Raw genomic sequence first — 57,671 nt, forward strand, 5'->3', positions numbered from 1 at the left:
AACAGTTAATATTAAAGACGCAAAGCTATCCAATCTTTCTCGACTTACATTTTTCTCCATTAGTGTGTCTAACGCTTCTACTCCCATTCCATAAGCAAGCTTGAAAACTAAAGTTGTTACAATGATACCCGCAATTGGATCTCCGTAAGCGAGGATTTGAATATCATAAACTTCTCCAACTAGTGCAAGTCCAATCCCCAATACCGCTGCCAATGAAGCATACACATCTGCAAGATGATCGTACGCAGTTGCAATTAACCCTTTGCTATTCGTCCTTTTGCCAATTCTAATCGTATACACATATAAAATTTGCTTCCACACAAGAGATATAATTGCAGTTAGAAAAGCAATTAGACTGGCTTTTTCAGGCTCTTTAAAGAACGCTGAGATTGATTCATAAGCAATATAAAATGCTGCCAATCCTAAAATTATTGCTACAATGGCAGAACTAATCACTTCTGCTTTACCGTGTCCGTAGGGATGGTTCTCATCAGCTGGGCGTTTAGAAATACGCATAGATGTTAAAGCCGCAGCGCTTGCTACAACATCGCCCGCGTTATGGTAACCATCTGCAAGAAGAACCGGGCTATGAAAGACAGTACCTACGACAATCTTAAGAATCGTTAGAACGATGTTGCTTATTAAGCTAATCCACCCCGCAATGAGAGTATTTGAATTCGTGCTTTGACTCATAAACTTTGACCTCCTGTATAATTCTTTCCCATGAGCAACAAAAACCCTTGACTGATTTCAGTCAAGGGTTTTTGTTTTTAAAATATAATTTCCGGTGAAAATGTTAAGTAAAATCATATTTATCACTCATTAGATTTAGAATTTTTTTAATCATAACATGGACTTGATAATGTAGCAAGATGGTGTATTTCTAAGTCTAAAAGACATAAAAGCAGGGTACAGAGCGTGTAACACTCAGTTTGGGATTTGTTGCTTTGAAATAAAGTTGCAATGTTTTGAATAAAGTTTAACCGTTTATAAGTATGCGTCAAATTAAAAAAACTACCCAATATGGATTTAACTAATAAAGAAGAAGTAGAAAAAATCTTACCTTGGTCATCTGATTTACCCTTAAAATGTAGAGTATTATAAAAAATGAAATGAACAAACAGTAGCCCCGACATACACCACTCATGTAGAATGTTTTGGAGCTACTTGACGTTTACTTTGGTAATTCATACTTTCTAATAGATTGGCAAATGGGGAGGACAATGCCAAAACTCCAATTTCCTGTCCCAGGAATAGATAACATTGCTCATTGACCCAAACAGGCCTGGAATAAAGACAAGGGGTGTTCTGCTTATGTGATTTGCTCTCATATTTCACCCACCTATTCTTCAGACTAACAATAATCTCCAATTAAGTTTCAAAGTGTGACATGTCGGTTGTTATTTTCTCCATTTAATATATATGCAGTTCTTATCTACATAAACTTTACTTGGGGTTTTTGATTTTAATGTGTACTCTCTTATAGACGTTTCTTTGTTCAGTTAACCTAATAATATTAGCTTTTTTCTTAGCTTCCCTAACAGTTTGACCTTCTGTTTCTAAAAACACCAAAATGAAAAAGATTAGGTACCCTTGCTTTCTACTCTTCAAGAAATCGTATATCAAATGTTAGACGCAAACACTGCTGTATAGTAGGCCGTTATTTTATTGAACAAAAAAAATTTCCATGCATATGGTTAAAGAAATAAATGGTTTAAAGGAGGATACTATGCATTGGATAACCATTATTCTTATAGGCTTAGCAGCTAACTTAGACAATTTAGGGATTGGTTTAGCCTATGGGGTTAAACAAACGAAAATCCCTATTTTTTCTAACATAACCATTGCTATTATCTCAATGATTGTCACTTATGTTGCAGTTATCGCTGGTGGCACGATTATCGAGTATGTTTCACCAAGTAAAGCTAACCTTTTGGGAAGTCTTTTGCTATGTGTGATAGGTTTATGGACTTTATTATCTAATCGCTTCTCTAATCAAGAACCTTTGAAAAATCCTGAATTGATTGATGGGGATAAGAATCATATAATCTCTTTCAGAGAAGCAATCACCCTTGGGTTTATCTTATCTGCAAACTGCTTAGCAGGTGGGATTGCAATCGGTGCAAATGGTATTTCAGCCATTTGGACAGTTATCTCTATTGGTTTTTTTTCAATAGTAACAGTTGGAGTGGGTAGCCATTTTGGTTATTTACTTACCAAAACATTTGTTGGTAAATATTCAACATCCATTTCAGGATGGCTACTTATTATGATTGGTATATACGAGATTTTTGCTTAACTGTAATTATGCTAATGCAATTTGGTTTAATAGACAGTCAGTAAATCGTTTCTGCTGATAAATGACTTGTAAACAGTTGCATAATGAATTGTTATGATTATGCCGCAAATAAAATAACAGCCAAGAATATATAGCAAATATCTATTCCTCCTTGAACATGGGCGCATACACAGAAAATGATCAATCTTTTTTATAAAAACTGAATACTAAATTGCAAAGAAAGAATCCATTTCGATCAATCTTTTTTTAAATGGATTCTTTTCATTTGTCGTAGAATGCAGGTTCATACGATAGTCTTGATCAAACTTTTTGTTATAAAATAGAGTGAATAGACGGTGAGAAATGTTTAAGTTATGGAGGCATTAAAATGCTTGGATTACCAAAAGGTGAGGTGTTTTTAGTTCCTTGGACAAATGATTGGGAAAAGGAATTTTTATTAGAGAAAGAAAGGATTCAAGAGGTAATTGGTCAGAATATTTTAGCTGTTCACCATATTGGAAGTACAGCAATTAAGCATTTATGTGCAAAGCCAATTATTGATATTGCTATTGAAGTTAAAGGATTTCAGGATGGTGAAAAGTGTGTTACGGCATTAGAAACACTTGGATACTCATATAAAGGGACAAATGTATTACCAGATAGATACTACTTTAATAAAGGTGAACCAAGAACACACCAAATTCATATGTATCAAAGTGGAAATAAATATTTACTTGAACAGTTGGATTTTAGAGATTATTTGAGAAATAACGAAACAGCAAGAATACAATATAAAAAACTTAAACAGGAATTATCAACGGTGAATACAAATAATAAACATAAATATGCAGATGATAAAACCAATTTTGTTAAGTCCATCTTAGAAAATATAAAAAAATAATAGTATTTTGGTAACTCAACTAACGGGTGCGTTAGCGAAAGATCAGAGCCGTCTTAAAGGCAGCTTTTTCTTTATGCAACTATCGGGGCAGATTAGTTGAATAAGGGATGGTATAATTTTTATATAAGACCAATCTAAAGGGAGCGTAAATCATGAGTAATTGTTGCAAAACAAATGATTCGATTTCTGAAACAAATAAATCAGAGAATTGTCCAAATTGTAAAGTAGCTGGAAAAAAAGTAAAAATCATTACACTGAAATCAATGCTAAAACCAACCAAATTGGATTCTCTTAGTGCAGATTTAGACCATTATTTTTGTGCAGTTAATGACTGTGAAGTCGTATATTTCGATACGGAGCAGAAATCATACACCAAATCGGACATTAAGGTTCCTGTTTACCAAAAAGATACCTCACTCGAAGTTCCTGTTTGCTATTGTTTTGATTGGACAAAAGAAAAAATTACCCAATTTGTTGAAAAAGGACTTACGCCTAATCCAATTGAACATATTCGTGAAAACATCAAAGAAAATCGATGTGGTTGTGAGGTGAACAATCCTCAAAGCAGTTGTTGTTTAGGGAATGTGACCAAGTTTATAAATCAATTATCTTAGGAGGCTATGATGGATTATTGCGAAAAGTTGAGAGGAATGATTGGAAATTCTCCACTAATCATCGTGCGACCAAGTGTAGGGATCATGAATCATTCAGGTGAAATTTTACTGAATCGATACATAGGTGGAATTTGGGGCATTCCAGGTGGCATATTGCAGTTAAATGAGTCTGTTGAAGAATGTATTAAACGAAATGTCCTTGAAGATTTAGGCTTAAAGATAAAGACATTAGCATTATTTGGTGTCTATTCAGGCAAAGAGTTAATTAATCGAGTCGAGGAAAGTGGCGATGAGTATCATATTGTTGCAATCGGTTATTTATGTACTGAGTATGAAGGAGAAATAACTCCTGATAACAATCAAGCGATTGAAGCTCATTTCTTTAGATTAGATCAATTACCTGAAGAAATCGATCCATTTATTAAAAACAGGTTAGTTAAATTAAAAGGGCAACTTGATAAAAAAATGAATACCTCTTGTTGAACTAACGCATGCTTTACTTCAATAAGGGAGGTTACTGAAGCAACCTTTTTGTTATGGCACTAACGGGGCAGGATAGTTCATTAAGAGAAGGAACGCTTGAACTATTTATTGAACATGTTGGTATGGTATAAATATTTTTTATAGTGGAGGTGTGTCATGAAAAAGTATGAAAAAATGTTAATTGCTTTTAAGGATGCAGATTTTAATTGTTTTGCTAATAAGGGAGATTGGCTTTATATTGCAAATAATAAGGATACAAAAAAGGGACTTTTTAGATTACCTAACTATATATATTACTTTATGTCTGTAAATAAAGAGCGTATGCCTTCTGAAATTGGAGTAGTAAAAAAAATATAGGTAATATCACTGCAAAAGAACTCGCAGAACTTGATTATAAAAGTAGAAAAAAAGATATTTCGCTTCTGACTGATGAAACTGTGAAAGAATATGAATGGTTTTTAGAAAAAGTTAATGCTCAGCCGGAACATACTCCTATGGCTGTTACTTGGTTTGAAAAAACCTTACCTAAAAAAGAAAAAGAATTAAGAGTACATAAAAAGTTCTTTACGGGTCTATCAAAAGAAGAGAAAAAAGAATTGTTTGAACGCCTAACACTAAACCTTAACTAACGGGTGGGGTCTTTATATAAATTCCAGAAAGCTAAAAATATAACTGCAGATAAAAAGGCAGGTAAAGTTACTTTCACTATATTGTTTTCAGCATAATAAAAAGGCCTTCTTCAAATGGAGAGGGCTTATTTTTGTTATATCAAACTTTTGTTTTATATCTCCTTATCATTCTTGTAGTCCTAAAATCTCATTTATTTGAGTATGAAGAAACCTATTTGGTAGGTAGGTATGGGAAATTTGTTATATAATGTAAGTGGATATAAAATTATTTATAATTGACGGGAGAAAGATAATGAAGGCAACAATGTTTTTTTTATTAAGTTCTTTGGATGTTCAACGCGGTGGATTAACGAAGGCCTCGTTAGCTCAGGCTAATACATTTGCAGATATGGGCTATGATACTCATATACTCACATTTAATTTTGATACGAGGTACGAAAGAATACGAGAAAAATTAATAGAGCTTGGACAACTAAACGAAAAAGTTAAAGTTTTAAATCTCTATGAAGAGCTTTGTGGAAGTGAAGAAGATTTAACGATTACACAAGTTACACCCGAGACCGGATATTTAGATCCACATGTTGGACATAACGCTTTTAGAGTTTACGAAAATGGACTTTACACTAAATATAAAAAATTTCACGAAGACGGGCCTTTAGATTTCATTGATTATTTTAATGAACAAAGATATCGAATCAAAAAAGAAGTGTATGATGAGTATGGCTTGATAAGAAAAGTTTCTTTTATGGATTTTGCTTCAAATAAACCAAGACAAATGAATTTTTACAATAGCAGCTCCCAAGCTTATTTATCAAAATGGGTAAATCCCGAAAACGGCAAGGCCATTCGAGTAAATTGGTTTGAAGAAAATGGAGATATTAAGGCTATTTATAGCAATGATGATCAACTAAAATTAGATTGGATCGAACGAGTAATAAAAGACGTAGATAACCCAGTATTAGTTGCAGATGCTCGAAAAACTGACTTATTAATGATAAATGTAAAGAATAAGAATGCTGCAAAAATCTGGCGGTTACACAGTAGTCACCTTACGGCACCATGGGAAGCTGATTCTGACATCGCTTCAACTGTCCAAACAGGAATCAATCATTTAGATAATATTGATGCTGCTTTAGTTCTTACAGAACAACAAAAGACAGATATTGAAAATAGATTTGGGAAAATAACGAATTTGCATGTTATTCCTCATGCGATGACGAGGACAAATTTAAAAACTGGATGGTTTGGCCGCCCTGGTTTAGTTAAAGACGAAAGGCTAGCGGTAGTTATTAGTAGGTACTCAGCCATTAAAAATTTAGATCATATTATTAAGGCATTTGAAATCGTTGTAAAGAAAGTGCCAGATGCAAAGTTAGAGTTTTGGGGAGACGGTTCGGAAAAAGAGAAGTTACAAAAGAGTATTAATAATGCTAATCTTACAGATCACATAAAATTGAATGGATACACCCAGGAACCATCTAAAATTTATCAAAGTGCTCTTTTCAGTATCTTAGCTTCAAAAACGGAAGGGTTTTCTCTTTCTGTATTAGAGAGCATGTCTAATGCTACAGCTGTAGTGAGTTATGACATTAGATATGGCCCTAATGAATTAATTGACAATGGAGAAAATGGAGTTTTAGTTCAAAAAAATAATACAGATATGCTAGCAGAAGCGATGATTTCAATGTTCAATCATCCGAATACAACCATAAAGGTGGGTAAGGCTGCTCTAAAAAAGGTAGAAAGAAAATTCAACCAAGAAATTTATGCAAATTCTTGGGAACATGTTGTTAGAGTAGCAATTGAAAATCGTCAATTGAAAAATAAAAACATACAATTAGTCAAAAAAGATTAATATCGAAGTTAAACAAACAAAAAACAGCCAAGTTCATGTGAACAGGCACGAGGAGTTTCTACAGATAAGAAAGCAGGTAAGGCAACTTCCACTAAATTGTTTGCCCCATAATCAATTGCCCTTACTCGTATTGAGTAGGGGCAAATTTTTTGAAAAAGTGAAGCAAACAAAACATAGTCCCGAAATACACCACCCATGTAGTATTTGGGGGCTACTTGACGTTCACTATCTTATGGGGGTCAGCTGTTGGACAGCTGATTAATAAACAATACATCGAATTTGAGTTTACTGAACACGGTTATGTTTGTATTTCTCATTTTTATCTTTGGTTCATTCACAGTTAGAACATGGCTATATTACTTGCGACTTAGAAAGCGTTATGAATTTAGTTTGTAACCTAAAATTTCCAAAAACAGCTCATCCTTTAAAGTTTGAGCTGTTTTTGGATTTCTATCTATTGATTGTTGAAATTATTTCTGTGAAGTAGTATTGGAGAGGTACACTGATAATATTGAGTATTTACAGTGGGAATGGTATTGGAGTTGGATAAGCATGTATGTTTTATTACATATTTCATATAGGATTTTCACTAGACTTAGAGCTTAGAAATAGTGAAAAAATTAAGCACGAGGCACTGGCCGATAAAAAGAAGAGAGCATCTGTAAACTACACAGCTGCCCTCCTGATTTTCTCCAAGATCCATTGTTAATCTCGTAATTCTGTACAATGAAGTATTTAATCTACCGGACGGTCATCAAAATCATAGTCTACCGTGCCAGGAGCTACACGTGCATTTGTTAATGCCGGAGTTTCCGGACGGGCAATTTGATACACACTGGCACCGACAATTTCAGCTGCTTGCTGCAATTTTTCTTTCGATATCTTATCCAGTGTATCTGTAGGCTGGTGATACCAAGGCTCTACAGGGGAATGGATAAACAAGGCGGATGGAATGCCAAGCTCATGGAATGGTTGGTGGTCACTCCTGCCCAGTTGTCCATAAGGAATCGCAACATCCATCGTTCTGGCCCCTGCTGAGGAACCCAGGTCCGTCACAAGGTTTTTCATTCCATCAATGGTATACATAATCAAACCACCTGCAGGATTATCCTCGCCAGCATCACGTCCGCCTATCATATCCATTTGGAAGTGAGCCACCATGCGGTCTACATCCTCTTTGGGAAGGGAATCTGCATAGAAGGATGATCCAACGAGCCCTCTTTCCTCAGATCCGAACGTGAGGAAGCGAATTTCAGTGTCAATTGGCGTTTTGGCCAGGATCCTTGCCAGTTCCAGCACAGCTGATACACCCGAAGCATCATCGTTTGCACCAGGGCCGCCCGGGACAGAATCATGATGGGCTCCAACAGTCACGATTTGACCATTATCCTTATTGGCTTTTGGTTTTAGGGAAGCGATGACATTGTAGGATGTCTTTTCGATTCTTTCAGCTTTTCCCACTTCCAGAGTGGACGTGATTTGTTTAGTTTTAAGCTGTTCGACCAACTCTAACCCTTGGGCTTGGGTAATGGCTACAGCAGGTATATTTTGCCCCGCTGATACTTGTCCGAAATTATTTCCTGATGGCGAGTTGTTGTACATTAAAACGCCAACCACTCCTTTATTTAGGACATTCTGAACCTTTTCAACAAAGGTAATGTCCCCACGTTCAACTAGTGCAATTTTCCCAGATACATTTTCTCCAACTTCCTCTGGCTTTGCTTTTCCAACATTAACAAGTTCGGCCGTTACCTTCCCGCTGATACTGCCGCTAATGGCACGCGGTGTTCCTCCTAAATCACTGTCACCAATTTTCACTTTTACATTTTGCACCGTATCATAGATGGGAAAAGGCTGAACCTTTGTTTCAAAACCAAGACTCTTAAACTGACTTTCTATGTATTTGACTGCACGGAGCTCCCCTTCTGTACCAGCAGCCCTCGGTTGCTCTGATAGATAGGCAATCGTATTATACATATTGTCCGCACTAATTTTTTTGATAACTTTGTTATCAAAAGCTGTGTCAGACTGGGCATTTGTTGCTCCGTTTGTTTGTGCAAATACTGTACCAGTTGATAGAACCATACCCGCAGCTAATAGTACTGTTAGTGATTTTCTATACATATAATCCCTCCTTCTTCATAATCTTCCTAATTATGTATTTAACTGAATAGTTTGTAAATGAGTCATTAGTCTTTAAATTCCAACTATCAATCGGTGTCTGACACCCGCTCTCTTTTAAAACACAACCACTTAAAATAAAACCGTTCAATAACCTATAAACCAGCGTTCTTATTGTTATAAAATAAAGTTAATAAAAGGTAGGGGAAGTGTGCAGAATGTTGGTGATGTTGGGTTTTCTAATTTACGTATTTTTGCTAATGATTGCTATTATACTCATTGAATCTTTACCATTCATAACATTACCGGCGGTGATCATAAGTCTATTTCGAAAAAAGAATATAAAACGGTCCATTGCAGCATTAGCTGTCATTCCACTTATTAAGCTGTTTAATAACTTAAATAGAAATGGAATGGGACCTTCCGAGTCTGAATATTTCCTTTCACAAATACTGCAAGCGAATTTATGGATTATTCTTTCTTTTATGGGATATTGCTATCTTCTGTATTGGTGGGGAACATTTATTAAGAGAAGGAAGAAACATCATACAAAACCAATCGATAAACTGGAGGGGAAGAAATCTTTCAAAACTAAAGGGTTTCTCATTCTTGTAGGAGTTGTCCTGATGTTGGGCATTCCATTAGTTTCTTTTTTCTATCAAGATTCTTGGCAAGAAACTACCGTCCTAACCAGTGAATCTCCAACGGGAACAAGTACGATTGAAATTGTGCAAAAAGGAGAGCCTACTTTGTTTAGCTCTGCTCCCTTTAAAATCTATTATCAAAAAGAAGGTCATTCACGTTATTCCATACGTGAGTCTGTAGACAATGACGGTGGATTCGCAAGAACTGAGAATTTTAGGGTTGAATGGAAAGACAACGAAAATGCTACAGTCACTATAATTGGAGACGAAAGTTATACCGAAACCATAGAGATTAATGTATTAGAAAAACCTAAAAAATAAACCTACTTGGAAGAATATGTAGAGTTGAGTATATCCTTCAGGGTCTGTTGGTAAGCACAAGGAACAAATTAGAGCTAAAAGCAGTTCAAGATGAAAGTGGAGAAAGTATCCTTCTTCCTGTTATCGTATGAATATTGATCCACCAGTCCATGTAATGTAGAGGCTTCCCCTTATAACTTTAACTTTATAATCACTAAAACGAGCATGTTCACTCAGTCCGTGATTTCCCTTTTTGACTGAATCTTTTACATAAATATATGAATTCAAAGAACTGTAAAATGTATACTGACTTTCATACTCATCTTTTGACCATTGAAATGGTTCCTTTTCATGTATAACATAAGGGAAAGAAAGGTATTCACCACTTTCAATAAAAGTATAGTTTTCGGATAAAATGGAAAACGACCCTAATAAGTATAGAAAATTAGCAAAAACAACTATATTAAACAAAGTATTTTCTTTCTTTTTATTAAGCTTAATCTTTTCCGATAGTATAGAAATAGAAACAGGCATAGGAATTAAACCAATTAATGCAATCCATTTATCAAAAGGTTCGCCATTCACCCATATTAGTATTCTCATTAATCTCAATAGAACAAAGAGTAACACTAAAGCCGTTAATAATGATGATAGGACAATGATAAACTTCTTAAAATTCAATGATTTCACCTCTTCGGAATTCTACCATTTTTCTGGTTTTCAGTATATATAATTTTATCCTTGAATGGTAAAGTTGTTTGTACTATGGCCTTCCTTATAGAACTCCCTCAGTTTAATAGATAATGCTCACGAATACTCGCTTATTCGCAGGATTTCAAACCACATGGTATAGGTTGCTTTAGATGAACGAAAGAGATAGGACCGTTTTGATAAGATGAGGGCAGATTGAAATAGGGGATCTGTTGAAAATCCCATATTATTACATATGCTGCACGCATTTTCCACGCTGCCCCTGGAGGCTTTCCCTCCCATGTCTCAACGGGTCATAATCATATGCCCTTTCATTCCTTCGTCATGCCTATCCAAGGGGTGGAAGCCGGTTTTGCTAACGGAACGGGTCATTGCCCTTTTGTTCTATATATCCAGTACTTCGTGCTTTCTTTGAAATCCTACGAATAAGCCAACTTTCGTAAAAAACAATGTGAATGTAAATTTACGCTGCTAGTTGTTCAAGAGGAAATACCATTTCCGGTTTATAGACAGAGCCATTACGAGTAATCCCTACTAGGACACGGGCGAGTTTTCCACATAGTTTCATGATGGATTTCATTTTCTTGATCTTCTTCACCTTAACATTGTTCGAGTGTAGGGCTTTAAACTCAGGGTTATTCATCACCAGACTCATGGTCGCAAGGAAAAGGTAACGCCGCAGGCGTGATCTTCCACGTTTGGAAAGAACAATTTGGCCTTTCCACTTCCCAGAGCTTGCCTCAGCGAGATGCAATCCTGCATGACGAAGTAGTGCATTCCCGTGAGCGAACCCACTCAGATCTCCAGCTTCTCCTAAGATGCCCGCCAGTGAAATCTCACTGATTCCTTTAATGGCAAGTATTTGCTTAACGAATGGAATTTGTTCCAAGACATTTGTGACTTCTTGCAGCACTCTTTCGAGTTGGGATGAAGCGAGATCATATTCCTCTAATAACTGTTCCAAGTGAAGTTTATACGCATCAAGGGCTTGTTTCGTACCAATTGAACGCTTGGCCAATGCAAGCAGGGAACGGGATTTTTTATGCCCGGAATGTCGCTTCATACATGATTTCCACCCGGTTACGATATCTTGAGGCTGTAAGGAACATAATTCAGCTGGGGTAGGAAAGAGGCGTAGGGTTGCGATTGCCCCTTTACATGATACGTCTTTAAACACTTGCCGGAGCTCGGGAAAAACAACATCCACCCAGCGATTAATTTGGTTGATGGAGCTAACAAGACGCTTAACGATCACATCTCGGTTAGCCATAAGGACACGAAGTTTTTCAAATGATTCTGAAGTGGAACGAACGAAGGCATAGTAGCCATTCTTCACCATATCAGCGATGACAAGGGCATCTTTTTTATCACTTTTGGATTGCGTATTATCACGATTTTCTTTGTTTCTTTTGACATGGTGAGGATTGACGGTGACGACATCCATGTTTTGTTTGACTAGCCACTTTGAAAGGTTTATCCAATAATGACCGGTAGGTTCCATTCCGACTATCGTGGTGTCTAGGTTTTTCATTTGTTTTAGTTCCTTGATCCAGTTTAGTAATCTAGTAAAACCTTTTTCGTTATTTTCAAAAGTCAAAGGTTTCCCGATCACAATGCCCCGATAGTTTACAGCACGGGCCACGTGTACGTGTTGGGCAATATCCACACCAACAACTAGATGTTGGTCCGTAATTCTCTCAATTAGTTGATTTTGTTTGTTTTGCATTTTAAAATTCATAGTAGAGCTTCCTCCTTAAGATGAGTTTTGGTTTGTGTGTACTCTCATCATACTGAGGGGCTCTGTTTTTTTCAAAGCCGATAATTAATGCTCTACAGGAATGCTAACGGGTGCTTTAGCTAAAGATCAGAGCTGTCTTTAAGGTAGCTTTAACTTATGCAACTATCGGGGCAGGTTAGTGAAACAAGATGTTATTATTCAGTGTAAAAAAATGTGAAAAGCAGGTGAGTGAATGGAAAATAATAATCCTTATATAACCTTCGGAGCGCAATTAGGAGATGTAAATGCAGATAAAGCTGTGTCAATCCATCTACAAGAATTAAAGAATTTATTGTATAAGTATTGTGACAATGTATACTGTACAGAAATTAATGAAATGCTCCAATTCTAAGAGTAGACGGAGAAGGTTGGTATTGGGAATTTGACGGTTGTGAAAAATTAAGACTTAGTAAAAAATATCGATATATTACAGTTGATATAGGTATGCCTCGTTCAAGATGGGAAGGTATTGACCCGGATGCTATAAGAAAATATCCTTATCATTAACCTTAAAGGTGCTTTGGCTTTGATGGTAAAAAGATTAAAAAAAGAGAAATACACAGTTAATGAGATGGATTTATGGAATGATTTTGGAAAAGTAGAAGAGGAATTCTTGTTAAAGTAACGGGTGCTTTTCTTGAATAAGCAACAATAGTTTATTCATTTCCCTAGGTCCATTTAAATGCCAAAAATCCCTACTTTTTGATCGAAATCAGGGGATTTTTCTATGTTTAATAATTATAGTTTATTTTGAAAACACTATACTACATTTAAAAACGTAATCATGTAATTCCATTAAAGGGCGCGATTCTTTAATAAGGTCCACTTTTCTTAAAGAACTAAATGGTGCGTTAGCTGAAGATCGAAGCTGTCTTTAAGGCAGATTTTCTTTATGCAACTATCGGGCCAAATAAGTTAAGAAGGTTGACTCATTATAATTAAAGGGGATATGCACTAATGAAAAATATTTTTAATCATATGCATACAGCAGAAGTTTTAAAGCGTATTGACAAATTGAGTCCAAATTCACAACCACAATGGGGAAAAATGGATGTTGCCCAAATGCTAGCGCATTGTTCATCTTTCCAAGACATTGCAATGGGAAATTCTTTTCCACCAAGGAGTTGGTTAGGAATAATAGTAGGGAGGTTTGCAAAACAAATCATTTACAATGACAAGACATTGCCCCATAATATGTCTACTATTCCAACCATTTTGATTGCAGATGATAGAGAATTTGACACAGAAAAAGAAAAGCTTAAACAAAAAATTATCACATTCCAAAATAACGGACCAGAGAAGTGCACAACTCATCCTCATCCTTTTTTTGGAAAACTCACTTCTGAGCAATGGGGTAAAGGAATATACAAGCACCTTGACCATCATTTTAAACAGTTTGAAGTTTAAACATTGAAAACAAAATGAAACGATTTGCATCGTTAGTTGAAGAATGTATTGTAGGATTGAAATAAAGTGGTACCGTTTATAAAAAAGTGGTACCGTTTTAAATAAAGTTATACCGTTTGTAAAAAAGTTGCACCGTTTTACCCCTTGGAGGGTGTCGCGGAGTTGAGTATGTTTTTGATTTTCTTGTATAAGAGAAAAAATCATTTCACCGGCGTGCTTCCAGGGGTTGAGGATGAACCCTTATCTCAAAATGGATATACGTATGCGAATAATAATTCAGTGATGAATGTGGTTTCCGGTTGAAAGGAATTATTACGATGATTATAGGACAAAAAATTATCCTTATAAGTATCGGCTTGTTTTCACTAGTCGTGATATTACTAATATTATTTAAAAGAGATAAGATTAAGTTTTTTACAAATCAAAATTTAATTAAAATGGAAAAACTTATGATGTTTCTTTGTATTATTACTTTAATATGTACTGCTATTAACCCTTCACTATTGATTTTTAATTTCACAATTCAAATCTTATTTATAGAAATCGTTTGCATTATAGAACTTAGGAGAGTGGCTGAAAAGCCTAATAAGTTGTATTATATAATACTATCTTTAACTTTTTTTTTAATGCTTATTTTGCAATTTATTACTCCAATAATACTTAACGCTAGTTGTTTAATTGATTTATGAATTAGAATGGATGAGTCTTTTTAATTGTGAACCTGATTTTTTGGATGAAAATTCACCTTTTTATTATCGAGAGAATACGTATGTATTTTCTATAGTTAATTTTAATATAAGGACACCATCTGTTAGTGAATTTTCGATACATGTACGAGATGAAAAGAAAGATATTGAACTCGTATCATTACGTCTACTTACAGTTGATAAAATTTGAAATCAATTCAGATAAAAAGAATGAATCTGAATTTACCATTTATCAGGATAATTAAGATGGGCGTTTTTATACAAAAACAGAAGTCACATTGAAACCAAACTTTTCGATGAAAGTGACGGAAGACTTCCTGCGCTGATATAAGAGAGTAAGAGCTAAATAACAAGTAGTCTGGGTGAAAGTTTTAATCAATCTTTTTTATAAAAACTAACTCCACCTAAAAATCAAACCCACTTATTTTGATCAATCTTTTTTCAAAATAAGTGGATTTTTACTATATATAAAATCAACGTTTGCAGCATACTTTTCATCAATCTTTATTCCAAATCAACAAGTATCTCTAAGCCTAATTACTATTCTCTTTCATAAGATGAACAATGCTTTGATTTATTCTCAATTACTATTTGATGCAACTAACAGTATGTCTTTTTATAATCTTTTGTTTTGCCTTAAACGGGCGCGATTGTTGAATAAGCTTCACTTTTCTTCTTCAACTAACGGGTGCGTTAGCTGAAGTTCAGACCTATCTTAAAGGTAACTTTTTCTTTATGCAACTATCGGGGCAGGATAGTTGAATTAATAGGGTAAATATGGAATTAAAGAGGACGGAGATACAAAAGTGGAGAATATGTTTATTTATCAAATAAAAGGAGGCTAATTTGATGAATGAAAAAATATTAAGGGTAGGTACTACTTATATACCAGTAACTAATGTAGAACTTACTTCGGGATGGTATGTAAGTAAATTGGGTGCAGAGTTAAGCTATAAAGATGAAGACAAAGCAATTCTTAATTTTGCAAACCAAAGTATTTTTCTGGTTAAATCTAATGAAAACCAAAGCTCTAATTTTTATGATATTTACGGTGAAGAGCGTTTTTCTATGACCTTTGAAGTTAATGGGTTAAACGCTTTAGAAGCTGTCCATAAAGATTTTATCGAAAAAGAAATAAAAGTTGGAGAAATTGAAAACAGAGGTCACACGGGGAGAAACTTTGTTTTTTATGATTTAGATGGTAATAAATTTGATGTATGGAGTGAATTAAGTCTAATATTCAAAGAAAAATATCTAATCTCGGAATAGAAAAGCTATACTCTTATTAAGCTAAACAGATACTTTACTTGAATAATAGGAGCATGGGCAGTCCTTTTCTTATGCAGCTAACGGGTGCGATACTTCAATTTCGAAGTGTCGCTTTTTTCTTATGGAATTAAAGGTGCAGGATAGTTCAGTTAGATTTACAAATATCTAAGTCTATGTGGTAATATTAGTAATTAAAAATTGGCGGTGATGTAAATGGAACCAAAATGGCTTGATTGGGATAAACAACTTCAATCCATTGCACAAGCTGGACTAACCTATTCAAAAGATGTTTATGACTTGCTGGAGACCGGTAACAAGTAGATAACACCAAAATATGGAATAACGTCAATAATTATAAATTTAAGGAAATGAAATAAGCAGTAATATTAATGAACGATCAGGTTCCTGTTATATGTGAAGAGAATAATAGAATAGGTTGAACCAAGACCTTAATATTAGTGTTCCTGTCCTTTGAAATGTTAAATATAATCAATTGCCAGCTGGAAAAATGGAAAGAAAACGATCAGATAGTCTTTGTTGCTTTTCTGGAAAAGGACAAAAGGGCTTCTATGCGGGAGGAGATAATCGTTCACATTATTATTCTAAGGAAACCAACAATGAAAAAATGATCCTGATGTTGGGTAAGTTATTGCTTAAACAGAATGCCGAAATGACCCTTCATCGTTCAAAGAGGTTAATGATAATGATGTTTCAAAAATTGTACTAAAGGGTAATTCAGCTGAATTGATATCAGTTGCTGATGGAGGAAAAGGAACGATGGACATCTTAGTGGAAGCAACTAAAGGAAAGAAGGTTGAGCCAACCGTCCAATTTATTACTGTATAATTGTCGCTGGGGAGGATGTTAATAAATGGACACTGACTTTAAGGTTAGTGTCTTATTTATATAGGGATATACCCTCGACCGGTACATAAGTTTCATACTCCCTATGCAGGGAAAAAACGTATATATAATGAATAATATATATAGTGAGATATAAGAAAGATAACAGATGTATGAGGGGTAGGGTGATAAAACGATGTGTTAATGTTTTTCAGAGTCTTTGTGTGGATTGTATTTATAGCTTTATTAGCATATGTTATTCTTTCTTGGAAATATAAAGACAAGGTAAGTAGGAAGATTGAAGCGATTAGAAAAACCTGGTATGTCATTTTTATATTGGGAGCATTAATTTATTGGAGTTTCAATCCGAAAAGTATATTCATTGAATGGAAGAACTTTTTGATAATGGCGATTGTGTTTGTTCTGGTTGATATGTTTGTGTTTTTGAGCATGTATATATCCAAAATCGGCGATAATGAACTTTCCTATGCTACAAGGGCTGTTGCAGAAAGTGATAAACTTTTAACGGACAACCGCGAAAAGGTCAAAAATATGTTTCATCTTTTGAAAAAAGAGGGAATCCCAGAGTTTTATCAAACGAATAAGGAATACCTAGCTTACTTGAGTATTTTGCTTCAGGCCTATGCCGCTAAAGAGGGGATGAACGTGAAGATTCTCCCTTTTAAAACGGAACAAGACAAGCAATTGGTACTAAATGGGCATCCGAACTTGAATGGCAGTATCATCCGTGCTACATTGGAAAGAGAAGATACGTATTATAACGATGAAGAAAAAATGGCATTGCAGCCTGTAAGTATTTTAATGGAACCCTATATCCTAAAAGTTAAATCAGAAAACTTCGTTTCAGAAGTGGATTGCTTATTAATAGCATTATTGATCATGATGTTTGATATGGTCATAAAACAAAATCAAGGTGGTGAAGGATGAATGAGCATTTATGACAAAGTAGGCAGCGAGGTTTCAGTTGCCGTAATCAAACCGCAGGTAAAGATTCCCGATGTAGGCTTAAGCCCTCATACTAAAAAGGTGATGAAACAGAATGAACGCATTATCCTGAATCAAAAAGAAAAAACTTTACGTTTCAGCCGATTAAGAGACGTACTATAAGAATAAGGGCAGAGGAAAATTCCTCTGCCCTTATGATATTTAGAGGAAATACGCATATACTATTCAAAACTAAAGAATAGGAAGGGTCTTTCAGTATATGAACAAAAAACCCGAGAGAGTGAACATCCCGGCCCCCTCCGCTTCACCATCCGAGAAACGGATACATAAAGAAAATGCTGACTTGCTGAAGTTTCTGCAAAGGTTGAAAGCGAAACGTTGGATCTTTTTACGATAATGGAAAACCAGTGTGTAATAAACACTGGTTTTTTGTATTTATTAAGTGCAGAAATCATTCTTGATAGTATCGTATATTCTTTCGGCCAGACTCTTTAGCCTTATACATTGTCCAATCCGCTTTTTTCAATAGTGACTCCATTTCGGTCCCGTTTTCAGGATAAAAACTGATCCCGATGCTTGCGGAGACAAAATAAACATTTCCATAAATGTGAATGGGCATGGTCGATAATTGTTTCAATATGAATTCAGCCTTTTGTTGTGTGCTTTTTAAGAGATCCTCACACATAGATGTAGGTAACAATACGATAAATTCATCTCCGCCGATTCGTGCCACATAACTATCCTCGGGTACAAATTGCAATAGACATTCAGCCGTCTTTTTAATAACTGAATCTCCGACATCATGGCCAAAAGAATCATTGAAATATTTAAAATGATCCAAATCAATATAAAGTATAGCCATTTCATTTTGTATTTTATCCTTATTGTAATTGAAATAATTATAAATAAAGTTCCTATTATATAGACCTGTTAATGAGTCCCTGATAACCCCATTTTCTAGAACGATTGATTGACTGATTAAAGTTGCCAAAGACTTAATTAGTATCACATCATACTCTTTGAAATCAAAAGGTTTAATGTCAAAAGCACAAAGTGTCCCGAAGGTATTATCTCCATTTTTAAGGGGTGAACCCATAAAACATCCGTTTCCAATAAAGTTTGTTATAGGATGATCGCTTGTCAAAGGATGTTGCTTAAGATTGGGGATAACAAGCGGTTCCAAATCATTTTCAACAACTAATTTGCAAAAAACCATATTATAAGGAAGGGTGTCTCCTTCAAATATTAACTCTGCATTTCGGTTAAAAGATTTGATTATAAAACTTTGTAAAGGACTACGAATAGAAAGGAATAAGGTATTGACCTCTATCGTATGAGCTAATAGTGCTAAAACCTCTTTAGCGATAGAGTCGAAATTTTTATAATAATTGATATCATGCTGTATCATTTTCAGGCTCACCTTTTTCTATAGTCTTTTTAGCTTTTCTGGATGTTATTTTTCATAAACAACTAGAAAGACTCAAGAGCAATATATTGATTGCCGGACAGTATATCAGAATTGCCCTAAACTAAATTAAGAGTCTGAATTCATATATAAAGGAAACAAAATGTTATCGATTATGTAAGTTACTCTCTCTATTAGTTCAGTTTGTTTTGTCGGTATACTCATTACCCTTATTATATTTCGGATTAATTGAAAAATCATTAAATTCCTTACCTTCATTTAATATCTGCCTTATATACCTTTTGCATAAGCATTAGACAATCATTCACACTTTTTTGTAGCACTTATATCCAAGAAAGTCCATTATAATTAGTAACGAATCTAACTATCATGTATTATACTGTACATGAAATGGTAAGAGTATCAATTAACAAAACGGAATTATCTGCAAGGTTGCATTTGCACGTTTCTTTAACGAACGAATAAGTCCGCATGAATTTTGCAGATAAAACATACGTGGAGATAATTTTAAAAATTGTTTTGGAGAGGATAAATAAGATAAAGAGTAAACTTACATACAGGAAATTCAAAAGGGGATCATTATGGGAAAATTAGAAAACATATACCCAATTGCAATAGAGAATACAAAACAAAAAATTATCCAGGATATGGATTTTTATTTAGAGAGTCAAGAGACATTACCTTCTTATATGACTTACATTTCTGACAGGATGTCTTATATAGAGCAGATTTGGATTAATGTCTGGTTGAGTAAGGCTTCAAACGATGTGCCTAGAAAAGAAAAAAAGGGGTTTCTAAACGAAAGGGGATTTGTTACTGAAGGGACAGATCACAAGCTAATCAACAGTTTGTTCCGCAACGAATTAAAGAGCTATCGTCCCTTTGATGTATTATCTTGGATAAAAAAAACCTTCTCTGAAAATCAGGAAGATTGGGAGAAGAGATATATAAAAGCAAGGGAAAACTTCTTTATACGACAAGAAGAACAACGACTGGCTAATGAGCGGTGGAAAGTACGTGTAAGGCTTCAAGACGAAGCTAATGCTTTTTTTGAAAAAAATTCGCTTCTTTTATATTTGCATGTTAGGTATTATATCGCTGAAGTATTAGTAGCAGATCTTCAAAATAAACCGAAATTTCAATATGTTACCCCATATATGCTAGAAGAACAATTGGTGGAAACTGGATTGTTTGAATCAACAGAATACTTAATGGTGACTGATTTTTTTGAAGAACTAACAGGTGATATACACTCCTTGTTTGATTGGGGGAAGAATCATTACGAATATGAAAATTATTTTTATAGGTATGAAAGGTTAGTATCAGAGTTTATTTTAGGATTCGCCCCCAAAAAACTCATTAACCATTTACCTGTAAAACTGCACCATGATTTTTTGGAAGCATATGGGGAAAAATTGACTTCGGGAGCCCTTCAAGGATTGCTTCGAGATGATTTGGCAGATTTGTCACAGGCTTGTTTTGATGAACTTCAAGAAGAATACCTTTCTGATTTACTGAAACTTGCGGAGACTCCGTTTAATGAATCATTGCACCAGAAAATATTTGAAAAAGATGAGGAGAACAGGGAAAGAAGAAAAGCTGAAGTATTGGCGGAACAAGCCAGAAGGCAGGCAGAAGAGGAAAGGATCATTGAAGATATTTTTGGAAAGGCCTATACTCCTTCATTAGGAAAAAGGGTTAGGTATGTTTTGCATATCGGTGATACCAATACTGGGAAGACACATCAGGCACTCAAAAAAATGAAAGCAGCCAAAAATGGTTTATACCTTGCCCCGCTAAGACTTCTAGCACTAGAAGTGTTTGACAAGCTAAATGCAGAAGGGGTACCTTGCTCATTAAAGACCGGTGAAGAAGAAAAGTCGGTAGCGGGTGCTAAACATTTCTCTTGTACTGTCGAAATGTTTCATGAAAAAGACTACCATGAGGTAATCGTCATTGATGAAGCCCAAATGATTGCAGATAAAGATCGTGGCTTCTCTTGGTTTCGGGCAATCACGCAAGCAAATGCTAAAGAAGTACACATTATTGGGAGCAGAAATATAAAAATGATGCTTCTCAACCTATTAAATGGAGCAGATTTGGAACTGCACGAATACAGACGGGACATTCCCTTGGAGATAGAACCAAGAGAGTTTGGATTGAAGTACACCAAAAAAGGGGATGCGCTTATTTGTTTTTCAAGAAAACAGGTTCTAGAAACTGCCTCCCGTCTCCAAGGAAGTGGGCATAGTGTCAGCATGATATATGGGAGTATGCCCCCTGAGAATAGAAAACGACAAATTGAACTTTTTAATCGTGGCGAAACAACTGTTGTTGTTGCCACAGATGCAATTGGAATGGGATTGAACTTGCCAATCCGTCGCATTGTCTTCCTTGAGAATGAAAAATTCGACGGGACACGCAGGAGAAGACTTACATCACAAGAAGTTAAACAAATCGCGGGACGGGCAGGGAGAAAAGGTATTTACGAAACCGGAAAGGTTGCATTTACAGCAGAGATTAAAATAATGAATAAACTGCTTGAACAGGTAGATGAGCCCGTTCAAACCTTTACTATAGCTCCTACCTCTGCAGTATTTGAACGTTTTCAGAAGTATTATCGGCATCTAGGAACATTTTTTGAATTGTGGGAGAAATTCGAGCCCCCAAACGGGACTAAAAAGGCATCCCTCACAGAAGAACGCGAGCTTTACGAGTTGATTCGCGACACTGAAATCGAAGCACGTTTTTCTTTAATGGATTTATATGGTTTCCTGCATCTACCCTTTTCAGCAAAAGAACCTTTACTTATCCGGCAGTGGCTGGAGACGGTCGAGGCCATTGCCGAGAGCAGCAATTTACCAGATCCGATCATCAAGACAAGAAATTTAGAGGAATTGGAACTTTCCTATAAAGCCATAGGTCTACATCTTTTATTTCTATACCGAATGGGGAGAAGAACTGAAGCCGTTTATTGGGAACGTGTCCGTGAAGAGATCAGTGATGGTGTTCATGATCAGTTAAAAGATGAAATGATTAATTATCAGAAAAAATGCAAGCGATGTGGAAAAAAATTGCCGGATAGCTTAAGGTTTCAAATCTGTGACGCATGCTATCATAAAGGTCAAAGAAGAACACACAGACCCAAATAGCTGAACTTGTTTTAAGGAAATTGGCAACTAGTGAATTTTATAGACAGAACAACCCGAATAAATTCGCCTTTTTATGGCGTGGTTACTCGGGTCGTTGGTCATAAAATGATTATTTTACACTTAGTCATTTCTTTTCGACTGGGCAATAATGGCGGCCTGCTTTTTCATTCGTTTATCGGCTTTCTTATCATGAACGACCAAGATTGCATGAATCAAACCCGGTACGTAGAAAAATAGGGTAAGAATCAAATTAAGTACGGCCTGAATTGGTTTACCTACTAATAAGACTGCTAAAGGCGGGAAAAGAATCGCGATTAAATAAAGAATAATTAACACTCTCCATATATAATAATTTAAATCTAAATATAAATAAATATAACATTAACGCTATATAAACACTATGCTAGCCATAAAAAATATAGAAGCTTTGCTATTGAATATTCTTTTTTTCGAACTAGGGAGGAAATACTGATTCCCAATTGATTTGCACATTCTTTAAAGAAGTTGAACGACTTAATGCAGGTGAAATATAAGCCTGTTCAAATGAAGTAATAGCTTCCTTTAATATGCGGTGCTGGTGGTGTTCACTCCAATCTTCACTTTTTTCTAAACCATATCTGTGTCTAAGCAAATTTTTAGGTAGATAATCAGTTGTAATCGTTGTACCTTCACTAAAATGATATAGCCGCTCCAACATGTTTTTAAATTCGCGAATATTACCAGGCCAATCATATGCCGTGAATTCCTGTAATAATTTATTGCTTTTTTACAGGAAGATCAACTATCCTTGTCTGTGCCTATAATTAAAATCGATGAACCATACTTAATCGAAGCTGTCACGTACAGCAACCGCAAGTAATCCTTTTCACCAATCCAGGTACTGTTGAAGAAACTGTAAAACGATTATATACCCATGCTAAATAAAAGTTTTAAAACCATTTGAAAAGAGAATTCTTTCAGTGGCCCAACTATCAATGGCTTAGGCAGCGGAGCAGTTTGAACATTTGGTAGCTAAGACTATAATAAATCCATTGAATATTAGCAGATTCAATTAGATCTTCGGGAGAAACCCTCATTGAAGAGATGGTAGAGTAGTCTACAGGCGGAAAAACCACAATTTAGAGCCTTGAGTAAAACATTAATACTGCCCCTAATTAGGGGCTTTTCCACTGTCTGATGAAACTAAAAGGTCCTAGTTTATACGGTAATGTGAATTCTGCGTATCACTAAGAATCGCGTCATGAGCAGGAAGACTTTGTATTATTTTTCTTTATTTCGTATCTGTTCACGGATTGTTTCTAGTTCATCTAAGGATAGATTAACTAGTGATTTTTTTATTTCTTCTTCGACCCTTTTTCGATCAAGCTCCCTATATGTATTCCACCAGTCCCGTAATCCTTCCGTGTTTTCAAGTAGATATTCAATGTCAATTTCTTCTTGCTCATCATCTGATAAATACTTCATGACGGCACCTAACAATCGGTTGAGTTGAGCTATTTCATTTTCCTTCACTAAAGGTGAGACCTTATTCTCTTTCTCTTCATTATCATTGTTTGCCGGTACATTTCGAGGTGTCATATATAGAATCCTCCTTTTTTTAATAGTTAGTGTTCCTAAAAGAATGGAATTCAATTTATTACTTATGAATTATCTATAGTCGTTACTATTCCTAGATTAAAAAATCGTGTTGCAGAGAAATGATAATAACATTTATGCTTAGTACTAATTTCAACATATATCTTGATAGAATATATAACATCACCGTCATCCTGTGAATTTGTGACAAAAAGTAAGTTAGAATTCTAAGGAAATACGCAATAAAGAAGTAATCCCTTACGGAAGATTATTTGAAGTACATACAATAGCATATACAGTCGGTCATTAATTGGAAACTGGAGTGTATCCATCCTCAGATTTCTTTCAATACATTAGTATGATTAATGGCGAAAAAATTATAAGAAACTCGGTTCTGATGGAAAAAATCAAATGGATCTCTAAATATTGATGTTTTACATTAAAAATCAAAATAATGTAGTTTTATTTTTTATTTACTAATAACTAATCTACTTGTTCTCCGATATAGTTATTTGTCACCTTTATAAGGAAATTGCAACTAATTCCTGAGGTCTACCCATAAAGTGGAATATCGGTTTAATCTTTTTAATAAAGAATAAATTTGAGAAAACAATCCAAAAGAATTTCCAGTCAAAATTATTGAAAGTCAAAGAAGGTCAATGTATAATAAAGTCAGAAAGTCAAAGAAGGTCAAAGTTGATTCATAAAAACAAACTTTAAGGAGGAGTGCTACATGCTTTGTGAAAAATGCCATGTAAACCAAGCTAATATTCAAGTACATCTAAATATGAATGGTCAGGAGCATGATGTGATGCTGTGCTCCACTTGTTATAAAGAAGAGAGAAATAAAATTGGTGCAGCTATGGGAGGACAAGATTTAGGGAACTTCCAATTTAATGGATCCCACAATCTATTCAATCCCTTTAATAATAGTAAAATCCCTCAACCGGAAACTACTCAACAAAGCGGTGGCAGAGGATTATTAGAAGAGTACGGGCACAATCTGACCGATGCTGCTAAAGCAGGTCTAATTGATCCGGTTATCGGCAGAAATGAAGAAATTAAAAGAGTGATTGAAGTTCTAAATAGACGTAATAAAAATAATCCGGTATTAATTGGTGAACCTGGCGTAGGTAAAACAGCGATTGCTGAAGGACTTGCTCTAGCCATTGTTGAAGGTGCCGTTCCTGTTAAATTACGTAATAAGCTGGTGTATAAGCTTGATATCGCTTCGCTTGTTACAAACACTGGAATCCGGGGACAATTCGAAGAACGAATGAAGCAATTAATCAGTGAATTGCAGGAAAGAAAAAATGTCATTTTATTCATTGATGAAATTCACCAAATTGTTGGTGCTGGGTCAGCTGAAGGATCAATGGATGCTGGGAATATCTTAAAACCCGCACTTGCACGAGGTGAACTTCAGCTGGTCGGAGCGACCACTTTGTCTGAATATCGGAAAATTGAAAAAGACGGAGCACTTGAACGCCGCTTCCAGCCCGTGCAAGTTGATGAACCGACAACAGATGAAGCATTGGTTATTTTACAAGGATTAAAAGACAGTTATGAAGCGTACCATGGGGTCACATATAGTGAAGAAGCGCTGAGAGCGGCAGTTGAACTTTCAAACCGCTACATTCAAGACCGTTTTCTACCTGACAAAGCAATCGACTTAATGGATGAAGCAGGTTCTAAATTAAACTTGACCATTGAATATGGACAGGAAGAGGTTATGAAAGAGCGTCTTGCAAATATCTATAAGGAAAAAGAGCAGGCCCTAAATGAAGAAGACTATGAAAAAGCAGCTGTACTTCGGGATGAAGAAGAAAAATTGGAAAAATCATTGCAAGCTGGAGAAAATTCAGTTAAACCAAACATCACCGTCGAAGATATTCAAAAGATTATCGAACAAAAAACTGGAATCCCTGTAGGCAAGCTGCAAGAAGATGAGCAGGAAAGAATGCTTCATCTTCAAGAGGAGCTTATGAAAAAAGTAATTGGGCAGGAAGAAGCAGTCAGAAAGGTTGCGAAGGCCGTCCGGAGGAGTCGTGCCGGTTTGAAGTCCAAAAACCGTCCCACTGGTTCTTTCCTATTTGTTGGTCCGACAGGAGTTGGAAAAACCGAATTAGCGAAAACCCTTGCTTTGGAATTGTTTGGTGATAAAGAAGCCATGATTCGCCTTGATATGAGTGAATTCATGGAAAAACATAGTGTCTCCAAATTAATTGGTTCTCCTCCTGGATACGTAGGCCATGAGGAAGCAGGCCAATTAACTGAAAAAGTTCGTCGTAAGCCTTACAGTATTATCTTATTGGATGAGATTGAAAAAGCACATCCAGATGTGATGCACATGTTCCTGCAAATTCTAGAAGATGGCCGTCTAACTGATAGCCAGGGACGTACGGTTACCTTTAAAGATACCGTCATTATCATGACATCTAATGCTGGTGTAGGTGAAAAACAAAAAGTAATGGGATTCGGTACAAGTACAGCCGTAGAAGAAGCTTCTATCCTGCAATCATTAGGCAGTTTTTTCAAACCGGAATTCCTGAACCGATTTGACAGCATCATTGAATTCTCAGCACTGAAGAAGGAAGACCTTTTACAAATTGTTAATATTATGATTCAAGATTTTGACAAAACACTTACAACTCAAGGCTTATCGTTAGTCGTAACGGATGAAGCGAAACAAAAACTGATCGAATTAGGGTATCATCCAACATTCGGGGCAAGACCGCTCCGCCGTGTTCTTCAAGAACAGCTCGAAGATGGTATTACTGACTATATCTTTGATCAGCCTGAAGTGAAAAACTTCATTGCAGTTGTTGAAGCTAATCAGGTTAAAATTATCAAAACACCATAAAGAGTACTAGAAATGCCTCCAAGACCGTAAAACTGTTATGGAGGCATTTTTTTCAATTTTTAAGGGATTCAATTTCAATATGACAATTTTATAAGACAAAGAGAGGTATATTCTACACTGAAGTAGAATTTTATGTGAGAGTAGTACAGGTTTATGATTTTTTGAAGCAAGTTAGATTAACTTAACAATAAAAAATGGCCAATTATTCCCGAACTTATTTCGGGGAAAAATACTTATTATTGATAAATGAATACAACAAGTATATTAACATATGTCCCTGAGTACGCTAGGGCCTTGGAATCATATTGAAAGTATCACACTGATTTTTGATAGCAACCCTTCATAAAAAGGAAATAATAAAAATATATGAAATAAATTCCTGTTTTGAAATAGGAATTTTATTGGAGGAATGACCTATTAAAGATTCACTTTCTTATTTTGAAGAGGAAAATACGAACCAAACACCTAATGATAAAGATCTCGATAATAAGTCGGATGTTCTACCCATTGCAAATATTCATCCGGTAAACCCTGAAGAACTGGATAATCTTTATTACTATGAAGGAAAGGACTTAGGAAACTCCTATTTAAAAGATAAAACTTCCTTTCGGTTATGGGCTCCCACTTCATCTGAAGCTAAGCTCGTTACTTATAAACGTTGGGATGATACAGATGGTATAGAAATTGATATGCAGCGTTCAGAGAACGGAACGTGGACTGTTGAAATATCCGGTGATCAGGATGGTTTGATATATACATATAAAGTGAAAGTGGGCGATGTATGGAATGAAGCCGTGGATCCCTATGTCCGGGCAGTGACTGTAAATGGGGATAAAGGTGTTGTAATAGATTTAGCAGACACAAACCCAGAAAAGTGGACAAATGATAAACCTGCGCTGGATAGCCCTGAGGATGCAATCATCTATGAAGTTCATATCAGGGATTTATCAATTCATCCTGAAAGTGGAATTCAAAATAAAGGAAAATTTTTAGGGGTAACCGAAATGGGTACCAAAGGTCCTGATGGAGTTAAAACTGGTCTTGATCATATTAAGGATTTGGGTGTGACTCATGTTCAATTTATCCCCATTTTTGATTTTGCTACTGTCAATGAAATGAAATTAAATGAACCTCAATATAATTGGGGATACGACCCAAAGAATTATAATGCACCAGAAGGGTCTTATTCGACTGACCCCTATCAACCAAAGCGCAGAATTCGCGAGGCGAAGCAGATGATTCAAGCATTACATGATAATGGATTACGTGTAATCATGGATGTAGTTTACAATCACGTATATTCGGTAGATGAGTCTAGCTTTAACAAACTTGTACCTAACTATTTTTTTCGCTATAACCAAGATGGCACACTATCAAATGGCACCGGTGTAGGAAATGATACAGCGTCCGAACATAAAATGATGCGGAAATTTATCGTTGAATCTGTGATCTATTGGGCGAAAGAGTTTAACCTTGACGGCTTCCGTTTTGATTTAATGGGGATTCATGATGTGGAGACGATGAATGAAGTGAAAAAAGCTATTGGTGAAATTGATCCGACTATTATTGTTTTAGGAGAAGGCTGGGATATGAATACCCCATTGGCTCACGATCAGAAAGCAAATCAAAAGAATGCTTATAAAATGCCTGGTATCGCTCATTTTAATGACGCTATCCGGGATGGGTTAAAGGGGTTTGTGATGAATGAACATGATAGAGGTTTTATTAATGGCAAACCAGGGATGGAAGATTTCATTAAAAAAGGAATTGCTGGTGGTTTAAAATACGATGAACATATAGCAACATATCAAAATCCAGCCCAGGTAATCAATTATGTCGAAGCCCATGATAATTATACATTGTGGGATAAGCTCTTAATTACAAATCCAGAAGCGACAGAGCAAGAACGCAAACAGATGCACAAACTGGGTTCCTCAGTGGTATTACTGTCACAGGGAATTCCAATGATTCATGCTGGACAAGAATTTATGCGCACAAAGGATGGAGATGAAAATAGCTATCAATCATCTGACTGGGTTAACCGATTGGATTGGAAAAGAAGAGCGGAGTTTGATTGTGAAGTAGAATATTTAAAAGGGCTAATTTCGCTTCGAAACAATATTTCAGCTTTCAGGTTAAGAACAGCTGAAGACATCGAGCAGCAGTTAATATTCCTTGAAGCTCCAGCGAATGTGATTGCATTTTCTCTAATGACAGAACATTCAAGGATTGTTGTTATTCATAATGCAAACTGGGAAGCTGTAAATATTACACTCCCACTCCATGGAGATTGGTCTGTTTTAGCGAATGGTCAGCGGGCGGGTCTTGAAGAAATTGAAAGGATTCAGGGGAGTCATATAACCGTATCCCCTTTAAGTTCATATGTGTTGAGAAGTAATTTGTAAAATAGTGATTAATAAGTCGAAGTTATTGATAACCTAACACTCACTTCGACTTTGGTTTTTTTAGCTTTTCTTTGAAATATTTACTAAAATGGAATAGTGCAAAAGCTAATAATGTTGAAATACCCATCATTTAATTACACAAATTGTCAAAAAATTGTCAGGGTAGAAAATATTAAATGAATAAATTTTCTCGTTTTTTTAAAAGAGGAGCGATTATTTTCCCAGAGAAAGTACATATAAATATTAATGTAGCTGAGGCCATCCTAAAAGGTAATCAAACCATTTTACAAATGCTAACAGATAGTTCGATAGAAGTTCCAAATGTTTGTTACCATTCAAGCTTAGGCCCGATTGAAACATGTGATACATGTCCTGTGAATGTTAATGGAGAACTTGCGAGATCGTGCTCTACTGAAATCAAAGATGGAGATGTAATTGATACAGTTGCACCTAATGTCAAAGAAGCACAGGTTATCGCAATGGACAAGATATTGTATAACCATGAATTGTACTGTACGGTTTGTGATTACAATAACGGGGGATGTGAAATACATAATACCTTTAAAGAAATGAAAGTAAATCATCAAAGATTCCATTGTCACTATCAAGAAGAAGAAACAAATGAGAATTAAATAATATGGAAGGGTCCTTTAATTAATGCCTTTCTTACATTACTTGAATAATTTAAAAATATCTTTTATGAAGCCAAGCCATCATTTAATGATGTACTTTTTGTGAAATGACTTGTAGAAATACATTCCACCCCATAAAATGGGAGTAACTATAATATTCAAGGAGTGTACAAATGAATTTTAAATTAATGGCCATATTTGGTATCTGTTCATCTTTACTACTTTCCGGTTGTTCGAATGAAGAAAAAAGTGTTGTGGATAAAGAAACTAGTCATGAAGGCCATTCAGCCCATACTGTTTCAGGAGATCTACAAGAAGAGACTAGCAGTAAGGAAATAGCACCCGAATTTCTATCTGGAAAACCAGAAGAAATGAAAACCATCTATTTAGCGGTTGCTCAAAATCAGGAACTATTAGAAAAAATACCATGTTACTGTGGTTGTGGCGAAGAAGCTAACCATAAAAACAATTACGATTGTTTTATCCATGAAAATAAAAAAAGTGGTGAAGTGGTTTGGGACGATCATGGGACTAGATGTGGAGTTTGCCTAGAAATAGCAGCTCAATCCATTTTAGATTTAAGGAATGGGATGACAATTAAAGATATCCGTACTAAAGTGGATGAAAAATATAAGAGTGGATATGCCAAACCAACACCTACCCCTGCGATTTAAGTTCATAAATTTCCAAATTGGATAATGAAAAAGAGCCTAAAATATGAACTGCACCCCAATTGTTAGGAACATCTAACAATTGGAGGTGCAGTTTTTATGTAATTAAATAAAGTGTCTAACTTTTTGGGTTCACTTCAATAATGAGGCTCTTTATTTATTCATATTAATGATAAATAAGGGAATACTGACAAAAAACAACAAGTAATATAAGGGGGTTATCCATTTGACTTTAATCCGCCTTGGTTATGTGGCCATGAGTACTCATGTACCAAACTGTTCACCATCCCAAACCATGACTTTTTCCCAGTTTTCGAAAATTAAGGATAGGGAGGCAGCCATAAGAAAACTTGAACGCATTTCAGTTTCTAATCTTAATAATTGCTGGCGATTACTAATCCATAACGCAGCTTATAATATCCAGTTTTTTAGGCTTTCATTTAAGCTCATACCCCTTGTTAATCATCCAGAAATTCCAGAATGGGACTACCTAGAACCAATTTCAGAAGAACTTGAAAAAATTAAAACCTATCTTACTAATCAGCCATCTATAAGAATTGATTTTCATCCAGATCATTTCGTCATTTTAAATAGTTCGAATATCGATATACTGAAGACCTCCCTAAAAACATTAAGAATGCATTATACTTTATTGAAAAAAATGGGATTAGACCCTGACCATCGTTGCGTTCTCCATGTCGGTGGTGGATATGGTGAACATGAACAGGCTCTAGAGCAATTTATACATAATTGGGGGTTTGTACCTGAGTCGATTCAAAAAATGGTGATTCTTGAAAACGATGATACTACATTTACTTTATCGGAAACTCTCTACTTGTGTGAAAAACTAGGAATTCCCATGGTTTTTGATTACCACCATTATCTTGCGCACCATTCGGGAACTGAGAACTGGATAGATCATTGGAATCGAATACTCCAAACTTGGAATCATTCAAAACTGGCCCCAAAGATGCATATTTCCAGCCCAAGGTCTGAAAAAGAATTTAGAGCACACGCTGATTACGTTGACCCGGAGATGTTTATGGAGTTTTTACAACAAATAAAAGGAAGCTTACCACAGTTAGATTGTATGATTGAAGCGAAACAAAAAGATGGGGCACTTTTCCAACTGATGGATCAGCTGAGAGCGTACCCGGAAATCGAGATGATTGATGGTGCAAGTTTTTATATCCGCGGAGAGAGACTTGGATAAAAATTACATTTGATGAAGAGATGTGTAAAATACTCTTTATCAAATGTAATAGGATAAATATTTGATATATATAGTTTACATAACATTATTATTGTAAATAAAATAGATGGGTAAAACTGTATAATACTTTCCGGGGAAAGAAAGGATATTTTTGTAAGTTATAATCCCGAAAAATATACTATTGTTTTAGACTTCTACATTTTCATTTCAAAAAAGCAATAAAAGAAAAAAAACGGGTCCCGTAATTCGATTTTAAGGCACCCATTTTTAATTGGCAGAGTATTTCATCGCGATTGTTATAAAGTCTTTCTAAATGCCTTTAAAATGCATTTAAGGAGCTTGGGAGATTTAAACTCTTTATCTATCGATATCACAAGAATATTCTGAATGTAACAAAGGACCTCTATTGATACATTCGGAATCGCGTCAAATCAAGGTTTTTGAGAGCATTATAATTTAAAAAACTTGCCTTTTTTTCGTCAATTCACGTACAATGAAAGAAGAGGAAAGGGGAATGAGTTACTCATGCAAGCAACCTCTCAAAGAATCAAAAATGTCCAGCCGATACGCCGACTGGATCACATAGATAAGATGAAAAAATCTCTATTAAAATATTGCAGCTACCGCGATTATATGATGTTCTCTATCGGGATTAACATTGGACTTCGAATCGGTGATCTTTTACAGTTACGTGTAAAAGATATCCTAGAGGGAACACATATCGTCATTGTAGAGCAAAAGACAGAGAAAATTAAACGGTTCCTTGTCAACCCTCAACTTCGGAAAGAAGTCCGGAAGTATGTTCGGAAGATGAACCTGAAAAATGAAAACTATTTATTTCCTAGCCGAAAAGGAAATGGTCCAATCACTAGGGTACAAGCATATCGGGTTTTAAACAAAGCAGCAGAAATGGCTGATATTCCGGATGTTGGCACACATACACTCCGAAAAACATTTGGCTATTTGCATTATCAAAAATTTAAGGATATCGCTTTACTTCAACAAATTCTTAATCATTCCAATCCAAAAGATACGATGATATACATAGGACTCACACAGGATTTAATGGACGAAACATTGATGGATTTCTATTATTAAAAAAAGGACCAATAAGGTTCTTTTTTTAATTTATCATAATAACATTATGTAAACTAGTTATTTTCAATTGTATTTCTAAATTTAAGAGTAAATTATCTAGGATGAATCATTTGTATATAAATTGGTGGTTCATCTTATAATAAAACTCAGGGGAATAAAATGAGGTAAATCAAAAAAAGTTTTGTTATTAAATATATTTACATATTAATTTAATATTCTTTTGGAATAGTTGTTATTTATAGAACCATCAGCGTACATTGTGAATAACTGGAAAGTAGAATTCCTTATATTTAGAAAAGATATTTAAATATGTACTAACAAAATACTTGATGAATCTAAAATAAAGAGGGAAGAACATGAGGAAATATTGCTCAACAAGAGTAATGACAGTGTCTTTTTCTTCTTAGATATTAGGAGTTAAATTCAATAGGAAAATGAGCTAAGGATAGTATAGATAACAAAGATCTTAGATAACTATTTTTTAGGGACATAACAAAAGAACCCTATATTTTATAGGGTTCTTTTGTTATTATTTAATCGCTATATGTATTTCCACTTTTCCATCAGGATAATATTTTTCATAATCCAGGCTATATGCCCTATTCAACTCTTTTTCATCTTCAAGCTGCCATATCTTTTTCCAAGTTTCACCTATGGAATGCTCATCTTTTAAACATTCAAACACTTTATATTCATTTTCTGGAATAATAATTTTTTCATTTGACACTGGAGTTTCAGCAGCAATCGCTAATGTATAATCTCCATGATAGTCATTTTCGTACTGATGGTAAACCCCATACTTAATATCATTTTCAATATTGAAATCATTCGTTTTATTCCATAATGACCCAATTTTATCGAATAAATTTTTATCCGAGAAATTATTAGTGCGAATATCTCCAATAATGTATACTTCTTTACTCATAATATCCTCACTCCTTTGTATAAATTTGGTTTTTTAGTTAATTGTATCATAGTCAAAAAAAGAATCTCATTTTTCCACATAACAAAAAACGGAAGCATAGTTGAAAAACATAAAGAGGACCAAGTTTTTTTGTCCTCTTTTAGATACCAACATTAATAATTATATAATCTATACAAAGGAGAGGATGTGTCTAAACTGCTGAAAACTCATCTCCATAAGACGTTATTACGTAAAGTAGAAGAATTAAAGTAGATGTAGCAAAAGGTTATTTTCTTTCGTGATATAAAGTGCTTTTTTTAAGATATTGTATCCAGTAACTTTAAGATTGGATACAATATCTTTTGTTTTTGCTATTGAAATCGTTTTATATAGTTGATATAGTTAAAATTGTATCCAATATTGAAAGGTGGAAGACACATTGGATAATGCTAATAGAGATAAGTCAACAATCGTAAACCATGTAACAAAAAGTCTTAGACAGGCAATTTTAAACGGGACACTGAAAAAAGGTGAGCGTTTAATTCAAGAGGAATGGGCTGAACGATTAGATGTAAGCAGAATGCCCATTCGAGAAGCGCTTACACAGCTTCAAATGGAAGGTTTAGTGGAAATGGTTCCACACAAAGGAGCTATCGTCACTCCAATTACCCGAGATGATATTGAAGAAATCTACCACACTAGGTCTCTTCTTGAAGGCCTTGCTGTTGAAAAGTCACTTCCTTATTTAACAAAAGAAGACAAAAAACAATTAGAGAAAATATTGATCGAAATGGAAGAGATTCAGTTATCCGATGTAACAAATGAACACTATATTCAATTGAATGCAGCTTTTCATGAAACCCTTCGAAAAGGTTGTCCATGGCCTAGGGTTCAAAAAATGGTAGAAACGCTAGGTATTTCGCCAATTGCGCCCAATTTGCTTATTGATTATTACCCTGAAACGCAGCGGGAACACAGGATGATTTATGAAGCAGCTTTGCGTGGCGATCCTGCAGAACTTCGAGCATCTGTGGAATATCATATTTTACGAACAAAGAATAATTTAATCACGTGTATGGAGTTGCTAAAAAAACCATAAATAATAAGGAGTGGTAATTGTGTATGATTTTGCAATTGTTGGTGGGGGAATTGTAGGTTTATCAACGGGAATGGCACTTTACGAGCGGTTTCCTAATGCGAGAGTGGTAGTTATTGAAAAAGAGTCTGTTGTGGCAGATCATCAAACTGGTCATAACAGCGGTGTTATTCATTCTGGAATATATTATAAACCAGGTAGTTTTAAAGCACGTTTTGCTCGCCAAGGAAGCAAATCAATGACGGAATTCTGTCAAATACATGGAATCGAACATGATATTTGTGGAAAGGTCATTGTTGCGACAAAGCCAGATGAGTTACCAATTCTGAATGATTTGTATACGCGAGGTCTACAAAATGAACTGGCTATACAGAAAATAAGTGTGGATGAATTAAAAGAAATCGAACCACATGTAAACGGTCTTGGTGCGATTCGTGTCCCGCAAGCTGGTATTGTAAATTATCGTCAGGTCAGCGAAAAAATCGCCGATATTATCAAAGAATATGGCGGTGAGATTAAATTAAATACAAAAGTAGAAAAAATTAATGAAGAGTCAGATAGTGTAACGATCGAGACGAACACCGGTACCCTAAAAGCACGAATGGTTATTAACTGTGCTGGGTTGCACAGTGACCGAATTGCAGCAGCAGCGGGGTACAAAACTGATATGAAAATTGTACCATTCCGTGGCGAGTATTTTAAATTGATACCAGAAAAACGCTATCTCGTTAACCATTTAATTTATCCTGTTCCAAATCCAAAATTTCCGTTTTTAGGGGTCCATTTTACTCGGATGATTAGCGGAGAAGTAGATGCTGGTCCAAATGCTGTACTAAGTTTTAAACGTGAAGGATATAAAAAAACGGACTTCAATGCAAAAGATTTATCAGAAGTTTTAAGTTACAAAGGGTTCTGGAAACTCGCGAGTAAATTTATGAAAGAAGGGATGGATGAATATGTCCGTTCTTTTAGCAAAAAGCAATTTACGAAAAGTCTTCAGGAATTAATTCCTGAAATCCAGGAAGATGATTTAATTCCGGCGCCAGCAGGCGTTCGAGCCCAGGCCCTACAGGACGATGGAATTATGGTAGATGACTTTCATATTATTATGGGGAAACGTACGATTCATGTATGTAACGCTCCGTCTCCTGCAGCTACAGCTTCTATTGAAATTGGAAAAGAGGTTGTTAACCGTATTCCAGAACAATCACACTTATTGGAAGCAACCTTAATAAAATAAATCATTTTTAGAGAGGAAGTAGCCTCATGTTTAATGGTAAAACAATATTTATAGCAGGTCACGCACGTTTACCCCAGGGAATGGCAGCAAAAAGTGTCTTTGAAACGTTAACCATTACTGCAGAAGTCGATGCTAAATATGGGGTAATACTAGAAGCTTCTTGTACATTGGCTACGGAACATGGACGTGAATTTATTGGACGTGTGTTAAAAGGGACTAGTTTAAATGAAGGTGTTGATAATGCGATAGAATCTATTCAATCATATTATCGGGGAAAGGCAACAAATGCGTTGATTGCTGCATTAAAAGACTTAGATCTCCATTTTCAGCAAATTAAGTCGGGGGAAAAACCAAAACAACAAAAACTAGAGTTATAATTTAATTTATCTGAATAATAAGTAAAAAAAAGGTTGACATTAGAATACGAAAGTGTTTTAATTAATTTAAGCTAATATTATGACATTATCACCTTTTGTAAAATACCTTTTCAAAATCGTGAATAGATCATAATAGTTGGAAACAGGAAACATAAATAATACATAAACTGCATATTCGCTGTGACTCTATTTGCATAGAGCAGTGAAGTGAATATAAGCCAGTTGTACAAGTGGAATCCTATTTTAGTAGGGAACTTGTGCGACTGGCTTTTTATATTTCCCGTTAACTCATTAACCTATACTACACAAAAACAGGAGGAATTATTCATGAGTATTGCAGAAAAAAAGAAAGCCAAGTTTGAAATGAAAACCGAAAAATATGAGGTAAAAGTTCACCCGCAAACAAATCGTTTGTATCATATTGAAATCTCAAAAGAGGCAATTGCAAGTTTTTTAGCAGTAGTGTTAAATGATAATCAATCTGTACAACATTTGGAATATACACCATACGCACGTCACATTGTAGCTTCTTACCTATTGGATCAAGTAGGAGAAGAATTTGGTGAAGTAATTCGGAGCATTGTTCATGATCGAGAGTCAGGCGGATTTACTCTTGGTTTAGAAGGGGTAACTGAAAATACTGATGAATATGTCATATTCGCAACAGCGATTTCTTACTTACTTGGAGCTCCAAACCATGATGCAATGTCTGGAAAGTACTATGCACGTTTTAGTGTACAAGATACAGATAGCAGCGATTCTTATCTACGTCAGGCATATCGTTTATTTACCCTTCATACAGACGGTACGTTTGTAGATGAGCCGACAGACTGGTTGCTAATGATGAAGACGATTGAAGAAAATGCCCGCGGAGGCGAATCACGTTTATTACATCTTGATGATTGGAAAGAACTTGATAAGTACATCAATCACCCATTATCAAATCAAAAATTTACGTATAAAGCTCCAAAAAGTAAAAATATTGATCAAGAGATTGAACGTTTAACTTTCTTCAATCATAATAACAAGCCGGGTGTTTGTTTTATCGATCAATTTGTTTATCCTGAATCCATTGAACAAGCAAAATACCTACGTGATTTCTCTAATTCATTGGAAGCTGATGAAAGTGTAATTGAACTAGAACTTCCTGTTGGTGATTTAGTTGTCGTCAATAATATTTTTTGGCTTCACGGACGTGCTGCATTTGAAAAGGATCCAAACTTGAACCGTGAATTACTTCGTCAGCGCGGACGTTTTAATCAATAAGTTTTACATGTAAACCCTATCGTTTATCTCCATCCCCAAAAACTATTAAAGATAAATTCTTTTCCTGCCTTTCGGTTTGGAACGAGAATTTGTCTTTTTTTTAATTTCTCTGAATTCGAAACTGAAGTACGATTGCAAACAGAAAAGAATGACCCTGGACAAATTCCGGGGTCATTTGGTGGTAAATCAAAGTTATTACTATTGTCATTCGCCTATTCCTGGGGCACTGTTCATATTCTTGATCTATTTGATTTCGTGTATTTATACATTGAGTGGTACCAATACAAGAAGTTATATTCCTAGAGCACCTTTCACCTCATACTTATCTAATTCGATGTCTATTTCCCTATCAAGTGCAAGATTTGCCAGTTGAGAGCCGATATAAGGACCCATTGTTAAACCGGAAGCACCTAGCCCATTAGCAACTATGATGCCTTCCCAACCAGGTAAAGGACCAATTACAGGAAGGAAGCCAGGAGTGAAGGGCCGGAAACCTACTCTTGCTTCAATAAACGTGCTATCTGCCAAACCAGGCGCAGTATTTAATGCTTTATTAAACACTTCCTGCAAACCTCCTGCGGTCATTCGGTTATCGAATACTTCCATATTTTCATGTGTTGCACCAGCTACGATTTTATTATCATCGAAAGCCAACAAGTATTGATCACTAGGCGGCATGACAACCGGCCAGTTATTTGTGTTTGTACCTGGCAATCCTAGATGAATAATTTGAGCTTTTTGAAAGCTGACTTGAAAATTGACTCCTAATGGTTCCAGTAACTGCTTAGCCCATGCTCCCGCACATACAATTACTTTATCGGCAGTAATGACTTCATCATCAACTGTTACACCTGTTACCTGTGAATCGCTATATTTCAAAGCAGCCTCACCATACATAAGTTTCGCTCCGTTTTTTTGTGAAGCACGCAGTAATGAATCACGAAGTGCCCGTCCATCGACTCGTGCAGCTCCACTTATATGGACAGCAGCATATTCGCCGGAAACAGGTGGAAATAGGGTACTCGTTTCCTTAGCATTGAGCAAAGTAATATCCCCTATCTCAGGTGCATCTTCTTTTCGTTTTGTCGCTCGTTTCTGTATGGCAAGCAGTTTTTCCTCATCCGTATGTAAGCTGATAGCCCCTACTTGGGCATAGCCAGTCTCTGTTTCCCCGTCTCGTTCAAGTGCTTCAATTAGATTGGGATAAAAACGCGCACCATTTTTAGCAAGGTGATACCAATCTTTATTACGCCGTTGCGATATCCATGGACATACGATGCCTGCGGCGGCAGCGGTGGCCTGTCCTCTATCTTGGCGATCAACAATGACCACATCGGCTCCCATTTTTACAAGCTGATAGGCCGTGGAAGCTCCTAAAATTCCTGCTCCTACTATAATGATTTTTTGCATGTTTAACATCTCATTTCTTTCATTTGTATAAAACCCTCTAGTATAACTATATCGAAGACACCAAACGATTGCCACAACCGATATTTTAATTGTTTTTTCACATAGTTATTTTATCTGTTATGAATATGCTATGATTGAACAGATCGGGTTGAAAAGATACTAGGAGGACATATCATGTTAAAAAAACAAATGGAAGCATACATATCAAAAACTTTAAGTGAAAACAAGGTGGAATTGTTTAAAGAAGAATTGGAGTATGCAGAGAAACATAAATTAATCGCTGACGATATTACTATAGTAGAAAAAGAAAACACTTCCCGCTTTGCTGATGCTTATATCGAACGCAGTAATAAAGAAAGCGAAGAACTGATTTCTGAAGAAACTGCCGCATTTTTATCTCAACCAATTGAGTTTTTAAAAATAAATATAGAGGAATTCCTTTACTTTGAATCTTCATGGTTCGAACTAATCGGGGTTGAGGCACTTTCATTGGAAGTTGATGATGTATTCAGTACTTACAACGCCATGTTCGGATTAAAGTTCCAGAAAAAAATAGGAGATGCTTTAAAAGCCTTTTTAAATAAGGAGCTTCAAGGCGGTATCGGGTCATTCAGTTTGATGTTCAACCAAGGTGATGGGCTATGGGACGTGAATTTTGCATTGAATAATGTTAAAGGATTTCGAGAAGACATGTCATTAGGCGAAGCTTTTAGTCTAATCTATAATTTTCTATTTATTCTTGTTGAAACAATCGAGGAAGATAAGTAAAGCGAAGAACCGCCATTATATAGTGATGGCGGTTTTTTTTCATTAAATTATCTAGTAGCATATGCGTTGATTAAATGGAATTAGCCAGCAAAATGACCTCTAATAGAATAATTTCTATAACAATTGAATTTGATTTAAGATGAACGTATTGTAGGAATATTAGCTCTATACAGCAACTCAAACTATTAAATGCAAATAGTAATTTAATAGTTTTACCTTTTACCGATAAATCTAGGGAAATTGATTAGAGGAATATCAGCGAACACGTCGAATTAATAAATTATATACTTTATTTAACAGTTACCTCTATTAATTAGTTGCTGGAAGAGTTTGATAACCTAACAGTCTCTCTTAAAAGGAATCTCCTGATTACTTGAAGATAAAATATTTTAATCTTATTAAAGGGGATGGGAATCCGAGAAGATATTCGATAGCTAAATTGGAAGGAGAATTAGACTTGCTGAATGAATTGGAAGTTACTCAAGTTACCATTCCATTGCCCTTTAGGTTGGACCACGTTCATTGTTTTCTAGCAGAAGGTGAAAAAGGGTGGACAATTATTGATACAGGATTGAATAACAAAGTATCAAGGGATATATGGAAACCCATAATTGAAAAACATGATATTAACGATATCGTACTTACTCATTATCATCCGGATCATTTCGGCTATGCTGGAACTTTACAAGCATTAACAGGTGCAGATGTTTGGATGACACAAGTGGATGAATTGGCGGGGACGACATATTGGGAACCTGAATCACTACAATTTCTTAAGGGCAATTATGATGCATGTGGCATTATAGATGATAAAGCATCTGCCTTGACTAGTGATGAAAGTACCTTTTTCCCACAGGTAAAACCCTATCCTACTGTGAATCATCACCTTGAAGAAGGAATGAAGATATATTTTGGCAAGTTTGAATATGAAGTGATTTTTACACCGGGACATTCAGACGGGCTAATTACCTTATATAATAAGGAAAATAGTGTCCTTTTCTCAACAGATCATATTTTGCCTAAGATTTCTCCAAATATTTCTTATTGGTTTCGAGGCATCAGCAATCCATTAGAAGCTTTTTTTACTTCTTTGAAAAAAATACAAAAGCTCGACGTTGAGTATGTCATTCCTTCGCATGGAACTCCTTTTAGGAATGCCAATAAGAGAATTGTGGAATTATTGGATCACCATCAAGATCGATTAAATGAAGTTTTTGAAAACATGAAGGAGCCGATAACCGTTAACACCGCGTGCAATGTCCTTTTTAAAAATTTATCTATTCACGAATCACGGTTTGCGGTTGGTGAAACCTTAGCACACCTTGAATACCTCTTTTCAAATGACCAATGCAGAAAATTCAAACGTGAAGGCATATGGTATTATCAATCCTTATAATTCTTCATCCTATTTCGATTTATTAATTTAATTCGGTTTAAACAGCACATTATATATGAGCTGTTCAGACTGTAGACAAACTCGATGAAAATCGAGTTTGCCTACAGTTTTTTTATGGCTTGTACAATTTGAACGTTGATTGGAACGTAGGGCACTCGCTTTCCGCGGGCGGTCCGGGAGCCTCCTCGGCTTGCGCCTGCGGGTCTCTCCTAGACGCGCTTTTCCCGCAGGAGTCTCGCACCTTCCGCTCCAATCAACTTTGATATAAAATTTAGATAGAACCTCTTTTGTCTACAAACTGAAAGGAGGATCTTTAATAAGAGATCCTCCTTTTCGTTTCTCGAAGGAAATGGAAGAGAGGACTCCGACAAAAAAACGCCTATCAACAAAATAGGCGGTGGTTTAGTACTTTTACAACTATTTACTTACTCTTATTTGTCCCTTTACTTCATTTAGAATATTTTCAAGGGACGTGACGATTCCTTTGTCGTCCTTATAGCTAATATGCATTGGCTGGAAATGAACGGGAGAATCCAAACCAGCGGCTGCTGATATTCGGAATAGTCCTTTTCTTAGGGTAACGAGAAAATTTACGACCCGGTATTTCTTTTCATCAATGACAAGTGCCTTTTGCAATTCTGGATCAGTCGTTGCAACCCCGACAGGACAAGCATTGGATTGACATTTCATAGTCTGTATACATCCGATTGAAATCATGAAGCCACGGGCTATATTGACAAGATCAGCTCCCATAGCTAAAGCGATGGCAATTCGGTCAGGAGTGAACAGCTTACCAGAGGCAATGATTTTTACCTGATCTCGGACGCCATATTTTTCAAGAGTTGAAACTAGGATTGGTAAAGCTGATTTGATAGGCAACCCTACGCTATCAATCAATTCTTGATAAGAAGCACCTGTCCCTCCTTCTCCGCCATCCAATGTTATGAAATCTGGACCTTTTCCAGTATCTTTCATATATTTGGCCAGTTTTTCAACACTATCATTTCCACCGATAACCATCTTAATACCAACCGGTATGCCTGTATGATTTCGGATTTTTTCGACAAAGTCACACAATGATTCTACATCATGAAATTGATGAAATCGATTCGGACTATCGATTGATTTGTATGCCTCAACCTTACGAATCTCAGCAATTTCAGGATTTACTTTTTCAGCATCGATATGACCTCCGCGAGTTTTTGCCCCTTGGGCTAATTTAACCTCAAAGGCTTTGATTTCAGGAATTTCACTTTTTCTTTTTAACTCATCCCAATCCATTTCGCCTTTCCTATCACGAACTCCAAACATGGCTGGTCCTATTTGCATAATAATATCGACCCCGCCTTTTAAATGATAAGGGGAAAGGCCACCTTCTCCTGTATTCATCCATGAGCCTTTTGCTAAAGCTAATCCTTCAGACAAAGCAGTTATGGCATTCTTCCCCAATGATCCATAACTCATAGCAGACATCCCGATAAGTCCTTTTAATTTAAAGGGATTCTTTGTGTTCGGACCAATAATTACAGCATCCTCATCATCTAATAAATATGCAGAGGATTCTTCATCTCCCCATGTTTCTTCTCGTTGTGAAAAAAGTGGATCCTTCATAAGGATGTATCTTTTAGTCATCACTTTTGTTTCTCGGTCGTATTTTTCTTCTTCAGCCAATTTTGGGAACATACTATTCCTTACAAAGAATCCTTCTTCATCGAAATCTCGTTTTGAACCAAAACCAATGACATCCCGTAAATATTTTGAGCTTTTTACCATGTGTTCATAGTCATCTCGAGAAAAAGGTTTTCCCTCATTATCACTGTTGAACCAATATTGCCGCATTTCAGGACCTATCTTTTCCAAAAAGTAACGAACCCTTCCAAGCACTGGATAATTCCTTAGAATCGCATGATGTTTCTGACTACGGTCAAAGAAAATCATATAGATTAATAAAATAACTATCACAATGAAAATTAAGAAAATAATAGAAAATCCAAGAATAATTAAAAGATTTGCGATGCTGTTCATCCTAGCCCTCCTGTATGCAAAGAATCATGTATTGTTAATCTACTCGGTACTTCGATTATTTATACAAAAATTTACTTCAGACTTTTAAACAGGGATTGAACATAATTAGATTGAAGGTAAAACTTCATCACTCAATAAAAATCAAACTTTCCGCTGTATTTGTTTGACCCAAATGGCTAACTGTAAGGTTATTGCATCATTTAGCTCCTGAGGATTATAACCAGTGATTTCCTTAATTTTTTTGATTCTATAAATAAGAGAATTACGGTGAATGTACATACTTTTTGCACATTCTCCGATATTTAAGTTGCAAAGGAAAAATTGTTGGAGTGTTTCAATCAGTTTTTCAGATAAGCTACCCAATACTCTTTCTTGAAATTGTTGTTTCGTTCGAGCATCTATTCGGTCCAAAAGGGCTTTGGTTTCCACTTCTGTATATGTAGTTAAAGTCTGATTGTCGTCGCCGAGTAACAGGGCTGATTCGGCTTCGTGGTATGAGTGACATATATTTAATTCGGTTTCCGCTAATGAACCCATCCCAACCCGCAAAGAAAATCTTTTTGCGATTAATTGATGGATAGCTGTATTCATTTTTTGCTTCATTAATTTTTCAGAAAGGGTAGAAGTTAGTACGAATACTCGATTAACGTTTAAGAATCCAATAAGGGTGTGTTGTGTATCAAAAACATATTCTAATAGTTGGATCACCTCATTTTTTTTTAACGGATTCAATTTTATTTCCAAAATACCAACTTGAAAAGGAGGTTCTAATTTCATTCCAATCAGGTTGAGCCGCTGATCTATCGAATTTTGATTAATCGTTTCCTTAAGTAAGTCTTCAAAAAGAGTTCCTTCAAATGCTGTTTCCACTCGAATTGTTCTGCCATAAATGATTGATTAAGCAGCATTTCTGTAATCATTTTCACTAATTCTCCAAACTCCTTGAGTTCTGCGGGGTCTCCTGTGATCCCGATAACACCAATAATTACTTTCTGGAACTCTATGGGTAAATTAATACCAGGAAGTACGCCTAGCCAATGATGGCGATCCTGTTCATGAATAATTAAAGGTTTACCGGTTTTAAGTACCTCTATTGCTCCAAAATGCGCTTGGTTAATACGATCAGGATTCCCTGAAGCAATAATGGTTCCTTTCTCATCCATAATATTGATATTTCGATTGAGTCTAATAGTAGTTTGTTTAACAATTTCCTTTGCGATTTCTTGAGTTAGCATATAAGTCATCCTTAAATAGTTTTTTAGGTAGTTTTACTGCTGAGATAGAGTAAGTGTAGCTATATTTTTATTAACTAAGCATTTAATTTTTATATAAGTGCTTTAAGGTACATACTCGAACCCACTCTAATACTAGTAGTTTATTAAATTCAGATAATAATGAAAAAGGCAAATAAAGATAATTATTTCTATGTAGTATAGCCAAAAAATCTAAATATGTCATACTAATTTTTTGTATAGCTTGAACGATGATTTAAATATTTCTGAAGATTATAATAAACCTAATATTAAATTTATTCGAAGGGGGCCTGACCATGAAAATTGTTATTGCACCAGATTCCTTTAAAGGAAGCTTGACAGCACTAGAGGCTTCGCAAGCAATAGACCGGGGAGTCAAAAAGGTATTGCCAGCAGCAGAGACAGTAATAGTCCCCGTAGCGGATGGCGGCGAGGGTACAATGGATAGTCTTGTTGCTGCAACAAATGGTCGGAAAGTCGAAGTTACAGTAAAAGGACCATTACTTGATAACGTGCAGGCTGCATATGGAATCTTGGGAGATCAGGAAACATGTGTGATTGAAATGGCAAGTGCTTCCGGTTTATGTCTAGTCGAGTCAAATAAACTGAACCCAATGATAGCCACTACATATGGAACTGGCGAGCTCATTCAAAAAGCATTGAATGATGGATGCCGAAAATTCATTTTAGGAATTGGTGGAAGCGCTACCAATGATGGCGGAGTAGGAATGCTCCAGGCTTTAGGAATGAAAATATTAGATTTAGAAGGGAAATCGGTTGGATTCGGAGGGGGGGAATTATCACGAATTGTGGAAATAAATACACAAGATTTTGATTCAAGAATAGCAGAATGTGAGTTTATAATCGCATCAGATGTTCAAAATCCATTGGTCGGACCTGATGGGGCCTCTTCTGTATTTGGTCCACAAAAAGGGGCAACACCAGTCATGGTGGAAATTCTCGATAAAGCTTTATCAATTTGGGCTGATTTGGTAGAAACCAAGACAGGTATTCGCTTGCATAATAAAGCAGGGGCTGGTGCTGCAGGCGGAATTGGCGGTGCATTCCAAGCCTTTTTCTCTGCCGAAACGAAAAGAGGCGTCGATATCGTTATTGAATATACCAAACTTGGAGAAAAACTCCGTGGAGCTCACTGTGTCTTTACTGGTGAAGGACAAATCGATTACCAAACTGCATCAGGTAAAACACCCATGGGAGTGGCAGAAGAAGCGAAAAAGCAGGGTATTCCCGTATTTGTCTTAGCTGGTTCAATTGGAACAGGTATTGACGTTTTATATAATCATGGAATTACTAGCGTTCATAGTCTTGTAAACGCTCCCATGCCGTTACAGGAAGCTATGGAAAGAGGGGCTGAATTTTTAGAGGTTTCAGCTGAGCAAGTTATGCGCACTTTTTTAGCTTCTTCTGAAAAATAAAAAATAGGGGGTTATCAAATGTTATTTATTGTTTTAGCCATCGGAGTTTTTTTGATTGTATTTGCAACAACTAAATTTAAGCTACATCCGTTCTTATCGCTTCTATTAGGAACCTTGTTTGTTGGGTTTGCTTCAGGAATGCCTCTAGACCAAATTGTAGAGAATATAAACGGGGGATTTGGCGGTTTAATGACAAGCATTGGGCTTGTCATCGTTTTTGGAACAATTATTGGAACTATTTTGGAAAAGGCAGGAGCAGCTTTACGAATGGCAGAGGTTGTACTTCGGATTGTTGGTCCTAAAAGACCTCAGCTAGCGATGAGTATGATTGGCTTTATTGTATCAATACCTGTTTTTTGTGATTCTGGATTTGTAATTCTATCCAGCTTAAGAAAAGCCTTGGCAAAGCGAGCAAAAGTAGCTGTTGCTTCAATGTCAGTTGCGCTTGCGACTGGTTTGTATGCAACACATACGCTCGTGCCGCCTACTCCCGGTCCAATTGCAGCAGCAGGAAATATAGGAGCAGATGGATATTTAGGAACTGTCATTTTAATAGGGCTTATTACCGCTATTCCTGCGGCACTTGCTGGATATTTATGGTCAATAAAAGTGGCCAGCAAAATAGAGGTAGAAGATGATCGAAATGATTTGGACTACGATTATGATGAGATTGTTCGTTCATTTGGGAAAATGCCATCTGCTTTTCAATCCTTTTTACCGATTGTTTTACCAATTGTCCTAATTGGAGTTAGTTCGGTTTTAACTCTGCTAGGCACAGAAGGAAGTATCGCTTCATTTTTCATTTTCTTAGGCCAGCCCGTGATTGCGTTGCTTGTCGGTGTTATCTCAGCACTCACCTTGCTACCAAAATATGATGAAGAAACGTTAACAAATTGGATTGCGACAGCCTTATTAGATGCAGCCCCAATTTTATTAATTACAGGAGCAGGCGGGGCTTTTGGAACAGTCATTAAAAATACAGGTATCGCTGACATCATTCAAGGTTGGGATCTTGGAAGCATCTTTAGTGGAGCTTTGTTCCTGTTAGTTCCGTTCCTTATTGCAGCTGGTTTGAAAACAGCTCAGGGGTCATCCACAGCATCATTAGTCATTACATCATCACTGATTGCACCAATGCTACCAACACTAGGTATTGAAGGTGCTGTCCCACTTGCACTGGTTGTTATGGCTGTTGGAGCAGGTGCGATGACTGTTAGCCATGTAAATGATAGCTTCTTCTGGGTAGTCACCCAATTTAGTGGAATGAAAGTAACGGATGCCTACAAAGCACAAACGATGGCAACATTGCTACAGGGTGTGGTAACGATAATTACCACGATGATTTTATGGGTCATTCTTGTATGATTTAATAACGAAATGCAGAGAGGCGTAAATCGCTTCTCTTTTTTTGTGCCTCTAAATCCAAATATATAATCATTCTTCAGAAAATATTTACATTTTTTGTTGGTGTAGGAACTAAAATAGTGTATGATACATAGTATAAAGCATAGTGTACGTCACATAGTATAGAGAAGAGGTGAGTGGGTGAGCACTTTACTGAATTCATTAACAACAGAGCTCCGTAGAGGAACTTTGACGTTAGCGGTTCTAAGTCAGCTCAAGAACCCCCAATATGGTTACTCTCTTGTCCAGCGATTAGAGAAGTCGGGAATTACGATTGATCAAAGTACGTTATATCCATTGCTTCGACGCCTGGAAAAACAAGAATTGGTGACTAGTAGCTGGGATACTACAGAGAGCAGACCACGCAAGTATTATATTTTAAGTGATTATGGAAACAAAATTTTCATTCAACTAAAGAAGGAATGGGAAAAAACATCTCAGGAGCTTTATATATTATTAAAAGGAGAGGAAGACGATGGAACTGATTGAACTGATTGAACTTTATATTCAGGAAGTTACCCGCAGACTACCAGAGAAAAACCGAAAGGATATTGGGCTAGAGCTCCATTCTACAATCGAAGATATGCTTCCAGACGATTATACCGAGCAAGACGTGAAAGAAGTCCTTTTAAAATTAGGAGATCCGGTTACACTGGCAAGTGGTTATCGTGATCGACCGATGCACTTGATTGGACCACGTTATTATGATGTATATATCAGTCTATTAAAAATGATTTTACCAATCGCAGCCGTGATTTCCTTGATTGCACTTATAGGAGATAATGTGTTTGGTGATATTGGTGAAAAAACGGTTATAGAAGTAGTTATCATGTTAATCGGAAAAGGGATAGCGGGTATCATCAGTACAGGTATCCAGGTGTTTTTTTGGTTAACGCTTTTATTTGCCATTTTAGAACGCACAGATACTTCAAAGGATCAGATGCCTTTAACAAAAAGTTTGAAACGATGGACTCCAGAGGAATTAAAACATATTCCGAACATTTCTAAGAAAAAAGTAATTCCTAAGATTGAGATTTTCGGAAGTTTGTTGGGTATCTCTGTATTCGCTGCCGTTTATTTCAATGCAGCCAACCTCTTAGGTGTCTATGAAGGTAGAAATAACGGCCTTATTTTTGTGACACCTTCTTTTAATCAAGATGTATTGAATTCCTATTGGCCGCTGATTTTTTGCATCATTATCATAGGCGTCATCTTAGCAATTTACAAGTTACTCGTAGGACAATGGACGCTAAAACTTGCCTTGTTCAATGCCATTTATCAGCTACTATCCACTATAACATTTATTATCATCATCAGTAATCCGAATTTATTCACCCACGAATTCATTACGTATATCTCGAATCTATTTTCTATCAATGAATGGAAAAGCTCGATTTACTGGGGAGTCATTCTAATCGATGTATTTTTTACAGTCTTGGAATCCTATAAAGGTTTTCGAAAAGCAAAAATTCGTTAAAGCACAGCATACCCGCTGTTGGCAAAAGGGGGTTCTATCTAAATGTTAAAACAAAGTTGATTGGTACGAAAGGTGCGAGACTCCTGCGGGAAAAGCGAGTCCAAGAGAGACCCCACAGGCGAAAAGGGCACCGAGGAGGCACCCGGACCGCCCGCGGAAAGCGAGTGCCTGGAATGGAAATCAACGTTCAAATTTTACAAATCCTCAAAAAAACTGTAGAAAAACTCAATTATTTATCGAGTTTTTCTACAGTCTGTGCACAGCATACTTGCTGTGCTTTTTTTTGGAGTGTGGTGACGTGCTTTGAAAGTTTTGTGTTGTAACATTAACATTTGTAAGTACCCATATTGTCAAGTGGAGGGAGAGTAAAGAGGTATGTTGAAGCAAAACTTTTATAAAGTAAGCTGCTACGGAATGAGAAGGATATTTCAAATGTATTTGCTGGAAAGCTTGCCAATTGTCCATCGACGCTTTATTACGAAAAATCACAGGGTTTTAAATTTGGCTTTGTAAAATCTTAATGTTGATTTATGACCAAGTAAAAACTCCCTCAATAGGGCGGTTAATTGGTCAATCGTTACCGTTTGTTGAGCTGTAAAACCTTGAAAGTTGGCTTGTTTGTAGAAGTTAAAAAGATTGGGCAAGACGGAATCCAAGGTCGTCTATAAAAAATGACGGATGGCTACGACGACGACACGAAGCTCCACAACCCCTGGTCTCTTCAGCCCAGCTACCACCTCGGAAAATTCGGTAGGATCCGTACACTTGTTCATCATATATATCCCAACACCACTCCCAAACATTTCCTAACATATCATACAGACCCCATGCATTTGGTTCCTTTCTTCCAACTTCATGGATTTTACCACCCGAATTTTTATTATACCAGGCAATCTTATCAAGCTCTCCGTATCTATAACCAGTAGTTCCTGCTTTACATGCATATTGCCACTCTGCTTCTGAAGGAAGTCTATAGCCGTTTGATTCCCAATCACAAATAATGTTTTCACTATCATTACTTATAGAATAACACTCTTTCAGTCCAGCTTTCTGTGAAAGTAGATTACAAAAAGAAATTGCATCATTCCAAGAAATATTCACAACCGGTTTTAGATTTCCGTTAAAAGATGATTTATTTGTAATAGCATAGTATAGATCCATAGTTACAGGATACCTGGCGAGAAGAAAGGGTCTTATTTCAGCTTTCCATTTACTTTTTATTCTATCGTCTCTTAATTCTATTTCCCCACCTGGAATTTTTGCCATTGGATAGTCAATGTAACTGTTTATTTTATTTGACACTTTACCATCCTCCAAATGATCCTGATTTTATGAATTTCGCAGCGTGTAGAACTATTAAATCAATATAAAAATTCCGTTGGTTTTTGTAGATAATTTTTAATTCAACAAGAATACACTGAACCTCGAAGTTTGGTGTTGGTCTCGTTTACAGAAACCAGGCAAGGTGCCTACATTTATTTTTTATTTGTGTTCTCATATTCCTTGTTATCTAAATAGTGGAACCACGCCAGAAAATGCTGCAAATACTTTGCTACACCATTCAAACAGTCCATCCATCTTTCGAGACGGCTGTGGTAATTGTTACTGTTTTATATATTAGTAAAGTTCAAAAAGTTATAACATATCCTTAAATTAGAAAACTTATGGTGATTTTCTTATAGAAACTTCTTATTAAATCCCCCTGATTCAATAGTACAGGAACCTAATGATTCAACAAACTTTAAACTTTTCAGAAAGACATCCCATTTTCTATATTTGTACCTTCTACTGCCGGTTTTGAATACATCGAGGCGAGGTTTATTTTAGGTGTACATTTCCATTCAAACAGTAATGAGTCATATTTCTAATAAAAAATACACCTCTTTTGTTATATAGTTTTAACTATACGGATAAGAGGTGTTTTATTTTTGCTATTTTTTATTGAACTGCATCGAACTGATTTACTTTCCACGTAGATCCGGACTTGTAAAAGGTAACTGTTCGATTGACGGTCTCACCATCAACAGTAGGTACAATTAATTTATAAGATCTAACGTTGAGTTTTTGATAGACCAATTTAATTTTTGCTTTCCGCCATTCTAACATGCTGTCACCGTCTCCTATAGGACGAGCTAATTTCCCTTTATACGTAATATATTTATATTTTGTCAACCCTTTTTCTACTGCACTATTAGTAAATGTTTCAGTTAAGTATTTAACTAGCTTGTCTTTAGTATTAAATTCTTGGCAAAGGTAAGAATACTCTGTACCTTTATAATTAAATGTTTTTTGTAAACATGATTGATTATTGTATCCATGTAATGCATTCCAGAAATGTTTGCTGGCTTTATCGGCTATCTTTAATGCATTTGTGTCAGATAAATTCTGTGATGTATTTTGTGCTGTAACTCCTGTACTCATTGTACAAAAAAGAATGATGATGGATAATAGCATACCTGAAAATTTATTCATATTTTCTCTCCCCAATCCCTAATAAGGATACTTATGTAACGATAATGCAATTATTGTTACAATTGTTACATTTATATTACAACAAGTATGACAGTAGTAAAAGAAAAATATTGGTAATTTCATAATTATTTTTAATTTTTATTGGAGTATACATAGATTGTTCATATTTATTGCTTCAAAAGTAGCGTTTACCCTTTTACATCATGAAAAAAAGAAATCATTTAAGCGTTGCAATCCAATTTTGCTTACAGCTAAGTCTTTATTCATCATCCATCACTTATCTTATGAGAAACTTACACTATATAGAAGAGCTTCCACTATATGAGGTAGGGAATAAAAATGAAAAGCTACCTACAATCAATAGTTACTGCTGACATACAGAGTTCATTGTCAAAGCTTTTAGCATTAGAAAATACAGTTAATCAATTAGGTAATGATAGTGGATGGATTAATTTCACACTAGAAAATAGAACTAAAGAATTTTCAGTTGACACAAAACTTGGAGTTGGAAAATAAAAATTAATTATTTAGGGAGTTAATAATAAACTTTATAACTATTTCTGCTTTTGGGTAATTACTTATTTGGTTTGTGAAGCTTATAATGGTGGGCAGAAGATAAAGGAGAACAGGTTATGGGGGTATATTCCAATTTTAAACGGTATTGTTTTTTGTAAAGATTACACGCAACTTGGAGTAGGAAAAGCTACTAGTTCATGTTTCAATATAGCACTTATTGGACGCAAATGTTCATCAAACCATGAATATTACAAGCTGTTTTGTTTACATTTACTCATGTTTTGTATACCGGTTTGCGTAACTTGAAGCAACGAAAGCATTTGGTTTGATTTTTGGTTCTACTCCCATGGATTCCATCCTAGCTACCATTTCTTTTACAAACTCACTTGTTTTGTTCCGTTTGCCAGTACCAATATCAATGTGACCTTCCATTGTAAATGTTGCCCCGTGATATACAGCAGGTAGTACAATATTGATTAACTGATTTTTTCTTTCTTCCGTAAACATCGACACGATCTCCTCAGTTAATGATAATTCTTGAGAAATACGTTCGTGCAATTGAGTCATCCTTCTTGGAATCATCACTTTTCTTATACATGCCCACACACCATTTCCTACCCGCTGTATCACAATGCCTGTAATAAAAACTGTATGTGTTTTATGTACTTGGGAATCTGTACCAACCATTAATCGGTAGTTACCAGATGTATTTAATTTCATGAAATTTTCAATATGGTTGAAAACCTCATCAAATGACATGTTTTTTTCCTGAAGGTTTTGAAAAAGAACGCTATATATTGGATATTGCCTCATATTGTTGCACCTAACCTTCCTTTGTTTATTAGTAATTAAATGTGAAAATCTACATGCCCTTAACACATCATATGAAGAATGCTTTTTTTTCGTGCAGTGAGAAGAACACCCTCAAAGGAACAGGGAAATTTATCTTGGCGGCAACGGTGGTACCAAAAGCCGCTGAACTATTATGCAAAGCAAAAATAAGTGCACAGTTTATAGAAATTACAGGTCCATACTTCCAATATTATCGAGAAACTGCTAACTATTTAGAAAGAACCTCTGTCTGTGTTGAGGGTGTAGGGTTCGATACTATAAAAGCGGTTATTGATGATTAGCAAAAAAGGATCGAGCTTAATCAACGTAAATGAGGCGTTACAATAACCGTGGAAAGAGATCATTGACAGCAAGACAATATAAAAGGGTTTATTTCAAAAAGTTAAATTCCTGTAATATCAAATTAATAGAATTGAAAAAAGTCAATATGAGAAAAACTCTTCACTGGATCAAGGTTTCCTCAGTGAATGAGATACCGGGGAAATCAGTAACTATAGGTTCTCATGAAATTGCTCTTTTTCCATTTAGATAATGGTGAATTTAGGGCTATTGAAAATCTTTGTCCAAAAAAGGGGGGAGTTCTGGTGGAAGGTATTGTAAGTGGCGATCTCGTTTTTTACCCTATTAGTGACTGTAAAATCAGTGTCGTGAATGGAAACGTACAAAAACCGATAATGGTTGGGTAAATTCATTCAAAGTTGAAATTGAAAATGGTGATGTTTTTATCGCTTTTTAAAAAGATGGATGTCATATGTAAATTTAAAATTAATTAACTTTATTATCTACATTGGTAACTCTGCTCTCACGTCCTTTGCTTTGGGCAGAGAAAAGAAATGCTCTTCTTGTTACGGTAGAGCAGTCCATTAACTTGGGAAAGGGGTGCTTTTAACCCCCTTGTGTTACTTTTTTGTTTTTTCTTAGGAAAAGAGATACAACCACCGCAATGATTGAAATGAAGAAGCCAAGCATGAACGTATCACTGTAGCCTGCAACAGATGCTGTTAATTGTTCAGTTACATCATTAGGACTAGTTAATGACTTAGGAAAAGAGCATCCCTTTTTGAACGATATCCTGACCCAGGGGATAGTGATGATCCGATTACACAGAATGAATATGTATATGCCAACGATAATCCAGTGATGGGAATAGACCTTTCACTTATATACTTTACGGATTCAATTTTAAATTCCTCATCGAATTTTCTGACTCTTGCCAACAGACACATCTCGTTATAGTTATATATTTATTATAACAATCTGTGTCTACTTTTTAATCTAGCATCAGGGTGAGAAAGGGACTTCAAAGTGGACTTCCAACTTAAAAAATTCCCATTTATTATTCTAAATTTTACCAATTTGTCTATACTTTTCAGTTCGCTGTCGAATAAGCTCTTCCGGGGATAATAGTATCAATTTTTTTAGAGATGATTCGATTACAGATTCAATCATTTTTGCCTGCGATTTTATATCATTTTGTGCACCACCTTTAATTTCAGGAATGATTTCTTCAATAATTCCTAAATGTTTCAAATCTTTTGCTGAAATTTTCATATGTTCAGCAGCTTTTTGAGCATACTTAGCGTCTTTCCATAGTATAGATGCTGCTCCTTCTGGTGAAATTACCGAGTACCAAGAATTCTCTAACATATGGATATGGTTACCGACACTAATGCCAAGAGCTCCACCACTAGATGCCTCTCCAATTACAATACAAACAATTGGCACTTTAAGTGTAACCATTTCAAATAGATTTCGAGCTATCGCTTCAGAAATTCCACGTTCTTCAGACCCTTTCCCTGGATAGGCGCCTATTGTATCAATAAATGTAATAATAGGGCGATTAAATTTATCAGCTTGTTTCATAAGTCTTAGCGCTTTTCTATAACCTTCTGGATGAGCCATTCCAAAATTTCTTTTTATATTTTCCTTTGTATTTCTACCTCTTTGTTGACCAATAATCGTAACGGGCACCCCTTTAAATTTAGCAATACCACCTATCATTGCTTTATCATCACCATATAATCGATCACCATGAAGTTCGAAAAAGTTAGTAAACAATAAAGGTATATAGTCCAAAGTTGTGGGCCGGTTACGTAGCCTTGCAATTTGAACTCGTTGAAAAGGTGTAATGTTAGAATAAATTTTATCTTGCATTTTATCTAAACGTTTCTCTAATAAATGAATTTGTGATGATAAATCTACATTATTTTCTTTCATAAATTTCTTTAATTCATCTATTTTTTCTTTTAATTCAATGATAGGACGTTCAAAATCCAAACTCATTTTATCCTCCAAATGTTATGACTTTATTACCTCACTCTAATCAAAAGGTTTAGAAATTGATTCAATAAATAATTCAAAACCATCAACAACTTTTTTTTGTTCTGATTCTGATAAATTACCGAGAATTCTTTGATAAAAAGTAATGGAGTGCTCTCTTAAGCAATTAACGGTTATGTGACCTTTTTCTGTGAGATGCAGAAAAATTTCTCTTCTATTTTTTTCATTTACTTCACGATAAATTAGCCCCTTTTTTACTAACTTGTCTACTAATCTACTTACAGATGAAGCCTCTAACCCAAGTTTTTTGGATAGTTCCCAAACATTTAATTTTTCCAGCTCTAGTTCTTCTAACGCCATCATTTGAGAAACTGGTAAAGGTTTTTCAAAAGGTCCATTAGGCAAATTTTGAGATTCAAAAACCCCTTGTATTCTAATCAATTTCTTAATATCTGTTCTAAGTTTTATGGCATGTTCTCTTTTCAAAAAGGTCCCTACCCTCCAATTCATGTATTATACATCAATTGTATTATACATGAATTTGAATTTTTCACAAGCTTAACGATGCAAATACTACAACATGAACGAGATAGTTCTCTAAGATATAATAGAGGACAATTTTAGTTTAACTTTCAGCGCTATATCTAATTCATTTTGTAAATATGTTCTCTTAAAGTAATGGGGACTTTAGTAAAATTGACGGAGAAGTCATTTTTGCATTTCTTTCCGATTTAAGATTGCTCAACCTAAATAAATTCTTTCTATATGAGAAAAAACGAATGATGGTAAAACAGTCGCAGCAACTGATTTGCTTGTTCCAGGTATTGGTGAATTAATTGGGGGTAGATAGCGGTAGTATTTGACACCAGAGAAGAAGCCGATGAATGCACGAAGGAAGTCAAGGCGAAGATCATTAACTACAATCCTTTCGCCGGTATCGAGAGTTAGTGATATCATTCACTCTTCATTGAAGCATCCCATCAGGGGTGCATTTTTGTTAAATCTAATCTGATTTCATTTTGTAAGGATTCTATTCCTTTTCCCTTCAGTGCAACATAACCGATGAAATGTGAACTGAAAGGGAAAAGTTTTTATAAAACCAGTGATAGCAAGGGATGAAGAGCCCTAAACAACTGCACCAGAATTCTAAGATATGATGTACTTATTGGGTTTTGTCACCCGCCTGTCACCTAAGAGTAAGAAGAAGTACAAACTTATCTAATTCTTCATTTTTCCGTTTCATAAAGGTATCCATTTTTTTAGCTCCCTTCTGCCTATCTAATTCGACATAAGGGACTATAACCCTACTACTATTCACTCTAAACCAGGTACAAGACTTTACAATCACTTATATGCGTTGTGGATCATGTATTTCTATATACCTAGTTTACAAAGAATATTGACGGCCGCCTTGCAAGGAGCAGCCGTTAAAAGAAATACACCCTTTGGTATAATAGATATGGTTGCAACAATTATTGGTAATTCCGGAAGTAGTTCCGAATAGTCTACAATTTAATTTGATAGGAGATTTTAACAATGCTGTATTTTATTGGTGTGGTAGCGTTTATTTTTATTTTAGTAATGTTAGTATCGATTTTTGTTGGCTGGAAGTTGATACATCCTCCGGATAGACCCGTCATTGATAATCCTAAAAATTATGGTTTAAATTATGAAAATATTAGTTTTAAAAGTCGTGGAAATGATCTTACTTTAAAAGGATGGTACATTCCTGCTGAAAAAAATGAAAAAATGACTTTGATTTTTGGCCATGGATATTTAGCTAACAGAGAAGAGCCTCGAGCAGAAGCTTTAAAATTAGTAAAAACACTTGTATCTGATGGCTACAATGTGGTGATGTTTGATTTTAGAGCATGGGGCGAATCAGAAGGAAAAATGTGTACGCTTGGTCTTTATGAAAAGTCTGATATGCAGGGAGCAATTGATTGGGTGAAACAGAAAAAACCTGAATCTCGAATTGGCTTAATTGGTTTTTCTATGGGCGCTGCAACATCATTGTTGGTTGCTGCTGATGAAAGCTGTGTAGAAGTAGTTGTTGCTGATAGCCCATTCAGCGATTTAAAAGCATACCTAAACGAAAATTTATCTTATTTTACTAAACTACCGAAGTATCCATTTAACCCAATTATTTTAAACACGATACCTTTTTTATCGGGTGTAAAACTTGATGTTGTAAAACCTATTGATGTTATTGGAAAAATATATCCCCGAAAAGTGTTATTTGTACACAGTGATGCAGATAAAACAATCTTTTGTAGACACAGCGAATTGTTATCAAACTGTCATCCTGACAAATTTACATATTGGAAAACATCAGATGTATTGCATTTGCGAAGTCACCAAGCTTATCCAAATGAATATCAAGAAAAAGTACTTTCGTTTTTAAATTCTGCTGTTAATTAAAGTATACCGAAAAGAGGGTGTTTATCATGGTATTAACTTTTTTTATTCTGTATACAGTTGCAGCGATAGTTTTTATTAATAATAGAGAAAAAGATTGGGGTAAATGGTTAAGTTTATTACTTTTTTCATTTGGCAGTGGGGCATTTGGAAAATCACTGGTAGAATCTTTTTTTCCATATCTTGTTAAATACAATTTTGTTACTTTAGATTATGAAATTTTATTTCAAGTAAGCTATAGTTTAGGCAGTTTTTTTAATCAAGATGTATCTCCTTATTGTTTTATGATGTTTGCAGCTACATATTCAGGGCTCTTTTCAAAGGGGAAATTAAGATTATTAGGTTCTTTGTTGTTAATTCCCTTATTCATAATGATTCTTAATACGACCTTTTACCCGCAAGTCTCGCATAATTGGATTTTAGTGGCTGTTTGGGCAATTCCATGTTACTTAGTTGGAACATATTTTATGATCTACAGTACAAAAATAGAGAAAAATACTGAGAGGAAAAAAGATCGGAAATTATTTAATTACCTTTTACT

49 protein-coding genes and 6 pseudogenes (2 of these 55 cut by a window edge) are annotated in these 57,671 nt (G+C 35.6%); 35 read left to right on the plus strand and 20 right to left on the minus strand.

What is annotated here, in order from left to right; all coding sequences use genetic code 11:
* Both ACQKMR_RS11315 and ACQKMR_RS11320 read right to left on the minus strand, forming a co-directional pair.
* Nucleotides 1–693, minus strand: partial view of a cation diffusion facilitator family transporter gene (locus ACQKMR_RS11315; RefSeq protein WP_427697385.1) — the 5' portion only. The gene continues 207 nt to the left of window position 1, outside the view; only the first 693 of its 900 coding nucleotides appear in the window; its start codon is at nucleotides 691–693; the stop codon falls past the left edge of the window.
* A gap of 471 nt (nucleotides 694–1,164) precedes the next feature.
* Nucleotides 1,165–1,331: pseudogene (locus ACQKMR_RS11320) on the minus strand (acetyltransferase); the annotation flags it as partial.
* Between the two features lie 398 nt (nucleotides 1,332–1,729).
* Between ACQKMR_RS11320 and ACQKMR_RS11325 the strand changes: the two are divergent.
* From ACQKMR_RS11325 to ACQKMR_RS11355, 7 genes are all read left to right on the plus strand, one after another.
* Complete coding sequence (locus tag ACQKMR_RS11325) at nucleotides 1,730–2,299, plus strand: manganese efflux pump (protein ID WP_427697386.1); 570 nt, start codon at nucleotides 1,730–1,732, stop codon at nucleotides 2,297–2,299.
* A gap of 367 nt (nucleotides 2,300–2,666) precedes the next feature.
* A complete protein-coding gene (locus tag ACQKMR_RS11330) occupies nucleotides 2,667–3,179 on the plus strand; it encodes a GrpB family protein (protein WP_427697387.1) in 513 nt (170 codons plus the stop codon).
* 152 nt (nucleotides 3,180–3,331) lie between these two features.
* The gene (locus ACQKMR_RS11335; protein WP_427697388.1) at nucleotides 3,332–3,793 is read left to right on the plus strand and encodes a putative iron-sulfur cluster-binding metallochaperone; all 462 of its coding nucleotides are present in this window, start codon (nucleotides 3,332–3,334) and stop codon (nucleotides 3,791–3,793) included.
* Nucleotides 3,794–3,802: 9 nt separating this feature from the next.
* Nucleotides 3,803–4,276 (plus strand): NUDIX domain-containing protein, encoded by a 474-nt coding sequence (locus tag ACQKMR_RS11340; protein WP_427697389.1) that lies wholly within the window; start codon nucleotides 3,803–3,805, stop codon nucleotides 4,274–4,276.
* 156 nt (nucleotides 4,277–4,432) lie between these two features.
* Complete coding sequence (locus ACQKMR_RS11345) at nucleotides 4,433–4,633, plus strand: hypothetical protein (protein ID WP_427697390.1); 201 nt, start codon at nucleotides 4,433–4,435, stop codon at nucleotides 4,631–4,633.
* A gap of 80 nt (nucleotides 4,634–4,713) precedes the next feature.
* Nucleotides 4,714–4,905, plus strand: coding sequence for a hypothetical protein (locus tag ACQKMR_RS11350; RefSeq protein WP_427697391.1), 192 nt, complete (start codon nucleotides 4,714–4,716; stop codon nucleotides 4,903–4,905).
* 292 nt (nucleotides 4,906–5,197) lie between these two features.
* Complete coding sequence (locus ACQKMR_RS11355) at nucleotides 5,198–6,760, plus strand: glycosyltransferase (protein WP_427697392.1); 1,563 nt, start codon at nucleotides 5,198–5,200, stop codon at nucleotides 6,758–6,760.
* Between the two features lie 735 nt (nucleotides 6,761–7,495).
* Here the strand turns inward: ACQKMR_RS11355 and ACQKMR_RS11360 are convergent.
* A complete protein-coding gene (locus ACQKMR_RS11360) occupies nucleotides 7,496–8,884 on the minus strand; it encodes a M28 family peptidase (RefSeq protein ID WP_427697393.1) in 1,389 nt (462 codons plus the stop codon).
* 215 nt (nucleotides 8,885–9,099) lie between these two features.
* Between ACQKMR_RS11360 and ACQKMR_RS11365 the strand changes: the two genes are divergently transcribed.
* Nucleotides 9,100–9,846, plus strand: a complete 747-nt coding sequence (locus ACQKMR_RS11365; protein WP_427697394.1) for a hypothetical protein — start codon at nucleotides 9,100–9,102, stop codon at nucleotides 9,844–9,846.
* Nucleotides 9,847–9,966: 120 nt separating this feature from the next.
* Here the strand turns inward: ACQKMR_RS11365 and ACQKMR_RS11370 are convergent, their stop codons facing one another.
* Nucleotides 9,967–10,506 (minus strand): hypothetical protein, encoded by a 540-nt coding sequence (locus ACQKMR_RS11370; protein WP_427697395.1) that lies wholly within the window; start codon nucleotides 10,504–10,506, stop codon nucleotides 9,967–9,969.
* Between the two features lie 493 nt (nucleotides 10,507–10,999).
* Nucleotides 11,000–12,274, minus strand: a complete 1,275-nt coding sequence (locus tag ACQKMR_RS11375; RefSeq protein WP_427697396.1) for an IS110 family transposase — start codon at nucleotides 12,272–12,274, stop codon at nucleotides 11,000–11,002.
* A gap of 996 nt (nucleotides 12,275–13,270) precedes the next feature.
* On the opposite strand from ACQKMR_RS11375, the gene ACQKMR_RS11380 reads away from it, so the two are divergent.
* The 5 genes and pseudogenes from ACQKMR_RS11380 to ACQKMR_RS11400 all read left to right on the plus strand — a co-directional run bounded on the left by ACQKMR_RS11380 (nucleotide 13,271) and on the right by ACQKMR_RS11400 (nucleotide 17,667).
* Nucleotides 13,271–13,720: a DUF1569 domain-containing protein gene (locus ACQKMR_RS11380; protein WP_230162810.1), complete on the plus strand. Its 450-nt coding sequence runs from the start codon at nucleotides 13,271–13,273 to the stop codon at nucleotides 13,718–13,720.
* Between the two features lie 1,556 nt (nucleotides 13,721–15,276).
* Complete coding sequence (locus ACQKMR_RS11385; protein ID WP_427697397.1) at nucleotides 15,277–15,696, plus strand: VOC family protein; 420 nt, start codon at nucleotides 15,277–15,279, stop codon at nucleotides 15,694–15,696.
* Nucleotides 15,697–15,909: 213 nt separating this feature from the next.
* Nucleotides 15,910–15,996 (plus strand): annotated as a pseudogene (locus ACQKMR_RS11390) (NUDIX hydrolase N-terminal domain-containing protein); the annotation flags it as partial.
* Between the two features lie 747 nt (nucleotides 15,997–16,743).
* Complete coding sequence (locus ACQKMR_RS11395) at nucleotides 16,744–17,487, plus strand: type II toxin-antitoxin system SpoIISA family toxin (protein WP_427697449.1); 744 nt, start codon at nucleotides 16,744–16,746, stop codon at nucleotides 17,485–17,487.
* Nucleotides 17,488–17,667 (plus strand): hypothetical protein, encoded by a 180-nt coding sequence (locus ACQKMR_RS11400; RefSeq protein ID WP_427697398.1) that lies wholly within the window; start codon nucleotides 17,488–17,490, stop codon nucleotides 17,665–17,667. It abuts the gene before it with no gap.
* Between the two features lie 289 nt (nucleotides 17,668–17,956).
* On the opposite strand, the gene ACQKMR_RS11405 is transcribed toward ACQKMR_RS11400, so the two are convergent.
* Nucleotides 17,957–18,913, minus strand: coding sequence for a sensor domain-containing diguanylate cyclase (locus ACQKMR_RS11405; protein WP_427697399.1), 957 nt, complete (start codon nucleotides 18,911–18,913; stop codon nucleotides 17,957–17,959).
* Nucleotides 18,914–19,512: 599 nt separating this feature from the next.
* On the opposite strand from ACQKMR_RS11405, the gene ACQKMR_RS11410 reads away from it, so the two are divergent.
* Complete coding sequence (locus ACQKMR_RS11410; RefSeq protein ID WP_427697400.1) at nucleotides 19,513–22,083, plus strand: helicase-related protein; 2,571 nt, start codon at nucleotides 19,513–19,515, stop codon at nucleotides 22,081–22,083.
* A gap of 120 nt (nucleotides 22,084–22,203) precedes the next feature.
* On the opposite strand, the gene ACQKMR_RS11415 is transcribed toward ACQKMR_RS11410, so the two are convergent.
* A complete protein-coding gene (locus ACQKMR_RS11415; protein WP_427697450.1) occupies nucleotides 22,204–22,410 on the minus strand; it encodes a YqaE/Pmp3 family membrane protein in 207 nt (68 codons plus the stop codon).
* Between the two features lie 427 nt (nucleotides 22,411–22,837).
* Here ACQKMR_RS11415 and ACQKMR_RS11420 point away from each other — a divergent pair.
* Nucleotides 22,838–23,063: pseudogene (locus ACQKMR_RS11420) on the plus strand (hypothetical protein); the annotation flags it as partial.
* Between the two features lie 280 nt (nucleotides 23,064–23,343).
* On the opposite strand, the gene ACQKMR_RS11425 reads toward ACQKMR_RS11420, so the two are convergent.
* Nucleotides 23,344–23,661, minus strand: a complete 318-nt coding sequence (locus ACQKMR_RS11425; RefSeq protein ID WP_427697401.1) for a hypothetical protein — start codon at nucleotides 23,659–23,661, stop codon at nucleotides 23,344–23,346.
* 730 nt (nucleotides 23,662–24,391) lie between these two features.
* Between ACQKMR_RS11425 and ACQKMR_RS11430 the strand changes: the two genes are divergently transcribed.
* From ACQKMR_RS11430 to ACQKMR_RS11455, 6 genes and pseudogenes are all read left to right on the plus strand, one after another.
* Entirely contained in the window at nucleotides 24,392–26,521 is a 2,130-nt protein-coding gene (locus tag ACQKMR_RS11430) for an ATP-dependent Clp protease ATP-binding subunit (RefSeq protein ID WP_427697402.1), read from the plus strand.
* A 524-nt stretch (nucleotides 26,522–27,045) separates the two neighbouring features.
* Nucleotides 27,046–28,926 (plus strand): annotated as a pseudogene (gene pulA, locus ACQKMR_RS11435) (type I pullulanase); the annotation flags it as partial.
* A gap of 176 nt (nucleotides 28,927–29,102) precedes the next feature.
* Nucleotides 29,103–29,549, plus strand: a pseudogene (locus tag ACQKMR_RS11440) (2Fe-2S iron-sulfur cluster-binding protein); the annotation flags it as partial.
* 182 nt (nucleotides 29,550–29,731) lie between these two features.
* Nucleotides 29,732–30,232: a PCYCGC motif-containing (lipo)protein gene (locus ACQKMR_RS11445; RefSeq protein WP_427697403.1), complete on the plus strand. Its 501-nt coding sequence runs from the start codon at nucleotides 29,732–29,734 to the stop codon at nucleotides 30,230–30,232.
* A 223-nt stretch (nucleotides 30,233–30,455) separates the two neighbouring features.
* The gene (gene uvsE, locus ACQKMR_RS11450; RefSeq protein WP_427697404.1) at nucleotides 30,456–31,442 is read left to right on the plus strand and encodes a UV DNA damage repair endonuclease UvsE; all 987 of its coding nucleotides are present in this window, start codon (nucleotides 30,456–30,458) and stop codon (nucleotides 31,440–31,442) included.
* 525 nt (nucleotides 31,443–31,967) lie between these two features.
* On the plus strand, nucleotides 31,968–32,540 hold the full coding sequence (locus ACQKMR_RS11455; RefSeq protein ID WP_223305274.1) for a site-specific integrase: 573 nt from the start codon (nucleotides 31,968–31,970) through the stop codon (nucleotides 32,538–32,540).
* Between the two features lie 529 nt (nucleotides 32,541–33,069).
* Here the strand turns inward: ACQKMR_RS11455 and ACQKMR_RS11460 are convergent.
* Nucleotides 33,070–33,465 (minus strand): GyrI-like domain-containing protein, encoded by a 396-nt coding sequence (locus ACQKMR_RS11460; RefSeq protein WP_427697405.1) that lies wholly within the window; start codon nucleotides 33,463–33,465, stop codon nucleotides 33,070–33,072.
* A 418-nt stretch (nucleotides 33,466–33,883) separates the two neighbouring features.
* On the opposite strand from ACQKMR_RS11460, the gene ACQKMR_RS11465 reads away from it, so the two are divergent.
* From ACQKMR_RS11465 to glaH, 4 genes are all read left to right on the plus strand, one after another.
* Nucleotides 33,884–34,543, plus strand: a complete 660-nt coding sequence (locus tag ACQKMR_RS11465) for a GntR family transcriptional regulator (RefSeq protein ID WP_427697406.1) — start codon at nucleotides 33,884–33,886, stop codon at nucleotides 34,541–34,543.
* A 19-nt stretch (nucleotides 34,544–34,562) separates the two neighbouring features.
* The gene (gene lhgO, locus ACQKMR_RS11470; protein WP_427697407.1) at nucleotides 34,563–35,780 is read left to right on the plus strand and encodes an L-2-hydroxyglutarate oxidase; all 1,218 of its coding nucleotides are present in this window, start codon (nucleotides 34,563–34,565) and stop codon (nucleotides 35,778–35,780) included.
* A gap of 26 nt (nucleotides 35,781–35,806) precedes the next feature.
* The gene (locus tag ACQKMR_RS11475; RefSeq protein ID WP_427697408.1) at nucleotides 35,807–36,157 is read left to right on the plus strand and encodes a DUF3870 domain-containing protein; all 351 of its coding nucleotides are present in this window, start codon (nucleotides 35,807–35,809) and stop codon (nucleotides 36,155–36,157) included.
* A gap of 327 nt (nucleotides 36,158–36,484) precedes the next feature.
* A complete protein-coding gene (gene glaH, locus ACQKMR_RS11480; RefSeq protein WP_427697409.1) occupies nucleotides 36,485–37,423 on the plus strand; it encodes a glutarate dioxygenase GlaH in 939 nt (312 codons plus the stop codon).
* 291 nt (nucleotides 37,424–37,714) lie between these two features.
* Here the strand turns inward: glaH and ACQKMR_RS11485 are convergent, their stop codons facing one another.
* Nucleotides 37,715–38,833 carry an NAD(P)/FAD-dependent oxidoreductase gene (locus ACQKMR_RS11485; protein WP_427697410.1) on the minus strand — a complete coding sequence of 373 codons (1,119 nt, stop codon included), beginning with the start codon at nucleotides 38,831–38,833 and terminating at the stop codon, nucleotides 37,715–37,717.
* 174 nt (nucleotides 38,834–39,007) lie between these two features.
* Here ACQKMR_RS11485 and ACQKMR_RS11490 point away from each other — a divergent pair, with 174 nt between their 5' ends.
* On the plus strand, nucleotides 39,008–39,601 hold the full coding sequence (locus ACQKMR_RS11490; protein ID WP_427697411.1) for a branched-chain amino acid aminotransferase: 594 nt from the start codon (nucleotides 39,008–39,010) through the stop codon (nucleotides 39,599–39,601).
* 457 nt (nucleotides 39,602–40,058) lie between these two features.
* Nucleotides 40,059–40,997 carry an MBL fold metallo-hydrolase gene (locus tag ACQKMR_RS11495; protein WP_427697412.1) on the plus strand — a complete coding sequence of 313 codons (939 nt, stop codon included), beginning with the start codon at nucleotides 40,059–40,061 and terminating at the stop codon, nucleotides 40,995–40,997.
* A gap of 417 nt (nucleotides 40,998–41,414) precedes the next feature.
* On the opposite strand, the gene ACQKMR_RS11500 is transcribed toward ACQKMR_RS11495, so the two are convergent.
* From ACQKMR_RS11500 to ACQKMR_RS11510, 3 genes are all read right to left on the minus strand, one after another.
* Entirely contained in the window at nucleotides 41,415–43,022 is a 1,608-nt protein-coding gene (locus tag ACQKMR_RS11500; protein WP_427697413.1) for an FMN-binding glutamate synthase family protein, read from the minus strand.
* Between the two features lie 141 nt (nucleotides 43,023–43,163).
* The gene (locus tag ACQKMR_RS11505; RefSeq protein ID WP_427697414.1) at nucleotides 43,164–43,892 is read right to left on the minus strand and encodes a PucR family transcriptional regulator; all 729 of its coding nucleotides are present in this window, start codon (nucleotides 43,890–43,892) and stop codon (nucleotides 43,164–43,166) included.
* The gene (locus ACQKMR_RS11510; protein ID WP_427697415.1) at nucleotides 43,823–44,257 is read right to left on the minus strand and encodes a sugar diacid recognition domain-containing protein; all 435 of its coding nucleotides are present in this window, start codon (nucleotides 44,255–44,257) and stop codon (nucleotides 43,823–43,825) included. Before ACQKMR_RS11510 ends, ACQKMR_RS11505 begins: the two co-directional genes overlap by 70 nt.
* A gap of 314 nt (nucleotides 44,258–44,571) precedes the next feature.
* Here ACQKMR_RS11510 and ACQKMR_RS11515 point away from each other — a divergent pair, with 314 nt between their 5' ends.
* The 4 genes from ACQKMR_RS11515 to ACQKMR_RS11530 all read left to right on the plus strand — a co-directional run bounded on the left by ACQKMR_RS11515 (nucleotide 44,572) and on the right by ACQKMR_RS11530 (nucleotide 48,592).
* Nucleotides 44,572–45,711, plus strand: a complete 1,140-nt coding sequence (locus ACQKMR_RS11515; RefSeq protein ID WP_427697416.1) for a glycerate kinase — start codon at nucleotides 44,572–44,574, stop codon at nucleotides 45,709–45,711.
* Nucleotides 45,712–45,729: 18 nt separating this feature from the next.
* On the plus strand, nucleotides 45,730–47,076 hold the full coding sequence (locus ACQKMR_RS11520; RefSeq protein ID WP_427697417.1) for a GntP family permease: 1,347 nt from the start codon (nucleotides 45,730–45,732) through the stop codon (nucleotides 47,074–47,076).
* A gap of 180 nt (nucleotides 47,077–47,256) precedes the next feature.
* The gene (locus ACQKMR_RS11525; protein ID WP_427697418.1) at nucleotides 47,257–47,604 is read left to right on the plus strand and encodes a PadR family transcriptional regulator; all 348 of its coding nucleotides are present in this window, start codon (nucleotides 47,257–47,259) and stop codon (nucleotides 47,602–47,604) included.
* Nucleotides 47,600–48,592, plus strand: a complete 993-nt coding sequence (locus ACQKMR_RS11530) for an HAAS signaling domain-containing protein (RefSeq protein WP_427697451.1) — start codon at nucleotides 47,600–47,602, stop codon at nucleotides 48,590–48,592. Before ACQKMR_RS11525 ends, ACQKMR_RS11530 begins: the two co-directional genes overlap by 5 nt.
* Before the next feature lie 627 nt (nucleotides 48,593–49,219).
* Here the strand turns inward: ACQKMR_RS11530 and ACQKMR_RS11535 are convergent.
* From ACQKMR_RS11535 to ACQKMR_RS11545, 3 genes and pseudogenes are all read right to left on the minus strand, one after another.
* Nucleotides 49,220–49,858, minus strand: coding sequence for a formylglycine-generating enzyme family protein (locus ACQKMR_RS11535; RefSeq protein WP_427697452.1), 639 nt, complete (start codon nucleotides 49,856–49,858; stop codon nucleotides 49,220–49,222).
* A gap of 190 nt (nucleotides 49,859–50,048) precedes the next feature.
* Nucleotides 50,049–50,202: pseudogene (locus tag ACQKMR_RS11540) on the minus strand (IS1595 family transposase); the annotation flags it as partial.
* Between the two features lie 328 nt (nucleotides 50,203–50,530).
* Nucleotides 50,531–51,064, minus strand: a complete 534-nt coding sequence (locus ACQKMR_RS11545) for an IseA DL-endopeptidase inhibitor family protein (RefSeq protein WP_427697419.1) — start codon at nucleotides 51,062–51,064, stop codon at nucleotides 50,531–50,533.
* A 339-nt stretch (nucleotides 51,065–51,403) separates the two neighbouring features.
* On the opposite strand from ACQKMR_RS11545, the gene ACQKMR_RS11550 reads away from it, so the two are divergent.
* Nucleotides 51,404–51,580: a hypothetical protein gene (locus tag ACQKMR_RS11550; protein ID WP_427697420.1), complete on the plus strand. Its 177-nt coding sequence runs from the start codon at nucleotides 51,404–51,406 to the stop codon at nucleotides 51,578–51,580.
* Nucleotides 51,581–51,850: 270 nt separating this feature from the next.
* Here ACQKMR_RS11550 and ACQKMR_RS11555 read toward each other — a convergent pair whose 3' ends face one another.
* Nucleotides 51,851–52,393: a ribonuclease H-like YkuK family protein gene (locus tag ACQKMR_RS11555; protein WP_427697421.1), complete on the minus strand. Its 543-nt coding sequence runs from the start codon at nucleotides 52,391–52,393 to the stop codon at nucleotides 51,851–51,853.
* Nucleotides 52,394–52,527: 134 nt separating this feature from the next.
* Here ACQKMR_RS11555 and ACQKMR_RS11560 point away from each other — a divergent pair, with 134 nt between their 5' ends.
* Nucleotides 52,528–52,713 (plus strand): hypothetical protein, encoded by a 186-nt coding sequence (locus tag ACQKMR_RS11560; RefSeq protein WP_427697422.1) that lies wholly within the window; start codon nucleotides 52,528–52,530, stop codon nucleotides 52,711–52,713.
* 1,060 nt (nucleotides 52,714–53,773) lie between these two features.
* Here ACQKMR_RS11560 and ACQKMR_RS11565 read toward each other — a convergent pair.
* The 3 genes from ACQKMR_RS11565 to ACQKMR_RS11575 form a co-directional block, all read right to left on the minus strand.
* Nucleotides 53,774–54,715, minus strand: a complete 942-nt coding sequence (locus ACQKMR_RS11565) for an acetyl-CoA carboxylase carboxyltransferase subunit alpha (protein WP_427697423.1) — start codon at nucleotides 54,713–54,715, stop codon at nucleotides 53,774–53,776.
* 36 nt (nucleotides 54,716–54,751) lie between these two features.
* The gene (locus ACQKMR_RS11570) at nucleotides 54,752–55,198 is read right to left on the minus strand and encodes a MarR family winged helix-turn-helix transcriptional regulator (protein ID WP_427697424.1); all 447 of its coding nucleotides are present in this window, start codon (nucleotides 55,196–55,198) and stop codon (nucleotides 54,752–54,754) included.
* Nucleotides 55,199–55,453: 255 nt separating this feature from the next.
* Nucleotides 55,454–55,669 (minus strand): hypothetical protein, encoded by a 216-nt coding sequence (locus ACQKMR_RS11575; protein WP_427697456.1) that lies wholly within the window; start codon nucleotides 55,667–55,669, stop codon nucleotides 55,454–55,456.
* A gap of 579 nt (nucleotides 55,670–56,248) precedes the next feature.
* On the opposite strand from ACQKMR_RS11575, the gene ACQKMR_RS11580 reads away from it, so the two are divergent.
* Together ACQKMR_RS11580 and ACQKMR_RS11585 are read left to right on the plus strand one after the other, a co-directional pair.
* Nucleotides 56,249–57,133, plus strand: a complete 885-nt coding sequence (locus tag ACQKMR_RS11580) for an alpha/beta hydrolase (protein ID WP_427697425.1) — start codon at nucleotides 56,249–56,251, stop codon at nucleotides 57,131–57,133.
* A gap of 26 nt (nucleotides 57,134–57,159) precedes the next feature.
* Nucleotides 57,160–57,671, plus strand: partial view of a hypothetical protein gene (locus ACQKMR_RS11585; protein ID WP_427697426.1) — the 5' portion only. 445 nt of this gene lie beyond the right edge of the window; the window shows 512 of its 957 coding nt (coding positions 1–512); its start codon is at nucleotides 57,160–57,162; its stop codon lies off the right edge, out of view.

It is taken from the genome of Peribacillus sp. NPDC096540 (genome assembly GCF_050278525.1).
Taxonomy (GTDB): domain Bacteria; phylum Bacillota; class Bacilli; order Bacillales; family DSM-1321; genus Peribacillus.

Coding starts and splice junctions, on each gene's coding strand:
- ACQKMR_RS11325 (WP_427697386.1), top strand. CDS start 1,730: ATGCATTGGATAACCATTATTCTTATAGGCTTAGCAGCTAACTTAGAC.
- ACQKMR_RS11330 (WP_427697387.1), top strand. CDS start 2,667: ATGCTTGGATTACCAAAAGGTGAGGTGTTTTTAGTTCCTTGGACAAAT.
- ACQKMR_RS11335 (WP_427697388.1), top strand. CDS start 3,332: ATGAGTAATTGTTGCAAAACAAATGATTCGATTTCTGAAACAAATAAA.
- ACQKMR_RS11340 (WP_427697389.1), top strand. CDS start 3,803: ATGGATTATTGCGAAAAGTTGAGAGGAATGATTGGAAATTCTCCACTA.
- ACQKMR_RS11345 (WP_427697390.1), top strand. CDS start 4,433: ATGAAAAAGTATGAAAAAATGTTAATTGCTTTTAAGGATGCAGATTTT.
- ACQKMR_RS11355 (WP_427697392.1), top strand. CDS start 5,198: ATGAAGGCAACAATGTTTTTTTTATTAAGTTCTTTGGATGTTCAACGC.
- ACQKMR_RS11360 (WP_427697393.1), bottom strand. CDS start 8,884: ATGTATAGAAAATCACTAACAGTACTATTAGCTGCGGGTATGGTTCTA.
- ACQKMR_RS11365 (WP_427697394.1), top strand. CDS start 9,100: ATGTTGGTGATGTTGGGTTTTCTAATTTACGTATTTTTGCTAATGATT.
- ACQKMR_RS11375 (WP_427697396.1), bottom strand. CDS start 12,274: ATGAATTTTAAAATGCAAAACAAACAAAATCAACTAATTGAGAGAATT.
- ACQKMR_RS11380 (WP_230162810.1), top strand. CDS start 13,271: ATGAAAAATATTTTTAATCATATGCATACAGCAGAAGTTTTAAAGCGT.
- ACQKMR_RS11385 (WP_427697397.1), top strand. CDS start 15,277: ATGAATGAAAAAATATTAAGGGTAGGTACTACTTATATACCAGTAACT.
- ACQKMR_RS11395 (WP_427697449.1), top strand. CDS start 16,744: ATGTTTTTCAGAGTCTTTGTGTGGATTGTATTTATAGCTTTATTAGCA.
- ACQKMR_RS11400 (WP_427697398.1), top strand. CDS start 17,488: ATGAGCATTTATGACAAAGTAGGCAGCGAGGTTTCAGTTGCCGTAATC.
- ACQKMR_RS11405 (WP_427697399.1), bottom strand. CDS start 18,913: ATGATACAGCATGATATCAATTATTATAAAAATTTCGACTCTATCGCT.
- ACQKMR_RS11410 (WP_427697400.1), top strand. CDS start 19,513: ATGGGAAAATTAGAAAACATATACCCAATTGCAATAGAGAATACAAAA.
- ACQKMR_RS11425 (WP_427697401.1), bottom strand. CDS start 23,661: ATGACACCTCGAAATGTACCGGCAAACAATGATAATGAAGAGAAAGAG.
- ACQKMR_RS11430 (WP_427697402.1), top strand. CDS start 24,392: ATGCTTTGTGAAAAATGCCATGTAAACCAAGCTAATATTCAAGTACAT.
- ACQKMR_RS11445 (WP_427697403.1), top strand. CDS start 29,732: ATGAATTTTAAATTAATGGCCATATTTGGTATCTGTTCATCTTTACTA.
- ACQKMR_RS11455 (WP_223305274.1), top strand. CDS start 31,968: ATGCAAGCAACCTCTCAAAGAATCAAAAATGTCCAGCCGATACGCCGA.
- ACQKMR_RS11460 (WP_427697405.1), bottom strand. CDS start 33,465: ATGAGTAAAGAAGTATACATTATTGGAGATATTCGCACTAATAATTTC.
- ACQKMR_RS11475 (WP_427697408.1), top strand. CDS start 35,807: ATGTTTAATGGTAAAACAATATTTATAGCAGGTCACGCACGTTTACCC.
- glaH (WP_427697409.1), top strand. CDS start 36,485: ATGAGTATTGCAGAAAAAAAGAAAGCCAAGTTTGAAATGAAAACCGAA.
- ACQKMR_RS11485 (WP_427697410.1), bottom strand. CDS start 38,833: ATGCAAAAAATCATTATAGTAGGAGCAGGAATTTTAGGAGCTTCCACG.
- ACQKMR_RS11490 (WP_427697411.1), top strand. CDS start 39,008: ATGTTAAAAAAACAAATGGAAGCATACATATCAAAAACTTTAAGTGAA.
- ACQKMR_RS11500 (WP_427697413.1), bottom strand. CDS start 43,022: ATGAACAGCATCGCAAATCTTTTAATTATTCTTGGATTTTCTATTATT.
- ACQKMR_RS11510 (WP_427697415.1), bottom strand. CDS start 44,257: ATGCTAACTCAAGAAATCGCAAAGGAAATTGTTAAACAAACTACTATT.
- ACQKMR_RS11515 (WP_427697416.1), top strand. CDS start 44,572: ATGAAAATTGTTATTGCACCAGATTCCTTTAAAGGAAGCTTGACAGCA.
- ACQKMR_RS11520 (WP_427697417.1), top strand. CDS start 45,730: ATGTTATTTATTGTTTTAGCCATCGGAGTTTTTTTGATTGTATTTGCA.
- ACQKMR_RS11535 (WP_427697452.1), bottom strand. CDS start 49,858: ATGGCAAAAATTCCAGGTGGGGAAATAGAATTAAGAGACGATAGAATA.
- ACQKMR_RS11545 (WP_427697419.1), bottom strand. CDS start 51,064: ATGAATAAATTTTCAGGTATGCTATTATCCATCATCATTCTTTTTTGT.
- ACQKMR_RS11550 (WP_427697420.1), top strand. CDS start 51,404: ATGAAAAGCTACCTACAATCAATAGTTACTGCTGACATACAGAGTTCA.
- ACQKMR_RS11555 (WP_427697421.1), bottom strand. CDS start 52,393: ATGAGGCAATATCCAATATATAGCGTTCTTTTTCAAAACCTTCAGGAA.
- ACQKMR_RS11565 (WP_427697423.1), bottom strand. CDS start 54,715: ATGAGTTTGGATTTTGAACGTCCTATCATTGAATTAAAAGAAAAAATA.
- ACQKMR_RS11575 (WP_427697456.1), bottom strand. CDS start 55,669: ATGATATCACTAACTCTCGATACCGGCGAAAGGATTGTAGTTAATGAT.
- ACQKMR_RS11580 (WP_427697425.1), top strand. CDS start 56,249: ATGCTGTATTTTATTGGTGTGGTAGCGTTTATTTTTATTTTAGTAATG.